General features: G+C 46.5%; 53 protein-coding genes, 3 tRNA genes and 3 rRNA genes (2 of these 59 cut by a window edge). 16 read left to right on the forward strand and 43 right to left on the reverse strand.

Going from position 1 to position 57671, the window contains the following annotated elements; translation table 11 throughout:
• Positions 1 to 147, reverse strand: the start of a protein-coding gene (ubiA, locus tag ACHFJ9_RS22420) for a 4-hydroxybenzoate octaprenyltransferase (RefSeq protein WP_005393780.1). Its footprint begins 708 nt before the window's first position; only the first 147 of its 855 coding nucleotides appear in the window; it begins with the start codon at positions 145 to 147; the stop codon falls past the left edge of the window.
• Positions 148 to 687 (reverse strand): chorismate lyase, encoded by a 540-nt coding sequence (locus ACHFJ9_RS22425; RefSeq protein ID WP_005393781.1) that lies wholly within the window; start codon positions 685 to 687, stop codon positions 148 to 150.
• Positions 688 to 848: 161 nt separating this feature from the next.
• On the opposite strand from ACHFJ9_RS22425, the gene ACHFJ9_RS22430 reads away from it, so the two are divergent.
• A complete protein-coding gene (locus ACHFJ9_RS22430) occupies positions 849 to 1259 on the forward strand; it encodes a flagellar basal body-associated protein FliL (RefSeq protein ID WP_005378687.1) in 411 nt (136 codons plus the stop codon).
• 61 nt (positions 1260 to 1320) lie between these two features.
• Here ACHFJ9_RS22430 and glpG read toward each other — a convergent pair whose 3' ends face one another.
• The 6 genes from glpG to ftsY all read right to left on the reverse strand — a co-directional run bounded on the left by glpG (position 1321) and on the right by ftsY (position 6860).
• The gene (gene glpG / locus ACHFJ9_RS22435; protein WP_170903530.1) at positions 1321 to 2163 is read right to left on the reverse strand and encodes a rhomboid family intramembrane serine protease GlpG; all 843 of its coding nucleotides are present in this window, start codon (positions 2161 to 2163) and stop codon (positions 1321 to 1323) included.
• Positions 2163 to 2483: a thiosulfate sulfurtransferase GlpE gene (gene glpE, locus ACHFJ9_RS22440; RefSeq protein ID WP_005378691.1), complete on the reverse strand. Its 321-nt coding sequence runs from the start codon at positions 2481 to 2483 to the stop codon at positions 2163 to 2165. The genes glpG and glpE overlap by 1 nt, the downstream gene beginning before the upstream one ends.
• A gap of 493 nt (positions 2484 to 2976) precedes the next feature.
• A complete protein-coding gene (rpoH, locus tag ACHFJ9_RS22445; RefSeq protein ID WP_005378693.1) occupies positions 2977 to 3834 on the reverse strand; it encodes an RNA polymerase sigma factor RpoH in 858 nt (285 codons plus the stop codon).
• Positions 3835 to 4011: 177 nt separating this feature from the next.
• On the reverse strand, positions 4012 to 4980 hold the full coding sequence (gene ftsX, locus ACHFJ9_RS22450) for a permease-like cell division protein FtsX (RefSeq protein ID WP_005393793.1): 969 nt from the start codon (positions 4978 to 4980) through the stop codon (positions 4012 to 4014).
• The gene (gene ftsE / locus ACHFJ9_RS22455; protein ID WP_005393800.1) at positions 4970 to 5644 is read right to left on the reverse strand and encodes a cell division ATP-binding protein FtsE; all 675 of its coding nucleotides are present in this window, start codon (positions 5642 to 5644) and stop codon (positions 4970 to 4972) included. Before ftsE ends, ftsX begins: the two co-directional genes overlap by 11 nt.
• 22 nt (positions 5645 to 5666) lie before the next feature.
• The gene (gene ftsY / locus ACHFJ9_RS22460; protein ID WP_395356345.1) at positions 5667 to 6860 is read right to left on the reverse strand and encodes a signal recognition particle-docking protein FtsY; all 1194 of its coding nucleotides are present in this window, start codon (positions 6858 to 6860) and stop codon (positions 5667 to 5669) included.
• Between the two features lie 230 nt (positions 6861 to 7090).
• On the opposite strand from ftsY, the gene rsmD reads away from it, so the two are divergent.
• Positions 7091 to 7690, forward strand: coding sequence for a 16S rRNA (guanine(966)-N(2))-methyltransferase RsmD (rsmD, locus tag ACHFJ9_RS22465; RefSeq protein WP_012841297.1), 600 nt, complete (start codon positions 7091 to 7093; stop codon positions 7688 to 7690).
• Positions 7691 to 7715: 25 nt separating this feature from the next.
• The gene (locus ACHFJ9_RS22470; RefSeq protein WP_005393805.1) at positions 7716 to 7982 is read left to right on the forward strand and encodes a DUF1145 domain-containing protein; all 267 of its coding nucleotides are present in this window, start codon (positions 7716 to 7718) and stop codon (positions 7980 to 7982) included.
• A 57-nt stretch (positions 7983 to 8039) separates the two neighbouring features.
• On the opposite strand, the gene ACHFJ9_RS22475 is transcribed toward ACHFJ9_RS22470, so the two are convergent.
• The 4 genes from ACHFJ9_RS22475 to ACHFJ9_RS22490 all read right to left on the reverse strand — a co-directional run bounded on the left by ACHFJ9_RS22475 (position 8040) and on the right by ACHFJ9_RS22490 (position 11094).
• Positions 8040 to 8624, reverse strand: coding sequence for a YhgN family NAAT transporter (locus tag ACHFJ9_RS22475; protein ID WP_005393807.1), 585 nt, complete (start codon positions 8622 to 8624; stop codon positions 8040 to 8042).
• A gap of 107 nt (positions 8625 to 8731) precedes the next feature.
• Complete coding sequence (locus ACHFJ9_RS22480; protein WP_258665218.1) at positions 8732 to 8953, reverse strand: YecH family metal-binding protein; 222 nt, start codon at positions 8951 to 8953, stop codon at positions 8732 to 8734.
• A gap of 69 nt (positions 8954 to 9022) precedes the next feature.
• Positions 9023 to 9643, reverse strand: a complete 621-nt coding sequence (locus ACHFJ9_RS22485) for a lysoplasmalogenase (RefSeq protein ID WP_005393811.1) — start codon at positions 9641 to 9643, stop codon at positions 9023 to 9025.
• 1082 nt (positions 9644 to 10725) lie between these two features.
• Complete coding sequence (locus ACHFJ9_RS22490; protein WP_005393815.1) at positions 10726 to 11094, reverse strand: hypothetical protein; 369 nt, start codon at positions 11092 to 11094, stop codon at positions 10726 to 10728.
• 328 nt (positions 11095 to 11422) lie between these two features.
• Here ACHFJ9_RS22490 and ACHFJ9_RS22495 point away from each other — a divergent pair, with 328 nt between their 5' ends.
• Positions 11423 to 11752 carry a DUF2500 domain-containing protein gene (locus ACHFJ9_RS22495; RefSeq protein ID WP_012841295.1) on the forward strand — a complete coding sequence of 110 codons (330 nt, stop codon included), beginning with the start codon at positions 11423 to 11425 and terminating at the stop codon, positions 11750 to 11752.
• Here ACHFJ9_RS22495 and ACHFJ9_RS22500 read toward each other — a convergent pair.
• The 7 genes from ACHFJ9_RS22500 to rhtB all read right to left on the reverse strand — a co-directional run bounded on the left by ACHFJ9_RS22500 (position 11749) and on the right by rhtB (position 18428).
• On the reverse strand, positions 11749 to 12762 hold the full coding sequence (locus ACHFJ9_RS22500; RefSeq protein ID WP_301582176.1) for an acyltransferase: 1014 nt from the start codon (positions 12760 to 12762) through the stop codon (positions 11749 to 11751). The two genes, ACHFJ9_RS22495 and ACHFJ9_RS22500, sit on opposite strands and share 4 nt — an antisense overlap.
• A 285-nt stretch (positions 12763 to 13047) precedes the next feature.
• The gene (gene arsJ / locus ACHFJ9_RS22505) at positions 13048 to 14265 is read right to left on the reverse strand and encodes an organoarsenical effux MFS transporter ArsJ (RefSeq protein WP_395356349.1); all 1218 of its coding nucleotides are present in this window, start codon (positions 14263 to 14265) and stop codon (positions 13048 to 13050) included.
• A 256-nt stretch (positions 14266 to 14521) separates the two neighbouring features.
• Positions 14522 to 15016, reverse strand: a complete 495-nt coding sequence (locus ACHFJ9_RS22510; RefSeq protein WP_395356351.1) for a cyclin-dependent kinase inhibitor 3 family protein — start codon at positions 15014 to 15016, stop codon at positions 14522 to 14524.
• Positions 15017 to 15028: 12 nt separating this feature from the next.
• Entirely contained in the window at positions 15029 to 16030 is a 1002-nt protein-coding gene (locus ACHFJ9_RS22515; RefSeq protein WP_301582178.1) for an ArsJ-associated glyceraldehyde-3-phosphate dehydrogenase, read from the reverse strand.
• A gap of 42 nt (positions 16031 to 16072) precedes the next feature.
• Positions 16073 to 16408, reverse strand: coding sequence for a metalloregulator ArsR/SmtB family transcription factor (locus ACHFJ9_RS22520; RefSeq protein WP_005393826.1), 336 nt, complete (start codon positions 16406 to 16408; stop codon positions 16073 to 16075).
• A 154-nt stretch (positions 16409 to 16562) separates the two neighbouring features.
• The gene (locus ACHFJ9_RS22525) at positions 16563 to 17786 is read right to left on the reverse strand and encodes an EAL and HDOD domain-containing protein (RefSeq protein WP_005393827.1); all 1224 of its coding nucleotides are present in this window, start codon (positions 17784 to 17786) and stop codon (positions 16563 to 16565) included.
• 24 nt (positions 17787 to 17810) lie between these two features.
• On the reverse strand, positions 17811 to 18428 hold the full coding sequence (gene rhtB, locus ACHFJ9_RS22530) for a homoserine/homoserine lactone efflux protein (RefSeq protein WP_005393828.1): 618 nt from the start codon (positions 18426 to 18428) through the stop codon (positions 17811 to 17813).
• Positions 18429 to 18493: 65 nt separating this feature from the next.
• On the opposite strand from rhtB, the gene ACHFJ9_RS22535 reads away from it, so the two are divergent.
• A complete protein-coding gene (locus ACHFJ9_RS22535) occupies positions 18494 to 19501 on the forward strand; it encodes an alpha/beta fold hydrolase (protein WP_395356355.1) in 1008 nt (335 codons plus the stop codon).
• Positions 19502 to 19739: 238 nt separating this feature from the next.
• A complete protein-coding gene (locus ACHFJ9_RS22540) occupies positions 19740 to 20564 on the forward strand; it encodes a Cof-type HAD-IIB family hydrolase (protein ID WP_005393831.1) in 825 nt (274 codons plus the stop codon).
• A gap of 53 nt (positions 20565 to 20617) precedes the next feature.
• On the opposite strand, the gene ACHFJ9_RS22545 is transcribed toward ACHFJ9_RS22540, so the two are convergent.
• Positions 20618 to 21088 carry an EVE domain-containing protein gene (locus ACHFJ9_RS22545; protein WP_109170341.1) on the reverse strand — a complete coding sequence of 157 codons (471 nt, stop codon included), beginning with the start codon at positions 21086 to 21088 and terminating at the stop codon, positions 20618 to 20620.
• A 47-nt stretch (positions 21089 to 21135) separates the two neighbouring features.
• Here ACHFJ9_RS22545 and ACHFJ9_RS22550 point away from each other — a divergent pair, with 47 nt between their 5' ends.
• Entirely contained in the window at positions 21136 to 22686 is a 1551-nt protein-coding gene (locus tag ACHFJ9_RS22550; protein WP_395356358.1) for a COG3650 family protein, read from the forward strand.
• Positions 22686 to 23291, forward strand: coding sequence for a tRNA-uridine aminocarboxypropyltransferase (locus ACHFJ9_RS22555; protein WP_282175005.1), 606 nt, complete (start codon positions 22686 to 22688; stop codon positions 23289 to 23291). The genes ACHFJ9_RS22550 and ACHFJ9_RS22555 overlap by 1 nt, the downstream gene beginning before the upstream one ends.
• Positions 23292 to 23376: 85 nt before the next feature.
• Here the strand turns inward: ACHFJ9_RS22555 and ACHFJ9_RS22560 are convergent, their stop codons facing one another.
• The 7 genes from ACHFJ9_RS22560 to lptM all read right to left on the reverse strand — a co-directional run bounded on the left by ACHFJ9_RS22560 (position 23377) and on the right by lptM (position 30622).
• A complete protein-coding gene (locus ACHFJ9_RS22560; protein ID WP_395356360.1) occupies positions 23377 to 25863 on the reverse strand; it encodes an EAL domain-containing protein in 2487 nt (828 codons plus the stop codon).
• 138 nt (positions 25864 to 26001) lie between these two features.
• Positions 26002 to 26718: a 5-amino-6-(5-phospho-D-ribitylamino)uracil phosphatase YigB gene (gene yigB, locus ACHFJ9_RS22565; RefSeq protein WP_258628143.1), complete on the reverse strand. Its 717-nt coding sequence runs from the start codon at positions 26716 to 26718 to the stop codon at positions 26002 to 26004.
• A gap of 8 nt (positions 26719 to 26726) precedes the next feature.
• Positions 26727 to 27659 carry a tyrosine recombinase XerC gene (gene xerC, locus ACHFJ9_RS22570; protein ID WP_258628145.1) on the reverse strand — a complete coding sequence of 311 codons (933 nt, stop codon included), beginning with the start codon at positions 27657 to 27659 and terminating at the stop codon, positions 26727 to 26729.
• Positions 27625 to 28356: a DUF484 family protein gene (locus ACHFJ9_RS22575; RefSeq protein WP_006743009.1), complete on the reverse strand. Its 732-nt coding sequence runs from the start codon at positions 28354 to 28356 to the stop codon at positions 27625 to 27627. Before ACHFJ9_RS22575 ends, xerC begins: the two co-directional genes overlap by 35 nt.
• Positions 28350 to 29180, reverse strand: a complete 831-nt coding sequence (gene dapF / locus ACHFJ9_RS22580) for a diaminopimelate epimerase (RefSeq protein WP_006743008.1) — start codon at positions 29178 to 29180, stop codon at positions 28350 to 28352. The genes ACHFJ9_RS22575 and dapF overlap by 7 nt, the downstream gene beginning before the upstream one ends.
• Positions 29181 to 29190: 10 nt before the next feature.
• Positions 29191 to 30444 (reverse strand): diaminopimelate decarboxylase, encoded by a 1254-nt coding sequence (gene lysA / locus ACHFJ9_RS22585; RefSeq protein WP_006743007.1) that lies wholly within the window; start codon positions 30442 to 30444, stop codon positions 29191 to 29193.
• Positions 30445 to 30505: 61 nt separating this feature from the next.
• The gene (gene lptM / locus ACHFJ9_RS23155) at positions 30506 to 30622 is read right to left on the reverse strand and encodes an LPS translocon maturation chaperone LptM (RefSeq protein ID WP_005378746.1); all 117 of its coding nucleotides are present in this window, start codon (positions 30620 to 30622) and stop codon (positions 30506 to 30508) included.
• Between the two features lie 74 nt (positions 30623 to 30696).
• On the opposite strand from lptM, the gene cyaY reads away from it, so the two are divergent.
• Positions 30697 to 31011, forward strand: coding sequence for an iron donor protein CyaY (cyaY, locus tag ACHFJ9_RS22595; protein ID WP_012841286.1), 315 nt, complete (start codon positions 30697 to 30699; stop codon positions 31009 to 31011).
• Between the two features lie 69 nt (positions 31012 to 31080).
• Here cyaY and ACHFJ9_RS22600 read toward each other — a convergent pair whose 3' ends face one another.
• Positions 31081 to 33609, reverse strand: a complete 2529-nt coding sequence (locus tag ACHFJ9_RS22600; protein ID WP_005393844.1) for a class I adenylate cyclase — start codon at positions 33607 to 33609, stop codon at positions 31081 to 31083.
• A 346-nt stretch (positions 33610 to 33955) separates the two neighbouring features.
• Between ACHFJ9_RS22600 and hemC the strand changes: the two genes are divergently transcribed.
• From hemC to ACHFJ9_RS22620, 4 genes are read left to right on the forward strand one after another with little or no spacing between them, the layout of a single operon-like run.
• A complete protein-coding gene (gene hemC / locus ACHFJ9_RS22605; RefSeq protein WP_005393847.1) occupies positions 33956 to 34894 on the forward strand; it encodes a hydroxymethylbilane synthase in 939 nt (312 codons plus the stop codon).
• 2 nt (positions 34895 to 34896) lie between these two features.
• Positions 34897 to 35625 carry a uroporphyrinogen-III synthase gene (locus ACHFJ9_RS22610; RefSeq protein WP_046874396.1) on the forward strand — a complete coding sequence of 243 codons (729 nt, stop codon included), beginning with the start codon at positions 34897 to 34899 and terminating at the stop codon, positions 35623 to 35625.
• Between the two features lie 17 nt (positions 35626 to 35642).
• Positions 35643 to 36854 carry a uroporphyrinogen-III C-methyltransferase gene (locus ACHFJ9_RS22615; protein WP_253644886.1) on the forward strand — a complete coding sequence of 404 codons (1212 nt, stop codon included), beginning with the start codon at positions 35643 to 35645 and terminating at the stop codon, positions 36852 to 36854.
• Entirely contained in the window at positions 36854 to 38035 is a 1182-nt protein-coding gene (locus tag ACHFJ9_RS22620; protein ID WP_226422153.1) for a heme biosynthesis protein HemY, read from the forward strand. The genes ACHFJ9_RS22615 and ACHFJ9_RS22620 overlap by 1 nt, the downstream gene beginning before the upstream one ends.
• A gap of 732 nt (positions 38036 to 38767) precedes the next feature.
• Here ACHFJ9_RS22620 and ACHFJ9_RS22625 read toward each other — a convergent pair.
• From ACHFJ9_RS22625 to trxA, 12 genes are all read right to left on the reverse strand, one after another.
• Positions 38768 to 38858, reverse strand: a tRNA-Ser gene (locus ACHFJ9_RS22625).
• Between the two features lie 70 nt (positions 38859 to 38928).
• Positions 38929 to 39045 (reverse strand): 5S ribosomal RNA (gene rrf / locus ACHFJ9_RS22630).
• A gap of 93 nt (positions 39046 to 39138) precedes the next feature.
• Positions 39139 to 42028, reverse strand: a 23S ribosomal RNA gene (locus tag ACHFJ9_RS22635).
• A 262-nt stretch (positions 42029 to 42290) separates the two neighbouring features.
• Positions 42291 to 42366: transfer RNA gene (locus ACHFJ9_RS22640), tRNA-Ala, on the reverse strand.
• A gap of 45 nt (positions 42367 to 42411) precedes the next feature.
• Positions 42412 to 42488 (reverse strand) — tRNA-Ile (locus ACHFJ9_RS22645).
• A gap of 66 nt (positions 42489 to 42554) precedes the next feature.
• Positions 42555 to 44107: ribosomal RNA gene (locus tag ACHFJ9_RS22650) — 16S ribosomal RNA — on the reverse strand.
• Together the 16S, 23S and 5S rRNA genes with 3 tRNA genes alongside form the textbook arrangement of a ribosomal RNA operon.
• Before the next feature lie 486 nt (positions 44108 to 44593).
• Positions 44594 to 45307, reverse strand: a complete 714-nt coding sequence (fre, locus tag ACHFJ9_RS22655) for an NAD(P)H-flavin reductase (protein ID WP_258622173.1) — start codon at positions 45305 to 45307, stop codon at positions 44594 to 44596.
• A 14-nt stretch (positions 45308 to 45321) separates the two neighbouring features.
• The gene (locus ACHFJ9_RS22660) at positions 45322 to 45591 is read right to left on the reverse strand and encodes a 2Fe-2S iron-sulfur cluster-binding protein (RefSeq protein WP_012841284.1); all 270 of its coding nucleotides are present in this window, start codon (positions 45589 to 45591) and stop codon (positions 45322 to 45324) included.
• Positions 45588 to 47441: a 4-hydroxy-3-polyprenylbenzoate decarboxylase gene (gene ubiD / locus ACHFJ9_RS22665; RefSeq protein WP_395356367.1), complete on the reverse strand. Its 1854-nt coding sequence runs from the start codon at positions 47439 to 47441 to the stop codon at positions 45588 to 45590. The genes ACHFJ9_RS22660 and ubiD overlap by 4 nt, the downstream gene beginning before the upstream one ends.
• Positions 47442 to 47533: 92 nt before the next feature.
• On the reverse strand, positions 47534 to 48526 hold the full coding sequence (locus ACHFJ9_RS22670) for a hypothetical protein (RefSeq protein ID WP_005398448.1): 993 nt from the start codon (positions 48524 to 48526) through the stop codon (positions 47534 to 47536).
• A gap of 105 nt (positions 48527 to 48631) precedes the next feature.
• Positions 48632 to 49891, reverse strand: coding sequence for a transcription termination factor Rho (gene rho / locus ACHFJ9_RS22675; RefSeq protein WP_005378757.1), 1260 nt, complete (start codon positions 49889 to 49891; stop codon positions 48632 to 48634).
• A gap of 196 nt (positions 49892 to 50087) precedes the next feature.
• Positions 50088 to 50414: a thioredoxin TrxA gene (gene trxA, locus ACHFJ9_RS22680; RefSeq protein ID WP_004745500.1), complete on the reverse strand. Its 327-nt coding sequence runs from the start codon at positions 50412 to 50414 to the stop codon at positions 50088 to 50090.
• Between the two features lie 111 nt (positions 50415 to 50525).
• Between trxA and rhlB the strand changes: the two genes are divergently transcribed.
• Both rhlB and gppA read left to right on the forward strand, forming a co-directional pair.
• A complete protein-coding gene (rhlB, locus tag ACHFJ9_RS22685; RefSeq protein WP_005397003.1) occupies positions 50526 to 51845 on the forward strand; it encodes an ATP-dependent RNA helicase RhlB in 1320 nt (439 codons plus the stop codon).
• A 19-nt stretch (positions 51846 to 51864) separates the two neighbouring features.
• A complete protein-coding gene (gppA, locus tag ACHFJ9_RS22690; RefSeq protein ID WP_167426131.1) occupies positions 51865 to 53358 on the forward strand; it encodes a guanosine-5'-triphosphate,3'-diphosphate diphosphatase in 1494 nt (497 codons plus the stop codon).
• Positions 53359 to 53538: 180 nt separating this feature from the next.
• Here the strand turns inward: gppA and ACHFJ9_RS22695 are convergent, their stop codons facing one another.
• From ACHFJ9_RS22695 to recQ, 3 genes are all read right to left on the reverse strand, one after another.
• Complete coding sequence (locus tag ACHFJ9_RS22695) at positions 53539 to 54207, reverse strand: 7-cyano-7-deazaguanine/7-aminomethyl-7-deazaguanine transporter (protein WP_005397008.1); 669 nt, start codon at positions 54205 to 54207, stop codon at positions 53539 to 53541.
• Between the two features lie 282 nt (positions 54208 to 54489).
• Positions 54490 to 54795 carry a DUF3630 family protein gene (locus ACHFJ9_RS22700; protein WP_005397009.1) on the reverse strand — a complete coding sequence of 102 codons (306 nt, stop codon included), beginning with the start codon at positions 54793 to 54795 and terminating at the stop codon, positions 54490 to 54492.
• Positions 54796 to 54804: 9 nt separating this feature from the next.
• Positions 54805 to 56640 (reverse strand): ATP-dependent DNA helicase RecQ, encoded by a 1836-nt coding sequence (gene recQ / locus ACHFJ9_RS22705; protein ID WP_005397012.1) that lies wholly within the window; start codon positions 56638 to 56640, stop codon positions 54805 to 54807.
• Between the two features lie 174 nt (positions 56641 to 56814).
• On the opposite strand from recQ, the gene rarD reads away from it, so the two are divergent.
• On the forward strand, positions 56815 to 57671 hold the 5' portion of the coding sequence (gene rarD, locus ACHFJ9_RS22710) for an EamA family transporter RarD (protein WP_006743075.1). Its footprint extends 61 nt past the window's final position; 857 of the gene's 918 nt are visible here — the first part of the coding sequence; the start codon lies at positions 56815 to 56817; the stop codon falls past the right edge of the window.

Here is a 57671-nt window from a genome sequence, read left to right on the forward strand (position 1 = left end):
TACAAACACGATAAATACATCCCAACTCGGCATCCCTTGGGCTGAGATAATCAGCGCCCAAATCGTTGGCCACATCAGTAATAGTGAACCAATTGGGCGATCCATGCGCATCAGTTGCCAATATGCTTTGGCTTTTTCTGCGGACATTTACACTGTCTCCTTAGCGTAAACTGGTGAATTAGATAAGAATAACTCGGCGACCAGCATCGGTTTGTGATTCATCCACAACCTTGAGCGTCGCGCTAACAAACGTCCTTCTGGTACGGCTACCCATCCCATTTGCAAAGAGTCTCGCTCAACGTTGTCTGCGCTGAACACTGTTAGTCCTAATGGGATATCCCCTTGTTGAGCCAAATCATACTGCTGATCAACTAAGGTTGAGCGAGGAATTAATGTCCGTCCGATAACCCAGTTATCATTGTCACCACACAAAATTACCTCTCGCAGTAAGCAATCTTGTTCGGACAATAACTGGCTTTCGTCCTGTTTTAACGTCGCCGCAGTGACGATCTGATTTTGTAGCAATTCTACCGTTAATGCTTGGCAGTGTTGCTTTAAACGACGTGACAAAGACCCTTGCTCTTCAAGCCAGTGCTTGGCAAATTCATTTGGAAATTCGAATTCTTCGGGGTTTTGCCACTCTACTTCCAATAAAGAAGCAAGATAGAGTGATGTTGGCTGATTCATACTAGTATTCAATTGGAGGCTTTATGCGTACAATAAAGCAACAACTTACCGTCCATAGTAATGTATGTAACCGTAAGTTCCGTTATTTGTTATAGACGGCCCATTGTATCAAGACTGAAGCGATTCGAATATCGCGATCCAGAGAAAGAAAAGTTAGAAATATGTACAAACGTTATATAGCCCAAATTATTTTTGCGTTAACCATACTATTCGCCGCACCAAGTTGGGCTGAAACGGAAGAAGCTGGACCTAAGTTGGCATACTTTACCCTAGAGCCTGACCTCACTACTAACTTTTACACCAAAGGCAAAAAGTTAGGTTATGTGCAAGTGCGCATCGACATCATGGTAATGAGTCAACAAGATTTATCAGTTGTTGAGCATCACCAACCTTTGATTCGCGATGCAGTGATTGAATTATTGGGTAAGCAAACAGAAGATACGATTAAGTCCCTTTCTGGCCGAGAAGATCTGCGCAAAACTTTAGTGACGACCCTCAACGAAACGCTTTTGCCTGAAACAGGTAAAACCATCATTGCCGATTTGTTGTTTACAAAATACCTTTATCAATAAACCCAAATCCGTTTTGAACATAAAAAGACCGCTCTTGAGCGGTCTTTTCATTTCATCTGCTTTAGGCTTGCTGTTGGTATTTCATCTTGCCTGAATCAAACAGCGCAATCGCCATCCCCGACAGTAGCCCAACTAAGTGAGCAGTGTTTGCAATCGCCATAAATGGCTGCACAAAACCAAGAACTAACCATACCAACATAAAAACGATGATTGGCTTGGGTAGCGTAAGGCCTAAATGTGGCAAGCGGTAACCCAATATCCACAAATAGCCAAGCAGTGCATAGACCACGCCAGACAAGCCACCGAAGTTTGCCCCTTCAACATAGAATTGGCCAGCCCCAGAAAGCGCTGCTGATACTACAAAGAGTTGCAATAGCTTACCGGAACCGAGACGACGTTCGATGTCGCCCCCCAACTGCCACCACCATAGTAAGTTGAACACGATGTGAGTCACTGAAAAGTGCAGTAACGCATGACTTAGCCATCGCCACACTTGCCATTGTTGCCCCTCAAAGGCCGGGAAGTGCAACAACTTAAACACGCCATTGCCAAAGCCAAACATTTGTAACAAGTAGATGATGGTGCACCCCGTCATGATCAGCAAAGTCATTGGGCCTGCTTTTGCTTTGACCATGCTCATGATACTCGGGCTAGAATAATGAAATGTGCTCTTGCGAGTATCGGCAACGTCCCACGAGGCAGCGCTGTATTTTGAATCAGACGGGTTAGCAAGGAACAGCTTAAGTTCAGCTTCCGCTTCTATTTCATGTTGGCTATCGGTCAGCCACAGCGCAAATTGCCCATCCCCTTCTGGCATCATCTGGATATCAATCTTGCGAGAGGCCATATAATCAATAAAGGCTTGCGCCATACGTGGATTATTTAACGTTACCAATCTCTTCATTAACTTCTCACTATCGGTAGTTCTGCTCGATGCCAGGCTTCAAAGCCACCATCCACACTGTACACCTGTTCAAAGCCTTGGTTAACTAAATATTGCGCCGCACCTTGGCTACTAATGCCGTGGTAACACATCACCAGAATAGGTTGTTCGAACTCCACTTCATCCATAAACGCAACGATCGTATCGTTAGTTAAGTGATACGCGGACTCCGCATGCGCAACGGCAAACGATTGAGGGTCACGGATATCTACAAGCTTCGCATCACCCTGCTCGAGCAGCGCTTGCGCACCTTGTACATCGATATGCTTAAACTGATCCATTTACTTTCTCATTGTCTTATTAATATACCCAAGCAACCTCGAACCTAACGTGCTAATCAGCACCCGTGGTACAGCATAAAATCTATATTTGAAGCCGCTTGGGTATACTGCCGCTATTGTAACCTATCCAACGGCAAACTTAGACACATGGATAATCAGGCTTTTCAAAAGTGTACACATTCCAACCATTTGTGGATAAAGCTGTGAATTGCGTTGATAAAGTGTATTTGGATCTTTTGATCCACAATATGTAGTGATGATCCTGATCTAACTGTGTGTATATCTATAACTATCCCCAGATGGGAAAGTGCTTGAACCCCTTATTTTGTCCGGGTTTCGAACAGTTGATAAATAATTACTTCACAGAGTTATACACAGGTAGCACATAAAATCCGGATCGCAAACGCTATCGATTTTCGATCGACAATAAAAAAGCCGAGATCACATGATCTCGGCTTTCTATGAAAATCTTACTTTCAATTAGCAGTGGAAATTAAAATTCACCCACGGCCAATTTTAGTTTCTTCATTGCATTTTTTTCTAGCTGGCGAATACGCTCGGCAGAAACACCGAACTCATCAGCTAAGTCTTGCAATGTTGCTTTCTCATCATCTAACCAACGAGAACGCACGATGCGCTGACTACGCTCATCCAAACTCGCTAATGCATGACCCAAGCGGTTGTTGGTGTGCATTTCCCAGTTTGCAGCTTCGATGTTGTCAGCCACATCAGACGATTTGTCTTCTAGGTACAGCATCGGCGCTGTGTAAGCGTTTGAGCTGTCGTCTTCATCAGTTGGCATATCAAAGGTTGAATCCACCGCCGCTAAGCGTGATTCCATCTCGCGAACTTCAGAAGGTTCAACACCTAACTCACGAGCAACGGTTTCGACTTCACCGTTGTTAAACCAACCCAAGCGCTTTTTCGACTTACGCAAGTTGAAGAACAACTTACGTTGCGCTTTAGTGGTCGCAATTTTCACGATACGCCAGTTACGTAGCACGTATTCGTGGATCTCTGCTTTGATCCAGTGGACAGCAAAAGACACCAAGCGAACCCCTACCTCTGGGTTAAAACGCTTAACGGCTTTCATTAGACCGATGTTACCCTCTTGCACAAGGTCCGCCATTGGCAAACCGTAGCCAGAGTAACCACGAGCAACGTGAACAACGAATCGTAGGTGCGAAAGAATTAGACCTTTTGCAGCCTCAATCTCACCTTTGTAGTGTAATCGTTCTGCCAGCTCACGCTCTTCGTCTGCAGTCAGCATTGGGTAGCTGTTTACTGAGCGAATATAGCTATCAAGGCTATCTTGCGTGACTAGAGCCATCGGATACGCTTCTTTTGTCATTCAATTCCTCATCAATCTCTGATCTGGAGCATTACATTGCAAATTTAGCTTCGATATCTTGAACTCAAAATGAACAAGTTTCAAGAAGGGGAAGCAATTATCCATAAACATTCGGTCTAAACAAGGGATCCAGATTAGCTAGTGCTAATAAAATCCAAGTAGTAAGACCTTCATCACTTAAACTGGTTCAATTTCTTTCAAATGTCGTTGCGCCGAAAAGCGCGCCGCAATGCATCCCAAAAGACTACCAATGATGATTAATAACAAAGATTCATCCCAGCTTAGACCAATCAGGCGAAACTGGCTGTCGTACAATGCAGCAAGATCTTCCACCGCACTATTCATAACAATGGTCACTAAAGCCGTTACCAACCACGCGATGGTGGCACCTAATACGCCAAACCACATCCCCGTGTACAAATAAGGGCGCAGAATAAAACTGTCCGTCGCACCGATCAGTTTCATGGTTTGAATCTCTTCTTTATTCGCCAGCACATTAAATCGCAACGTGTTGCCAACGATTAAAAATACCGCACCGAGCATCAACACTGTCAGAGTAATGACAATAATACTCGCGAGAGTTTTGATCGCATCAAGACGCGCCAGCCAGTCTTCGTCAAGTCTCACATCGGTCACGTCTTGTTGCTCTCGAACGTCTTTGGCTAATGACTGAATATCACTTTTTAGCTCCGAGGCTGGCGTAATCACCAACACACCGGGTAGCGCATAGCCACTTAAAAGGCTGATAGCCTGATCGAATCCTGCATATTGGCTCAAATCAGACAGACCTTGCTGTGGAGAAATATATTCTACTTCTTTTACCAAAGGCCAAGTTTCAATTTGATCTTTGAGAACCATCACACGTGCATCCGGCATGCCTTCTACTAAGTAAGCACTAACTTGCGAGGGAGATGCCACATCTTCCGCGGCACCCGCGACGTTTTTGCCCAGTAGATACAAACAAGCTGGCATAGCAAGTGCCATTGAAATCACGGCTAGGGTCAGGATATTACCTAAAGGTCGTTGCCATAAGGCGCTAAAAGAGGATTTTGCTTGTTTTGCGTGGACAGAGAAAAAACCATCGGTATTTGCACGCTTGGCACTGCGGCCTTTCCCCTTCTTTTGGGAGTGCTTGTTACCTGCCATAGTCTTCTACCTCACTTAGGAAGCCTTGGTTTAATTCAAAATGACGATACTGTGGGCGAGTGTTTACTAACCCCACATCGTGCGTGGCGAGTAAGATGGTCACTCCCGCACGATTAAATTCTTCGAACAAACGCAATACACGATTGGATAGTTCGGGATCGAGGTTACCTGTCGGCTCATCAGCCACCAGCAACGTTGGTCGATTGACCACAGCACGGGCAATACCGACGCGTTGTTGCTCACCACCAGAGAGTTGGCTCGGCAGGCAACGAGCCTTATCAAGCAAGCCAGTTTTATCTAACGCCGCAGAAACACGGCGTTTGATTTCGTTTTCAGAAATCGATTCGATGCGCATCGGCAGAGCAACATTGTCGTATACGCTGCGATCCATCAGTAGACGATGATCTTGAAAAACAATCCCAATATTGCGGCGCAAAAAAGGGATGTCTTTGCTTGGAATGCGCGTGATATCGTGACCATTAAAATGGATTTTTCCATCGGTCGGGCGCTCTATCGCGCAGATCAATTTCAGCAAGGTACTTTTACCAGCCCCGGAATGCCCGCCTAAAAACGCCATTTCACCGCGCCTCAGGTGAAAATCGACTTTTTGCAGTGCTTGTCGACCACCTCGGTAAGCTTTGCTTACTTGCTGAAATTTGATCACCGTTGATTTCCTCTAACTCTTTTTATTCTTCACGACTAAACAGTGCGTCAATAAACTCTTGAGTTTCAAATGGACGCAAGTCTTCGATACCTTCACCCACACCAATGTAACGAATTGGAATACCAAACTGATCAGCAATAGCGAAAATTACGCCGCCCTTGGCTGTACCATCCAGCTTAGTCAAAGTAATCCCGGTTAGAGGGGCAACATCACTGAAAAGTTTCGCTTGGCTGATGGCATTTTGCCCTGTACCTGCGTCTAGCGTCAGCATGATCTCGTGTGGTGCAGAGTCATCAATTTTCTTCATCACACGTACAATCTTACGCAGCTCTTCCATTAGGTTCGCTTTGTTCTGTAGACGACCCGCTGTATCAGCAATCACAACATCCACACCACGTGCTTTTGCCGCTTCAATCGCATCATAGATAACAGAAGCACTGTCTGCGCCAGTATGTTGAGCAATCACAGGAACATTATTACGTTCACCCCACACTTGTAGCTGCTCAACCGCTGCGGCACGGAAAGTATCGCCCGCTGCAAGCATCACTTTTTTGCCTTGAGTTTGGAACTGCTTGGCAAGCTTACCGATGGTCGTGGTTTTACCCACGCCATTTACACCCACCATTAAGATAACGTAAGGCGTTTTGTTGCTATCGATTTCTAGTGGCTGCTCGACTTTAGAAAGAATCTCAGCCATTTCTTCTTTCAACAAACCATAAAGGGCTTCGCCATCTTTCAGATCGCCACGTGTGGCTTTTTCTGTCAGGTTGTTGATGATTTTTGTTGTGGTATTCATGCCCACATCAGCAATAAGCAGTTGCTCTTCTAGCTCTTCAAATAAGTCTTCATCGATTTTCTTACCGCTGAACAGACCGAAGAAGCCAGCACCAATATTTGCTTTTGTTCGGCTTAGGCTGCGTTTGAGGCGAGCAAAAAAGCTCTCTGTTGGCTTTTCTTGTTCTTGAACGCGAGGTGCAGCAGGCTCTTGAGGCTCTTCTGCTTCTGCTTCTGCTGGGGCAGCCTCCGCTTTTTTCGATTCTTCTTCAAGTTCTGGCGTTGCTTCCGCTTGCTCAGCAGCCGCGTCGGTTTGCTGCTCTTCAGAAGGCGCTTCCACTGCTTCTTCTTTTACTGTTTCTTCAGTTTTTGGTTTTGGGCTTTGTTCTTCGTCACCAAAACCTAGCCACGAAAGTAATCCGCGCTTCTTTTTTTCCGTCATCTGGGGCTATCCTAGATTGTTCTTTTATCTATTAATGACTCTTTTTTGACAAGATTATTATCTGTCTAAAAAAGGCTAATGACAAAGTTGTGAAAACTTTCCGATTAGGTAATTCTAATCTTATTAGTGTTACACTCTGTCATCTTGAATATTCTGGGCTGTATCCAAGCTCCAAGCTCACGGCTTGGGCGATTAGATATAGTATCACTTTATTAGCGGTCAAAAAATCTATGGTAAGACGTCGCCAGCAAAACTCATCACAAAAAAAGCCAACAACGGGCTTTGTTCGCATTATTAGTGGCTTATGGAGAGGCAGAAAACTTCCTGTACACGATGCTGAAGGCTTACGCCCAACGACCGATCGCGTCAAAGAAACGCTATTTAACTGGCTGGCTCAAGATGTGCCGCAAGCAAAATGTCTCGACTTGTTTGCCGGCTCCGGCGGCTTAGGCTTTGAGTCGGCTTCGCGCCAAGCAGAGCAAGTGACCATGGTCGAGCTGAACCCACAAGCTTTCCAGCAATTACAGAAGAACGTGGCATCTCTTAACGCGAACAACATCCAAGTAGTGAATACCGACGCACTGAGCTTTTTAAAACAGCCGGGTACTGCGCACCATGTGGTGTTTATTGACCCACCGTTTCGTAAGGGACTATTGGATGAAACCGTGGCTCTGCTAGAACAAAATGGCTGGCTCGCGGAAGATGCGATGATTTATATTGAAACAGAAAAAGAACTCAATATTGCCGACTTACCAGAAAACTGGCAATTACATCGAGAAAAAACAGCAGGCCAAGTGAGCTATCGTCTGTATGAACGTACCTCCGCATAACGCCTCGATTTAAAAGGATACTTAAATGAAAGCATTAATTCTGCTGGCCAAAGCGGCTATCGCCTTTGTTTGGTTAGTATTGATCCTCAATATCTTTATGCCGTTTCCCGGTAATGCCGCGATTGCGCTGTACATCATGACCGCTTTTTTGTTCATCATGCACGGTTTACAAATGGCCATCTTCATTGGCGCATTTGGCGACAAAATTAAAATGAGCAGTTGGGAAAAATATTCCATCCTGATCTTTGGTATTTTTGCCCTGCTCGATATTCGTCGTAAACACATGATGTAATCGCCCAAATACTAAAAAGCCGCTCTCAAGAGCGGCTTTTTTATTGAGTTTACTCCGTCACCCAAGATAACTCTTAACACCATCCAAAAACATTTGAGTGGAGATCATCACCAGCAACAAGCCCATTAAACGCTCTACCGCTTTTAAGCCACGCTCGCCCAACAAACGATTAAAGAAGCCATAAAACATTAGAATAAAGAATGTTGCGCCCCACGCAATCACAACTGATGCGGACATTTCCAACATTTTTTCTGGATGCTGTGAAGATAGCAAAAGCAATGCTGCAATCACTGAAGGGCCCGCGATCATAGGAATGGCCATCGGAACAATAAAGGGCTCCTCGCCTGCCGCCAGTCCAGTGATGCTGCCAGCACTCGGAAAGATCATCTTAATCGCGATAATGAAGAGAATAATGCCACCTGAAATGCTGAGCGTTTCTGGCTGGACATGCAAAAAACTTAAGATGCTTTGTCCTGCAAACAGAAACAACATCAAGATCAGTAAGGCAAACAGTAGTTCACGAATCAATACCTTACGGCGACGCTTAGGATCGATGTGCTTGAGAATAGACAACACAATCGGCAAATTACCGAGAGGGTCCATGATTAGAAACAGCATGGTCGCTGCAGAAAGAATGTCCATATTCTGGCCTCACCTAAAAAATGGCGGCCAGTGTATAGCAAACTGACAACGTGAGTACATGGCTGAGGGCGAAAACAGCATATTCACCCTCGCATCATAGCCGCCGCTTAGTGATTGCAGACACGCGCCATATTGACCATAAACTTACCTTCAAGCTCACGGATTTTGTCGCGCTTGAGCAAAAATGCTAGCAATGCATCTAAGTCTAGATCATTCAGTTTACAGGTGTGAAAGCGAACGGTGTTGCCAAAGTGCTGTGCCAGCGCTTCGCGATCCATTGGCGTTTCTCGAAGTAGGTTTAGCAGCTCGTGGGCATGGATTTCACTCATTATTGACTCCAGTCATCAAGAACAATACGTCCAGTTTACTGAAATCTTCGGGAGCTGCTTTGACTTAAATTAGTAAATGATAGAGGCAACAATGAGGGCGTGGGCAAAGAAGTAGCTACCACTTACCCACAAATAGGCGTGTTTCATCGGTTTTCGGTAACCGTGTATCGCATACGCCAACGCCGAATAGATCAAAACTAGGGTTCCGCTGAAACCGATAGCATTGGCATAGCTCGGGGCCTGCAACCAAACTTCACCCGCCGCCCAAGCAAGCTGAACCAACATCATCCCCATGATCACAACAGGAAACACCAGAGAGTCGAGTTGAGGTAGCAACAAAAAGAACGCCACGATACTCGCTGCGAGCAGTAGGGCCAACAGCCACCAGACAATCTCACCATTAAGCTGCACCCAAAATGACTTGCTGTAGCACACCTGAGCAAGCAAATACGCAGCAAAGTAAATTAGCTTGCGAGTTTTAAACGAGTGCAGCGTATCTGCCACCATAGACACAATAAGCCCACCCGCAATCCAGTAGGTATATGTTGCGGATGCGCCTTGAGTTAACACCAACACAAGAAGAAGTAGCAGAGTAAAGATTTTAAACACGAGGGATTGTGTCGGGTTAGCTTGTTTTGCTCCCAACACGGAATACACACCTGATAGCCCTATCGCCAGCCAACTCCACATGCCGTATACACCTTTTACTTAAACTCGCCGCTAGTCTAGGTAGACCAGTTTTGATGTAAAGACACAATCTGCGAAAGTTGGATCTCGCTAGCGATTCGAAACATTTTGTAACCCTCAGTCTGCAGAACAATTAAGTCGATGAGCCTTAATGACGGCCATAAATATGGGGCAGAGCCCTATCCCATGAGCCAAGTTCATCAAATCACACGGCCACAATAACCCGCGCTTAGTCAGGCCATTTAACTAAAAAGCAGCCCAATGGCCTTGGTAACCCATCACGTCAAAAACTGATGACTAAACCATCAGACTGTATACATCACAGGCAACAAGAATAAATAACAGACACAAAACAGAAAATCGTCTTGGTAGCGAGCTAAGATAGTAGAAACCACCGATGAACAGATTAGAACAACATGAAAAATCAAACTTAACTCAATAACAAAAACATCAAATAACGAACGTAAGATAATGATAAATAAGGCCACATTCTCAATAACCATCGAAAACACCGACTTTATAAACCATCAAATCACTAAACACTTTTTAAGCCCATATTTTCTCATTAGATAAGAAAATTCCCCTTCCACACCTCAACTCAATGATGCACCTCCATAGCACATCTTTTTATTTTCTCAATTTTTGAGAAACACAGACAAAATCGGCAACCAACATACCAACCGAAACAAAAAACAATTTCCAAGCCAACAACAAACCAAAATTGACACTTTAAAATCATATACTTAAATAAAATACGAACAACAATCACACAATACGAGCATTTTAAATACAACACAAAAAACACAGTTTCATTAGTCAAAAACACGTAAAAAAAGACAAGTTAAGTGTATTTTTTGAAAAGACTATCGAGCATATGTTGATCAAACCCCAAAAACAGTGCTATATTAAATTCATCGAGTTCATCAAAGATTAAGGGGTAGTGTTATGATTTCATCTTCTCAAAAACAAGGGCTGGTAATGATTGCAGTGGTTGTGGGTTTAATGACACTGCCAATGATGTACTAACCTACTGATTAAAATAAAAAAGGACGCAAATGCGTCCTTTTTTATTTATCTGTGCTTTTCTACTGTATGTGTTTGGACAAGATATCCCAATGCATATAGTAGAAACCAAGAGCGGCGAGCGTAATCAACGTCATTAGCAAAATTGCTGCACGCCAAATAAAACGAGAGCTTCTTGGCGTTAGCTCTTTTTCGCAAGCGTCACATGCCGCCATAAAGCCTTTCCGATCATCCAGCTTATAATCGTCTTCGTGAACCACTTTATTACGCACAGTAGCGATAAAACGAAGTTTCGCTATCACGTCATGTGGTAAACGTTCTTCACAACTATTAATAAGTTGGTGTAACCCTTTCCCTTCTGCATGGTACTGAGTACGCAAAAGTTTTTCGATCGTTCGGGTACGCATGACTACTTTTTCAATATCTGACATCGTAACCCTCCTTACCAGACCCTTCCCGTGTTCGTTATTTTTATTCTTCTATAAATTTAGAGCTTTTTCGAGCCGTTAAGTGCAATTTTACTTTCAATTTGTGCCCTTGAGCGCATATAGCCAGACAAGTGAAAGCTGCTTAGTTCAGCTTTAGTGACGTAGCTTGCAGATGAAGCAACGATTTCATCGCGTCCCCATTGAGATAAACCGTGAAGTGCGCCGAATAAAATTCATGTCCCTTTCATTAGATTATGAATAAGTTATCTCAACTCATCGTTTCATCAGTGAGTTCTGTAGAATAGAGCTCCATGAAACATCGGAGGTTAACATGCCAATCTCACTTATTGTCGCCCTGTTCGCCCTTATTGCTTTGGGCGCATGGGTATTTTTTCGTTTCTATAGCAAGCACTATGTGGGCGAAGATGCTCCAGAACAAAGTGCACAGGTAACTATTTTAGATAAGCAAGCTATCGACGTCCCAGATGCACCACCAGGCCAAGACGACCAAGAATATTGGATTTATGTCCAACGCGGTTCTATTGGCCCTAAACGAGAGTTCCAAATTGGAGTGCACTACTACCATGCACTCAACCCTGGAGATAAAGGAACGCTAACCTATCGTGGTAACAAATTCCTTCACTTCGCCATCAAACGTTAAGGCAGTAACCAACGAGTCTTGGCAGAGCGAGAAAATAGATAGCTCATCGCCAAGGCTCCAGCTCCACTGATAATGATCCAGACTGGAATCACCCATGCGGGATGTCCGGTGTACCAACCAAACGCTTTCATCGGCCATAAGAAAATTGGGTGAAGTAAGTAAATCCCCAAGCTGTGCTGACTGATCACACTCACCACTTTTTGTACTTTTGGTGACAAGCCTTCCCCAAAGTAACGACCGATCATGAAAATCATCGAAGCCGCTAGAATGGCATTCAGTGTTTTGTAAGAAAGCCAGCGTCCAACCGTGTACTTCTCCGCCTCTAAACTGTTCGTCACGACCATAGTAAATGTCACAGCCAACGCGACGAGGCCAAACCCTGTAAATAAGGTCACCATAGAGCGGTTCAAAGGCACTTTTTGAAATAGAACATAACCCAGAGGAAGGTAACCCATGTAGAGCCACATTTGGTTACTCCACGGACCATCAATCTTGAACAAAAACAGCGTGCTGGTGAAAAGCCAAAATGCGAGATAGGTATACAACACATTGTCATCAACGTTGCGTACCATCCATTGGAACAACGGAATCACAAAATACAGCGGTATAAAGTAATAGAAAAAACCGAGGTGGTAATACGTTGCGTGGAATGGGCTATTGCTTAACACCTCTTTTACGGTTTCAAAGTCAAACCCTTGAGCCGTCCAGCCAGAGAGGTATGCATAAAACATCGACCAAATAAGAAATGGGACTAAGACTTTGCCTAAACGCCTTTTGATATAATACTTACCGTCAAATGGTCGAGTGTCACTGAGCATCAACGCTCCGGTGATCAGAATGAAAACTGGCACCGCCCAGCGGGTAACGCTATTAACGCCTACCGCCGTCAACCATTGGTCAAACGGGATCACTCCTAACTCATTTCGATAAGGGGCCAAGACGTGAATGGCGATCACTGCCACCGCAGCAAAGCAGCGCAATAAATCAAAAAACAGAACCCTTTCTCTCATACCTTTCCCTACTTTGAGTCGCTTATCGTTTATAGCATAGGGTAAATCTCAGCCAGTGAAATGGTTAACAATCTGTTTTTGCTTATTTTTAACGCAACAATGACCTACAACGGGGATTTCATCGCCACTCTAATCCGTTGGCGGGAACAAAAACCAAACATCAGCATGAACTCACGAGACCGAATCCACACCACTTGATTACGCCGCGTGACGTACAAGAAACAAAAAATGGCTCCAAGTTGGAGCCATTTTGTACGATCTACAGATAAAAACACCGGGCAAAATTTACGCTGTGGCAACGTTAGCTTTTGGCAACTTAATCGAAATCAACGTCGTCAGCGCCAAGAAAGCAAAGGAGACCCATAAGCACGCCGCAAGACCAGCCTCTTGGTAGATCCAACCCGATAATACCGTGCCAATCAAACGTCCCATCGCATTGGCCATGTAATAGAAACCCACATCCAGAGATACGCCATCGCCTTTGGCATAGCTCACAATCAGATACGAGTGCAGTGAAGAGTTAATGGCAAACACAGCGCCAAAAATCATTAACCCCACAACAATCACCAACTCAGGCTGCCAACCGATTTGCACACCATAAGCAATACCGCCCGTAATTAACGCAAGAATTCCTGCCCATACTAATGCTGCACTACCATCAGGCACGCGACCTTGCGCTTTGCCAGTAATACGCGGCGCAAAGCCTTGCACAAACCCATAAGCAATGACCCATGCGGCTAAAAAGCCACCGACCCACAAGTGATCCCAGCCAAACACACTGCCAAGATAAATAGGCAGAGCGACCACAAACCACACATCACGCGCCCCAAACAAGAACATACGCGCCGCAGATAAAATATTTATAGATTCGGACTTGGAGAAAATTTGGCGAAACTTAGGTTTGCTCTTTGCTTTACCCATGTCTGCTTCTAGCCAGATCATGCTGCAAACAAACACCAATGCCAGCACACTCGACATAATAAACATCGAGTTTTGGAAGCCCACCCAAGACAACAGCAAGCCACCAACAAAAAAGCCCGCCCCTTTGAGTGCATTCTTCGAGCCTGTCAAAATCGCCACCCATTTGTAGAGTGCGCCTTGCTGCTCGTCTGGTACTAATGTTTTAATCGCACTCTTGGCACTCATCTTGTTGAGATCTTTGGCAATCCCCGACATAGCTTGCGCCGCCATCACCCAAGGAATCGTCAGCCATGCGTTGGGTACTGCCAGCATCAACAACGCAAACACTTGCATCGCTAAACCAATGTTCATGGTTTTGTTCAGGCCTAACCTTGCGCCCAACCACCCACCAATCAAATTGGTCACCACACCAAAAAATTCATAAAAAAGGAACAGTGAGGCAATAGCTAACGTGGAATAACCCAAGTCGTGAAAATAGAGCACCACCAGCATACGCAGCGCTCCGTCGGTCACGGTAAAGTTCCAATAGTTAAACGTCACTAACATGTACTGACGAATACTTTTGTTCAATTGAGAAATCATATTGACCTCTTATGTACAGCGATAGAAGCATTTAGATCATCATGTGCCAAATGCTTATTAACCTGTACACCAACCATAAGGCGATACAACCTTAGTTCGAATTCACAAACACACCGAAATTTAAAAACGGACAAAGATAACCAATAAAAACAAAAGCTTAAATTAAAACCTTTAGTTTTACTGCTGACCTATTTTCCATTATATAAACTGGAACATAGCTTTTGGATCATGATGTTCCAAAAGCTATTTAAGCTGATCAAGCGTCTTGCGCCACGCGTTCGATGTACTCAAGCTGCACCGGTTTTGTAAACGCACCAGGGCGAAGAGCCTGCACTTCTCGCACGATATCTTCTAACTGCCATTTCTTCTCTAGCAGCAAGTGAGCCGCAAACAAACCTGTGCGACCCGAGCCGCCCATGCAGTGCATCGCGACTTTGCCACCTTGAGCAAGAATCGCATGCAGTTCCGGACTGGCTTGGTGCCACTTCGCCGCAAATTCTTCACTTGGTGCGCAGTCATCTTCAATCTCGATCTGGAACCATTTCATGCCCAGCTGCTGAGTGGTGTCACCCAAAGCCGCAACGTCTTTCGCTGCTAACTCGCTATCGTCCAATGCGGTAACGACCGCTTGAACCCCCTGCTCCTTCAACTGTTCCAACGACGCTTTCAACTCGACGCCTTTGGTACCCGGGCACGGTGTTAGGACTAATGCACTGGAGTCCAAATCTAATTGCCATGTAGGATGAGACATTGTGAACTCCTGTTATGCCGGACCAACGTTTCGAACCAATTCTGCGGTGCGCGTTGCGTATCCCATTTCATTGTCGTACCAGGCGTAAATCTTCACCATTCGTGAGCCAACCACCATGGTGGATTGTGCATCAACGATGGTTGAGCGTTGGTCGCCTTTGTAATCGATCGACACCAACGGACGCTCTTCAAAGCCAAGAATGCCTTTTAGCTCCCCTTCCGACGCCTCTTTCAGCAAAGCATTCACTTCTTCTGCTGTGGTATCGCGTTTTACATCGAAGATGATGTCGGTCAATGACGCATTCGCCAACGGTACACGTACCGCGTGGCCGTTAATCTTGCCTTTTAAATCTGGGAAAATTTCCACAATCGCAGTCGCACTGCCGGTAGTGGTCGGGATAAGACTCATGCCGCACGCACGAGCACGACGCAGGTCTTTATGTGGCGCATCCAAAATGGTTTGCGTATTGGTCAAATCGTGAATTGTCGTGAAAGAGGATTGCTCAATGCCCAACTTCTCATGAATGACTTTCACCACAGGCGCTATACAGTTTGTTGTGCACGAAGCGGCTGTCACGATACGATGTTTTTCAGGGTCGAAAATATGATCGTTCACGCCAACAACAATGTTCGCAATGCCTTCTTCTTTCACTGGCGCACTCACCACCACGCGCTTCACACCTTGATCGAGGTATTGGTCTAGGTACGAGGTTTTGCGGTGTACACCTGTCGCTTCAATCACAACATCGCAGCCAGACCAGTTCACAGCGTCGATATCACGTTGCTGAGTCGTGGCGATGCGCTTGCCATTGATGACGAGCTCATTGCCCTCAACCTGCACTTCATGGTGCCAACGACCTTGCACTGAATCGAACTCTAATAAGTGGCCAAGCGTCGCTGCATCACCTGCGACATCGTTGATTTGCACAAACTCTAACTCTGGCCAATCGAATGCCGCTCGCAGTGCTAAACGACCAATTCGGCCAAAACCATTAATGCCTACTTTAATTGTCATAGTTTTACCCTTTAATCTTCTACCTTGAATCTCTGTTTGCTATTAACAGCAAGCCTCACGACTTTTATCGTGCAAGCGTGTGATGTCGTCTTGGTACTCTTGCTTCAAACAGTTTGATGCCACTAAGTCTTCAATCAGCTTACGCATCCAACCGGGTAATTGCTGCGATAACTCGTAGTACACCCATTGCCCTCGGCGTTTATCCACCAAGATGCCACTGGAGCGTAACTGAGCAAGATGACGAGAAACTTTCGGCTGACTCTCTTGCAACGCAAACGCCAAATCACCCACGCAAGTTTCGCCTTCACGGGCCACCAGCATTAAACAACGTACGCGCGTTTCATCGGATAACAGCTTGAAAAACTGATGTGGAAGCATAATAAACATACCTATATGTGGATATGCGTATATATTTATTTAACTCTGAGATGTCGTCAAGAGTGATCCCATCATCGTCATAAAAGTTTCACATCGAAACAGCCAATAAAGATTGGAGAAGAACGGTTAGAGAGAATAAAGATACGGCAGAAATTTACGCGGTTGCGACGTTTTGACTCCAGCGAACCGCTTCGCCTAACGAGAGCTTGACCTCTTCCAAAGACAATCCCAACTGCGTCGTGATTTTTTCAACGCCTGACCAGTCGGCACGCTCGTAACACTCTTCGAGAGAAATCAGCGCACCATAAACTCCCTTGCGATGTAATAAGGCTTGTTGTACGGATTCGCTAAGTGGCAATTGCTTGACTAAAGATTCCACCGACAAATCAAGCATCGCATCTAAAATCGATAATAAGCCGACCATAAACCCTTGTTCGTTGAGGTGGGAAAATGGCTGATAACGCGACATTAATTGGCAGAACTGCGCTCGTTGTAATGAAAGGTGATACAGCTCTCGAGGCTTGTTACTAGAGATATACGACGCCACGACCAAGGAGACAAACTGCTTAAGATTATCCTGACCAAGGTAGATCAAGGCCTGACGAAACGAGCTGATTTCGACAGCGAGGTTTGGCGCTTGCGTATTTACAAAGCGCAATAATTTGTACGACAACGCGACATCTTGCGTAATGATGGTTTCAATACGAGTAAAGTCTGGCTCTGGTGAGCAGACTTCACGAAAAAGCTGTAGCGCTAACACTTGCTCAGGGCTCACGTATTTTGTTTGCGAAACTAATGGCTTACTAAAAAAGTAGCCTTGGAAAAACTTAAAGCCAGCCGCTTTGGCTTGCTCAAACTCTTCTGCGGTTTCAACACGTTCCGCCAAAAAGTGGTACTTGACGCGTTTAGCAAGGTGAGCTTTGACCAACGCACACGCTTTTTCCAGCCCCATTGCCATGATATCGAGTTTAACGATGTGCACGTAAGGTAAGAAGCGACGCCACTCCGGCGTTAAGGTGAAATCATCCAGCGCGATCAAATAACCTTCTCGATACAACTCGCGAATCGCATCGAGAAGATCATCGGTCGGCTGGCAAGTTTCCAGGACTTCGACGACGATTTTGTTTTTTGGCAAGCTGCGCGGTAAGCGGCGCACCAAGCTTTGATGAGGAAAATTGATAAAGCATCGCGAAGAAGCAATCACTGGGTTAGTGCCGAGTGATAGGAAATTCTCGACAATTAATCGGTATGTTGCTCGGTTTGACTCAATATGCGAAGGGTATGCGTTACTCTCCCCATCTCGAAACAACAATTCATAACCCAGCGTCTGTCTTTTGCGGTTAAAGATCGGCTGGCGAGCAACATACGTTGTATTCATGCTAAAGAAGGACCTATAAATGGCTTATGACTTTGCAGCTGCTAATAATGCACCACAACCCATAAACATTGAACCGAAGACTTTGTTTATTTTCCCCATGATTTTATCGGAGCGAATAAAACGTCCCATTTGCGCCGCCAAGGTGGTGTAACCCAACATCACGCACGCGTCGATCACAACAGTTGTAACACCAAGCACCAACAGTTGCGTCAGTTGGTCTTGTGCCGGGTCAATAAACTGTGGAAACAACGCCACCAGAAAAACAATCGATTTAGGGTTCGTCAGGTTAATCAAAATAGCTTTGTACAAGAGTGCCATGCCAGACATGTCTTTGTGGCTCTCAGCAGCCACCAAGCTGGAAGTGTCTCGCCATTTCTGGATACCCAACCAAACCAAATAAGCCGCGCCAACCCATTTAATGACAGAAAATGCCGTTGCCGATTGTGCGACCAGCGCACCAATTCCCGCCCCAACTAACGCAATGTGAATGGCCAAACCAATTTGGAGACCGATCACAGCCCCCAAAGATTTGCGAGTACCGTAACTCAAACCATTGCTGATTGAGTTCACCGTGCCAGACCCCGGAGCCAAACTAAAAACGATTGCAGTTACTACATAAGCTAACCAGACGTGGGTATCCATTGCATTTCCTCACTAATTCTTCGATGATACATCGCGTAAACAACGTATCTTCAGGTAATCGACTAATGGCTACTAACCATTCACCTTTGACTTATACTCAAGAGTCATTATTTGAGCAAGCAATTGGTGGTCCGATCGCGGCACTTTGGCAAACTCGCCAAGAAGGCTTTGTTAAAGGAACTGAAAAAAAGAACATCTACTGGTGTAAACTGACCAACCCAGAACATAAAAAAGCCGTGCTCATCGTTAATGGGCGCATTGAATCTTCCTGGAAATACCAAGAGCTGTTTTACGATCTCTATCGCCAAGGCTTCGACGTCTATTCCTTTGACCACCGCGGACAAGGTTTATCAGATCGTCTATTGTCTGACTCAGATATGGGTCACGTCTATGACTTTACTGATTATATTGACGATATGGACGTGGTCGTAAACAAACACGACCTTAGCGACTATCAGCAATGTTTCATCATTGCCCACTCCATGGGCGGCGCAATCGCTACACGTTATCTGCAAACTCACCCAGAACATCCCTTTACCGGCTTGATTCTCAGTGCGCCTATGTTTGGTATTAATCTGCCATGGTACTTATCGCCAATAGCGATTCCAGTGACACAAATTATGTCAGCGGTATCCACTTTGCCACGTTATGCGCCAGGACATCAGGCCTACTTTCCTAAACCCTTTGAAGATAACCCGCTCAGCCAAAGCTATGGTCGCTACCAATGGTTCCGAAATCTCTATACGGAAAAACCGGAACTGCAAGTCGGTGGACCGAGCACACGATGGGTATGGCAAGGGCTAATGGCAGCAAAACAATGCTTTTTATTGACTCGCCAAGTCAAAGTACCGGTGCTCCTGATTCAAGCTGGGAACGATCGTATTGTCAGCAATCTGGCACAAAAACGTTTTATCGATAAATTGCGTAAAACCAACCCACATGCGGAGCTACTTTCTATCGAAGGCGCACAGCATGAGATCTTATTCGAGACCGACCTGTATCGTAATCAAGCACTCGATGCGATCTTCCGCTTTATGAATGACCCGAAATCATCGCCAAACGAAAAAACATAATAAGAACTCTAGGCGACCATTTCACGGCCATGATTAAAGAGGAAATGTCTGCACATTGATTTACCCTCTTTTTCATCCTCATTTTGACGTACACTGCTTGGGTCTGGCTGCGTTTAACAACGTAGATGCAACCGACCAAAAATTCCCCCGCATTCGGAGCAGTATGATCTAGTCAGTCTGCTGTACTCCGTTTGCAATTCACCTGTTCCACACTATCCAAACCGTTTACGAGGACTTCATGAGCACATCGCTACCTTGCAAAGAGATCACTAAAATCGTTGCCTCTGATCTGGATGGCACGTTACTCGCACCAAACCATCAGCTCAGTGCTTACTCAAAAGAGACGCTAAAAGCGCTGCATGAAAAGGGTTACACCTTTGTCTTTGCAACAGGCCGTCACCACGTAGACGTTGCGAGCATCCGTCGTCAGGTCGGTATTCCGGCTTACATGATCACCTCGAACGGTGCCCGTGTGCATGACCAGGAAGATCAGCTGATGTACAGCGAGAATGTCCCTGCAGAACTGGTTCAAGGCGTGATCGACACGATCAAGCACGATCAAGAAATACTTATCCACATGTATCAAAATGACAGTTGGTTGATGAACAAAGACGACGAAACATTGCGTGATTTCCATGACGAATTCACATACGTCTTATTCGATGAAGACCAAGCACCAACTGACGGTATTGCGAAAATCTTCTTCACCCATCCAGCACAAGACCACGAACGCTTGGTGGTGTTTGAAAACAAACTACGTGAACAATTTGGCGATAAGCTGAATATTGCGTTTTCAACACCATGGTGCTTGGAAGTAATGAGTGCAGGTGTGTCTAAAGGCCATGCTCTTGAAGCGGTAGCGAAAAAACTCGGCCTCACGTTAGAAAATTGCGTGGCATTTGGTGATGGCATGAATGACGTAGAAATGCTGTCGATGGCAGGTAAAGGATTGGTCATGGGTACATCACACGAGAAAGTGATGAAAGCATTGCCAAATAACGAAGTGATTGGCAGCAATGCAGAAGATGCTGTTGCACACTACCTACAAGATCACTTGCTGTAAGCTGCAATACTCCAAACAATAACAAAGGGCTGCACATTCGCAGCCCTTTTCTTTTATCGCTGACTTGGCAACTTCTCTTTGCCAAGGATCGCTTCCCACTCTTCTTCTGTCACTGGCATGATCGACAAGCGATTTCCACGTTTCACCAATGGCATGTTCTCAAGTTCTGGCATCGCTTTCATCACCGATAACGGAATCACTCGCGCCGTTTTACGCACGAATTCGACATCCACCATAATCCAACGCGGGTTGTCTGGGTCTGACTTTGGGTCGAAATAATCACTTTCAGGATCGAACTGGAAATGATCGGGATAGGCTTCTCTCACGACTTTAGCAATACCGGCAACGCCAACATTCTTGCAAGAAGAATGATAAATCAGGACTAAATCGCCCACCTTCACTTGGTCACGCATCATATTGCGCGCCTGATAATTACGAACTCCCTCCCAACATGAAACCTTTTGGGTTCGAAGCGTGTCAATAGAAAAGGTATCTGGTTCAGTTTTAAATAACCAATATGCCATAATGCCATCCGATGCCGATTGAGTAACAATAATGAGGAAGATATAACATGAAGGCTTTGAAAAACCCAGTGGCGCTTGCCACTCTGCTGGTTCTGCAAGCATGTAGTTCGCAGCCGCCACATTCTGGCGCTGCCGACCCAGCTTCTTCACCAGCCACCTTAGATAAGCCTGACACCATTCAACCTCAAACCTTTATGCTACGTGGAAAAGTGATCGTCGGTCACGAGAGCCAATACATCATGCCTTGTGGCAGCGACAAGCAATATTGGTTACAACTGTCACCACAGCAAATGCAACGAGCAATTCAGTTAAATAACGAGCCTTACCAGACCATGTATGGCGAGGTTATCGGCCATCTCAACCCACCGGGCATCGATGGGTTTTCTGCCGATTTCGATGCTAACTTTGTCGTGGAACAAGTGAACTTCCTCACAACGGAAAATCCAAACCGTTGTCAGCAACCAAACAAACCAACTCGCGTGTTTGGTAATGAGCCTTCTTGGTCGGCAAGCTTTGAGGCTAATAGACTGACATTCCAGCAAATCGGCAAACAAACCACAAGATTAGCGATTAAGAGCAGTCAACTTCAACCTCGCCAGCGCACATATCAACTACAAGATGGTGAACTTCGCCTAACAGAAAACCTCTGCTCAGATACGATGAGTGATTCTTTGTATGGCTGGAAAGCGACGCTAAAACATGATGGCGACACTTATCAAGGTTGTGGTACAGCTGCAAACGTGGACGCTACGCTTGGCTGGGCCAATACCTATGTCGCGACTTCAACCCAATCACAAGGTTTTGAGGTGCAAATGACCTTAAACCCAGACCACAGCGCCACAACAAAATACAGTTACGCCAATGGGCAAGCACCGTTAATCGAACGTGGGTACTGGCAACAATTAAGTCCGTCTCAGGTTCAAGTCGTCATGACGCATCATCAACAACAAAGACTGATGTCAGAGCGACTGTTTACGCGAGAAGGCAATCAGCTCAAAGCGACCAAAGAAAAAGTCGGTAACTTGGTATACCCAATCGCCGATGGTGGTTTAGTGCTTTACCCTGCCACCGTTCGTGATGAGGGCATGATGCAACCAGCCGAGAAACGCGCCAACAAGCCCATCAGCAGTGCAGACGTGCCTTCTAGTGCGGAGTTTGACTCCAAAGTAGATGCCGCCGTGCGCAACTACTTCTTCATTCACCAAACCACCCCCAACAACAACCAATACCGTTGGCTAACTTACGACCTCAACGGCGATGGTAACGAAGAGCTATTGGTACAGTTGGATTGGTGTGGTTCCGGTGGCTGTACATTGCTGATATTTGAACATCACGAAGAGGAATGGCGTTTTAATAGCCGCATTACACTAGTGCAAAGCCCGATTATGCTCGGCCAACAAACCTCCCATGGTTGGCGAGATCTGATTTTTAATGTCAGCGGTGGCGGAGCTAAAGCGGCTCAACACGTGATGCAATACACTGGGGTTAGCTATCCACTCAACCCAAGCATGGCACCAACGGCAACGCCAAACCAAATCAGTGGCGTGCGTCTGTTCTCGGATGGGGTTAGCCCTGTGCGCGAAGGAGTTCGTCTGTAATGTCGCAACCGTGTCCAAATTGTGGTTTTCAATTCAACTGTATGTGCTCACTGGTGCCGAAACTTACCAGCGAGCACAACATCTTGCTGTTGATGCATCCGAATGAACTGACGCGTGATACTAATACCGGCCAGCTACTAGAGCAGTGCCAACTCAATATTGAGCGAGTAACCTGGGACCGAAAACAACCACCGGCAGACTTGCTCGCTCGATTAGCTGATCCGTCGCTGTATCCAGTGCTTCTATTCCCAAGTGAAGAAAGCGTCACACTCGAACATGTGGCGCTCCAAAGCCAACAACAAACTAAAACTCCGCTGTTTATGATTTTGGATGCCACCTGGCAAGAGGCGCGCAAGATGATCAACAAGAGCCGCTGGTTAGAAAGTATCCCTACTATGGCGCTGTCTGCCTCGGCAGACTCGCAATATCAGCTGCGACGCAACCAACAACAAGGTAACTTGTGCACGTTTGAAGTCGCCGCACATTTACTCGGACAACTAGGCGAGCAAAATAACCAGCAAAAAATGCTCACATTCTTTGCTCACTACCTTGCACTATTTCAAGCCGAAAAAAGTGGACACGCTCTCAAGCAATCACCGAGCTAACTCAACTAAAACCGAATGGCTCAAAATAAAAAAACGCAGCTAAGGCTGCGTTTTTTTTATTGGAATTGTTTCACGTGAAACACAACTAAAACAAACGCGTAGGTTCACCCAAGTAGTAGCCTTGCAGATAGTCGACGCCCATATCCTGCGCGATTTTGCACACCTCTCGATTGTGGACAAACTCCGCCACCGTCTCCGCATTAAACACCTGACATAAACGCACCAACTGGGAAGCTATTTTGCGCTGCTTTAAGTCTTTATCGATATCACAGATCAAGCTGCCATCGAGCTTTATGACTTCCGGCTCCAGCTTTAGGATTTCATCAATATTGGAATAACCTGAGCCAAAATCATCAACAATGATACGCGCTCCTAAGCTTCTAAAATGACTGCATACTTCGATCATTCGACCGTAGTCTTTGATTTGCTCAGATTCCAACACTTCCAAACCAATTCGCCTAGGGTCATTGAGCTGACAAATTTCATGCTCTAAAAGCATTAAAGTTTTATCACTAAGCAAATCTTGCGGCGACAAGTTAATAGAAAAATCACCTTGCTTATCTCGCATGTAATGTAACGTAGAATGGATCATGTGCCGACTCAATCGAGTATAAAGATGCGTATCGGAAATAATAGGCAGGAAGCGCCCTGGCGCAATCACCGTTCCATCCTCCTCCAAAATGCGAACCAAACATTCTTGGCTTGCCAATTTATGGCTATCCGCATGCACTATCGGCTGGCTATAGGTGATGATGTTCTGTTTGAGAATGGCTTTACTGACGCAACTCAACCATCCAAGTTGCTCTTTACGTACATCCTCACTGACTTCGATGTCTTTCGCATTGCAGATATGGGTATTACTGCGCACACCGGAACGCCTCGCTTCAATGCCTTTGAGCAATAGCTCATCCGCAGAAGCTGATGGAAAATCTCGACGACTCACTAAGCCACCGCACAGCGAGATAGAAAGATAATCTATTTCGCGCAGACCAATTGGCTCAAAATTAGTTTGCTCTACCGCGTCGGCAAAACGAGTAAAGTGCTGTTTGATGGTTTCGCTGCTTTGGTCAGCTTTAAATATGAACGCCCACTCACCAACTCCAATACTATAAAGCTGCAAAGCCGTTGGCATGCCAAAACGCTTTCGCAGTCGATTCGTAAAATGCATTGAGAGGTCTTTAAGTAGCTGATCCCCTACTCTATAACCGTATTTTTCATTGATATGGCTGAAGTTAAGTAGCTTTAGAGTCAGCAAGTGCTCATCCAAATCGATGCTACTCAGCCGCTCTTGCAGCGCGACTCGGTTTTGTAATCCAGTGCGACTATCTCGCCGATAGCTTTCTTGTAACTTGCGCGTTTGGCGATCGAGTTGATACCCCATATGCGCGTTCATATGGTTGAGGTCGCCAATCGCATTTCGAATCAAGCTAAACAATGGTGAAATAGAGGAGCTAACGGGCGACTTAGGCAAGTTCAATGCTTGTACTTCGTCTCCCTCTCGCATCGCTAAATACGTCAGACTGTGATGAAGAATTTCTGGCTGTCCAATACCGCCATGCAGTTCCCCCATACAATAACTACCAAACGTCGTCGCGATATCTTTGAAGGCTTGGACTTCGTCGCTGCTGTCAATAAAGTCTAACCGTGACGCGCAGTTAAAAATCATCACGACTTCAGGTTGGTGCATGGCTAACTCAACCACACCATGTCGCACCTGTTCGAGCGTTAATGAGGGGTGGTTATAGCAAAATTGTACTTCGTCACCAAGACACCAAGGCCTGTCGAAACTCATACTGCCATCAGCGTGTAGCTCCGTTACCGTGCAAACTTCCTTACGCCCCAAACTTTCTCGATACAAAGGAAAGCTGAGCAGTTGACTCAGCGTCACGTCATGCCCATCCGCCAAGTAACGCTTGTATACGTCCAACGCTTTCTGTTCACCTAAGCAATACAAGCGCGTTCCTTTTGCATGGGTGACTTTATGTGGCATGCCAATCGGGTTCCATTCCGAATACGCATCTGTCCATAGCTTCAAGGTATCGCTGTGCAAAGCTACGGCAACCACAGCGTTATCGTAAACTCGGTTTTGATATAGCACCCAACAGCCATCATCAATACTCTGTGCCAACCCTCCAGAGATCACGACTTCTTCACTAGCGAACGTTTGAAACAAGGGATAGTCACGTCGTTCAATTTGCACAGCAAAGCTGAGGATCACTTGCGAATTGTGCTGCAACAGAAGCGAGCGTTTGAGCTCTCCACCATCAATATCGGGGGAGTAAGAGTAGGTTTGTACAGCAGAAGTAAGCGTGGTTTGTTCGAACTCAGTCACACTGATCAGGCAACCAGAGGTAAATATCTCCCCTTCCAGAATGACATTACGCGTACTATGCCCCATGACATGAGCATTCGGCAGCAACAATAAAACAGCGTCCGCAAGTGTGGTCGTAAAGTCGCGTGATTGAGTCGACAATATTTGCACCAAATATTGTTTACTTGAAGAGAACTGAGAAGTGACTAAAAAGTCATTTAACTGACTGACATCATAAACCAGTTTTGAAAAAGCTCGCATGCGCCTACCACTGCCGTAACACTATCTTCACCACGACGTGTGGCGTTACTCTTTTTACTTAATAGTGAATAATTTACGTGGCTTTACGCTGATTTTCTAGACACAAAATGAGATTAGAATGGATTAATGCGAAAGCAATTAAAAAAGTGTGAGTAACGGCTGCAAACTATTGATTTCAATATCAGGTAAAGTACGTGTTTTTGAATGGTTAATGACATTTTTATTCATATCATTGAACCAACAAGCCGCAAAACCAGCCGACTTTGCACCATGCACATCCGTGGTTAGGTGATCACCGACATGCAGAATATTCTCTGCTGGAATATCCAAGAACCGTTTCGCCTTAGTAAACATATCGGTGGCGGGTTTCGCTAACCCATCTGGCCCCGCTTTGAGTACACATTGAAAATACGGCGTTAAGCCAATTTTATCTACATCGACGTTGCCGTTTGTGATCGCCACGAGCGGAACTCGCTCTCCCAGTTGTGTCAAAACATCTAAGCTTGATTGGGGCACTTCAAACTGACTGCGCCAATCCAAAGCGAGCTGCACACCCTCTTCAGCTGCGGCTTGAGCTTGCGCTTCATCATAGCCAACTGAAAGAAAACCATGCTTTAGCTGCACTAAACGCCAAAGCGTCACATCGCTTCTGAGATCCGGTCTCTGCTGGAGCACATGTTTTTTTACCTGCATCCAATCAGCCTTATCCATGTGCGCCACGGCAGGATGTGTTCGCTGCAACCAAGCCAGCAACTCACGCTCCATACGGATAATCACCGGGTAATTATCATACAGCGTGTCATCAAGATCGAAGGTCATGGCCTTAATGGGCTCAATACGGCGATAGAATTTCATACTTCGGCTCACTCCCCGCTCTTTTTACGTGCGCGTGGGTGGGCTTGGTCGTAGGCTTGCGCTAAATGTTGGAAATCCAAGTGCGTGTAGATTTGGGTCGTCGAAATGTTCTCGTGCCCTAAAAGCTCTTGCACCGCACGTAAGTTATTGCTGGATTCGAGCATATGTGTCGCAAACGAGTGACGCAATTTATGCGGACTAATATGGCTCGCCACAGACTGTTTCTGTCCCCATTCTGCCATACGTTTTTGCACGCTACGGTGCGAAATACGCGTTCCGAGTTTAGACACAAACAAGGCGGGCTCACCTGGCACAGCAAGATCGCCCCTGACTTTCAACCACTTGGCAACCCATTCAGTTGCCATGCCAGAGAATGGGACTTTCCGTTCTTTGTCGCCTTTACCGATAACACGAAGCTCTCCACTGCGCAGTTGTACATCACGTACATCCACACTCACCAACTCAGCCAAACGCAAGCCAGCACCGTACATCAGCTCCATCATGGCGCGATCACGCACAGCCAACGGGTCGTCTTCGTTGACCTCAAGCAGTTGGCTCACTTCATCAACATCGAGGTTTTTCGGCAACGGGCGCTTTTTACGTGGCGCTGAAACCCCTTTGGCAGGGTTAGCTGACATCTCGCCACGCAGAATAAGGAAATCGAAAAAGCTACGCAGCGATGAGAGGCGCGTCGCTAAACTGCTGGCTTTCATGCCTTCCCGCATGCCCTTACCTGCTAATTGGCGCACCCAGCCTGCATCCACTTGAGACCAATCTTTAAGTCCCATTTCCGCCAAGTGCTGCGCCATGGTTTCTAGCTGCTGTTTGTAATTGCGTTGAGTATGTAGGCTGAGCCCCTTTTCGCTTCGTAAGAATTCATAGAAGCGCTCAAGAGGCTTTTGCAGACTATTTGGCAGAGGAGTGTTGGGAGTTGTCGTCATCGTAACTTTGCCATACCAATGTTTGAGCGAGATGTGCCACTACTAATGATAGGTGACGCAAAAACAAGGTATCCATATCTGGTTGAAAATGACCGCCATCCTCACTAGAGAACGCTAGCACGCCCAGTGTTTGCTGTTTCACGAGCGGTAGTACCACATAGGACCCCATTTCCGGCACATCCATATTGCCAAACAAAGCTTCACGATCCACTTTGCGAAGACGTCCTAAGTACGCGTCTTTGCCATTTAGGTGGGTGGTCGCAAAACGTTGATAACTTTCCTTACTCAATTGAATAGATGCGTCGCATTGACTAAACAATCGAACAAACGCGCGTAAGCCAAGTGCTTTAGCTTTCTCTTCAATAGAATGAATGACTTGTTTAAAGTCACCACACTTTAGAATCTGCCCCTGCAAATCCATAAATTCGTAAAAGGTGCGATCGTTGTTCGCCGCAAGCGACATCAGTGTGGTGATCTCTTCCTCTAACTCTTCAATTCGCTGACGTTGGCGATTCATTTGTATGTGCACCAAAGACACCGCACCCAAGTCTGAGTGTGGGAAAGATAGACGATCCACAAGCTCCGGACGCTGCACAAAAAAATCGGGATGATCTTTGAGGTACTCGGCCACCACTTCAGCCGTTAAGGCATCTGCTTCTACTTGAGACAAACCGTTTCCTTTTTCTTCTACTAGCAAGACAATTGACCATCAAATACATGCGTTGTAGGTCCGGTCATAAACAACGGCTTACCCGGACCTTGCCACGCAATTCGCAGTTCACCACCTGGTAGAGAAACCTTAACGTTTTCATCCAGCAGACCCTGAAGAATCCCTACCGCTACCGCCGCGCATGCGCCGCTACCACAAGCTTGTGTTTCACCTGCGCCTCGCTCGTAAACTCGAAGACGAATATGGTCACGACTCACCACCTGCATAAAGCCAGCGTTGACGCGCTCTGGGAAACGCTCGTGCGACTCAAGCAGCGGACCTAATGTATCGACATCAGCAGTATCCACGTCATCGACCACCGTCACCACATGCGGGTTACCCATGCTTACCGCGCCACAGAACAACGTTTTTTCACCAGCGCGCATGATGTAGGTTTTCTCTTTTTGCTTGGCTTTGAAAGGAATTTTGTTCGGCTCAAACTCTGGCACACCCATGTTGACCGTCACTTCTCCATCATCTTCGATGTTGAGAATCATCTTTCCTTTTTTGGTGCTCACGCTGATGCTGTATTTATTGGTCAACCCTTTCAAGCGAACAAAGCGCGCGAAGCAGCGCGCGCCATTCCCGCACTGCTCGACTTCACTACCATCGGCATTGAAAATCCGATAATGGAAATCAGTTTCAGGGTCGTAAGGGGCTTCTACCACGAGCAATTGGTCAAAACCAACGCCGGTATGACGATCCGCCAAACGGCGGATCAGGTCTTGCGAGAAAAACACGTTCTGGGTAATACAGTCGACGACCATGAAGTCGTTGCCCAAACCGTGCATTTTGGAAAAGTGGAAATGCATTTGTTGTGTGTTACTCCGGTAGAATCTGTTCCAGCTGCCACAAACTGGTCAGCTCCTCACGCTGGCGAACTAAGTGGCTTTGTTTACCATCCACCATTACTTCTGCCGCTCGGGTACGAGTATTGTAGTTCGAAGACATAACAAAACCATAGGCACCAGCTGAACGAACCGCGAGTAGATCACCTTCTTGCAAAACGAGTGCGCGATCTTTACCCAAGAAGTCGCCGGTTTCACAAATAGGGCCAACCAAATCGTAAGTCTGAGCTTCACCCGTGCGCGGCGAAACTGGCACGATATCTTGCCATGCTTGGTATAGTGCAGGACGCATCAAGTCGTTCATTGCCGCATCGATGATGGCAAAGTTCTTGTGCTCAGTATGTTTTAAAAACTCAACACGCGTTAGCAAGATACCTGCATTCGCAGCAATTGCTCGGCCCGGCTCAAAAATCAGCTCCAAGTCTTGGTGATTTTCAAGACGACCAAGTAACGCTTTGGCGTAATCTGAAGGCTGAGGTGGTAATTCATCACGATAGACCACACCCAAACCGCCGCCGACATCAAGGTGACGAATGTTAATGCCTTGCGCTTTTAAATCATCAATCAGGGCTAATAAACGGTCTGTCGCGTCGATAAATGGGTCGATATTGGTGAGCTGAGAACCAATGTGGCAGTCGATGCCTTGCACATTCAAGTTCGGCAGGCTTTGCGCGAATTTATAAACATCTGGCGCACGATCAAATGCAATGCCGAATTTATTGTCGCGAAGACCAGTCGAAATGTAAGGGTGTGTTTTCGCGTCGACATCTGGATTGATACGCAGAGAAATTGGCGCAATCACACCAAGCTCACCCGCAACCTTATTCAAACGTTCTAGCTCGGGCTCAGATTCAACGTTGAAACATTTGATACCTAGCTCAAGAGCACGCTTCATTTCTGCAGGTGTTTTCCCAACACCAGAGAAAACGACTTTCTTCGGATCACCGCCTGCGGCAATCACACGCTCAAGTTCACCACCTGATACGATATCAAAGCCCGAACCCAAACGCGCCAGTGCGTTCAATACGCCTAGGTTTGAGTTCGCTTTCACCGCGTAGCAAACTAGATGAGGATGTTGACCCACAGCACTATCAAACGCCTTCCAGTGGCGCTCTAGCGTGGCTCGAGAATATACGTAAAGAGGAGTGCCATATTGCTCTGCAAGAGCTTGAAGTGGGACGTCTTCGGCCCAAAGCTGGCCATCATCCTGATAGTTGAAGTAATCCAAAATTCGCTTCCCTTATTTTATTCGACTGCTGAACCCTAATTTCACCCTAAGGCGCGGTTATTTATTGTGATTGCTCATTCTGTTGAGTGTCATCTGGAATGTATAGTGAGCCAGACTGGCCACATCCCGCTAACGTCGCGGCAACCATCACAAACAACACAGTAACTAATTTTTTCATTTCGCATATCGTGATTATTGAATCAATGCCCCCTATAATCGCACCACACTCAGGAAAAGCAATAGGATAGACGGATGAACGATACTGAATTTCATCAACTGGTGGATGCGCAGATGCAAATCATCGAAGAATCCATCGATGATTCAGGCGCAGACATTGATTACGAAGTCACTGGCAACGTAATGACATTGGAATTTGAAGACCGCAGCCAAATCATCATTAACCGCCAAGAGCCGATGCATGAGATCTGGCTGGCGTCCAAATCTGGTGGTTTCCACTTCAAACTTATTGAAGATAAATGGACCTGCTCAAAAACGGGCATGGAGCTATTTGAAATGGTGAAGCAAGAGTGTGAAAAGCACGCGGGCGAAGCCATTGATTGGGCATAATGTCCGTCAATCGTCACCAAAACAAAAAGAGCACCGAAGTGCTCTTTTTGTTTATTGATACGGGTTTAATTACGCGTTCACCGCTTTCGTCGGACGATGCGGCGAGCAACCATCATTACGATAAGGGATGATATAAGCATTGCCCTCTTCAGGATGGATAATCTGGTAGTACTGCGGCAGGTTAAAGTTGATAAATTTCGACGCAACACGACTGTCGTCTTTTACTGATGTGTAAAAGCTGTTCACAGACGAAATCATCTCGTCTTTGGAGCCACTAAACTGGTGATACACTTCAACTTGGTTTGACTCATCCAACACATAAATATTGAAGCCATCTTCATTATCTTCAAAGAAGAATTGCACCAGACCTTCACTGGCAAAACCATCCACCGCTTCTGGCATTTGATACTCTTGCTCACGATCGAGCATTAATAGCGGCGAGCCTTTAAGTTTGTTAGTAGAAATGCTGCGATAGAAATCAATGGAGTTTTCTAACTTCTGCACCGACACACCACGACGTTCAAAGAACAGCCCGTAAGTTTGGTTACCAAGGCGCATCGCTTTAAAGCGGCGGCGTTTTTCTTGCTCTACTGGCTTCAAGCGTAAGTCGATACATTCCGCTAAAAGCTGGTAGACCATATTACGCATCACACCACGCATGTTCTTCGCATAACAGAACACATCCACCGATTCTGGTGGCAACGCGTCTTGGTGCATTTTGCCCAGAATGGTTTTCAGTGCGTCCAGCATCGCCGTTTCCCCTTTGAAATGCAGCGTACGCACTTCATGCCAGGAGTTACGGTAAACCAAGTCGACACTGCCGACTAAGTTTTTATGTTCCGGACCAAAACTGAAGATATCGGTATTTTTTACATCCACTTTCAGTGAACGGCCCGAAAGCTCTGACGTAGGATCATTTTCAAAGTTGATGAACATCGCTAGCTGGCTTATTTCACATGGGCTCGCTAATGCCTGCATCGTCGGACGGCGCTTACGCAGCGCAAAGGTATTTCGTAAGTCGCTCACCATTTGGTAGAACTTATCGATATCCAGTTGCGCTTCACGCACCACCGCGTGCAAACGAGTCGACTCGGTGATTAAACCATTAAAGAATGCCCAAGAGACTAACTTGCTCAAGTATTCATGATGTTCTAAGTATGGCTGCCCCAAAATGCGGTGCGCGATCAGAGGTTGTTTATAGAGATACCAACCAGACTTGTTCACACCACCATCTTTCACTTCGATGAAGCTTAAATCCGGTTCATGCAAATCAGGGGAAATCTGTGGGTTGAGCAACGTCACTTTGCCCGGCAATACTTCAAAAGCGGCGTAAAGCTTACGAGCCAAAATACTGATGTCTTGCGGGCTGATAGCGGAGGTAATGTCGTTGCGACGCGCAAATTGAATCAAATTACGGTAGCTCTGCATCAACGCATCCAGCAACGCATGATGCACCACTTTTACCTGTTCAACTTTCCAGTTGCGGCGATCATCGAGCTCAGCAACAACGCTGGCATCCCAATCCCATTTTGCAATCATGTCGCTCAGCGCTTCACGGCGCCAAGCCACTGAACCAACATCCGGTTCACGCGACAACTTTTCATGGGTTTTGAGATAGAAGCAACGGCGCACCAAATCCAAACGAGTGTCGTCTTGGATTCGCTCTAAATAGCGAGTCACTTTTTCCAGCATTAAGTAGTACGCATCCATACCGTAGAGATCTGGCTCATGGGCAAAGAAACGACGTTTGGTGTCGATGCTTAGCAGCTGCGTATGCGGGTATTCCCACGAATAAGCTTCAAGCAGAATGGCTTTTAATACCGATTTGTAGGGAGAATCGATACTTTTGTATAGCTGCCACAAGTTCGAGCCGAAGTACTCTTCAGCAGGAATGCGGTTCAATTTACCAAAGTCGATCCATTCACTACAGTCAATGTAACCTTCACTGCACAATTGAGAAACGTACTCGTCGTAACACTCTTCCATTTCTGGCGGCACTATTTGCCATAATAAACGCTGTCCAGCAATACGCACCGCGCTGCGATAGAATTCATCAAGCAAAAGTAAATGCTGAGATGAACCACAGTTATCACCTGTCATCTCTTCAGAATGGTTGCTTCTAAAGCGTTCTTCATCCATTAAGAAGAAGTTCGCCTCCACCCCTTGGCTTTGTGCCCAGTCGGTGATCAGCAAGCATTTATTGGTCAGCAATTCTCGCTCGTCACAATCCATATCTGGCGAAATACACACCCAAATATCTAAATCACTAGAAGTACTTTGACCAATTGATGAGGTACTGCCCATGGTGTATAAGCCCAAGATAGCCGGCTTCTCAGCCGTTTTAAGTGGCTGACCAATCGCAAGTTGAATGTCATCAATGAATTGCTGCTGAATGCTATTTAGCGCCAGCCCATGCACACCAAACGGGACATCGGCATCATAATAGCCAGGAATCACAGGATGGTTGTAGTTCAACAAGGCAGGAATCAAGTGGAAGACTTGCTGGCTTTGCGAATCCATAAGCGCCAGCGCGCGATCAACTCGCTGCTGATTCAAATTATCTAGTCGCTGAATGATTTTTTGGGTGTAAGCCTGCAAGGGGAATTCCTTGGTTGAACAATCACGAAAATCTGCTGACGTTTTAAACCAAAATGGCCTAAAAACGTGATCAATTTAACACTTTTATTGGTGCGGGTAAAGTTTCACGCCCACGCACCACTCAGGATGCAAAACCATACTTTAGTCACAAAATTAATCGCGCGGTAGTGTCGCTCTTATTACCTATTACTAATAATAGTCCTTAGTCTAATTGAGAATCCAGTCACACTATTTTCATAACGTCATGTAATTCCATTCATAGCCCTCAGAGATAACGAACTAACAGTAAGCATTTCTTGATGAGAATGGTAGGATAAACCCAAATCCAAACAGCATTGAGAAGATCATGACACAATCCACACCTATTCGCATTGCAACTCGAAAAAGCCCTCTTGCTTTATGGCAAGCTTACTTTGTCAAAGACGCCCTTCAAGCCGCTCACCCTGGTTTGGAAGTCGAGTTAGTAACCATGGTGACCAAAGGTGACGTGATTTTAGATACACCGCTAGCAAAAGTTGGCGGCAAAGGCTTATTCGTAAAAGAGCTTGAAGTCGCAATGCTAGAAGGCCGTGCAGACCTTGCCGTTCACTCAATGAAGGACGTGCCCGTCGATTTCCCGGAAGGTCTTGGCCTCGTGACCATTTGTGAACGTGAAGACCCTCGTGATGCTTTCGTCTCCAATACCTATAGCAACATTGATGAACTCCCTCAAGGTGCAGTGGTTGGTACTTGCAGTTTGCGCCGTCAATGCCAACTGAAAGAATATCGTCCAGATATCATCATTAAAGAGCTTCGCGGTAATGTGGGCACTCGCCTTGGTAAACTAGATGCGGGTGAATACGATGCGATCATTCTTGCTGCGGCTGGCCTTAAACGATTGAAGCTTGAAGAACGAATTCGTAGCTTTATCGAGCCAGAGCAATCATTACCTGCGGTAGGCCAAGGTGCTGTCGGTATTGAGTGCCGCCTTGACGATGAAAGGCTGCTTAAGCTACTTGAGCCGCTTAACCACCAAGACACCGTAGACCGCGTTTTGTGTGAGCGCGCAATGAACCTGACGCTAGAAGGCGGCTGTCAGGTACCTATCGGCAGCTATGCCCTGCTAGATGGCGATAACATTTGGCTACGCGCATTAGTTGGCGAACCAGATGGCAGCGAAATTGTTCGTGGTGAAATCCGTGGCCATCGTAAAGACGGCGAAACGTTAGGAGTGCAGTTAGCCAATGAACTACTGGATAACGGCGCCCGTGAAATCCTAACTAAGCTGTACGCAGATCACGAATAATCATGGCAGTGTTGGTCACTCGGCCGGGAGAGCAAGGCAACGCGCTTTGCTCTCTGCTCGAAAGGCACGGCATTTCCGCATATCACCATCCTCTGATCGACATTGTCGCCGATCTCACGGACACGCACCTCTCTAAACACCTGCATCAAGCTCAAATTGTTATCGCTGTTAGTCGACATGCCGTGCAATGTGCACAGCAAATCTTAGCCAGCAACGAGACATCATGGCCGAAACAAGCCATTTACCTTGCCGTTGGTCAAAAAACAGCACACTATTTAAGCAAATGTACCCAACAGAAAGTACACTATCCCCAAGTCAGTGATAGTGAACATTTATTGCGACTGCCAGAGCTCAATAATGTGGCCCAACAACAGGTTCTTATCCTTCGTGGGAACGGTGGAAGAGAGCTGATCAAAGATGCATTGGTGAGACGTGGCGCAAAAGTTCACTATAGTGAGACTTACAAGAGAGAATTCATCCCATTCGATCCAGTAAGCTGTGTCTCACTATGGAAAACCCTACAAATTGACCAGATCATCGTCACCAGTGGTGAGCAACTGGATTATTTGTGCAGCCAATTGACGTCAGAGCAATTGACTTGGCTTAATCAACAAGAGTTGTATATCCCCAGTCAGCGTATCGCTGACATCGCACTTCAAAGGGGGTTCACTCGGGTGAGATGCACGGGAAGCGCATCCAACCAGGAATTACTGGCGGCTCTCCAGCCCTAGCTACACAGGATATAGGCATGACAAGTAAAAATAACGACCAAAAAAATAACGATAAAAACCTTTCCGAAGAAACCTCATCGGCACCGCTAGCCGAAAAAAGCACATCGCAGCAGGATGCGGCCCCTAAAAAAGAACAGCCAAAAGTGGCCGAGCCCCCAAAAACAGCCGAGCCAACCAAAGTCGAATTTGAAGAAAAACAAGGCAAGCGCGGAGTTAAACTAGGCACAGTCGCTATCATCTTATCGATTATTTTTGGCGGTGGCCTCGCATACAAACTGCATCAGCAGCAAGCCGATTACCAAGCGCAGATCGCCCAACTAAAAAGTCAGCTAGAAAGCACTCAAGCTTCCATGAAGCAAGAGCTCAGCCGGGTACAAGAAGAAACCATCGAGAAAGCAACGACCGTGACACACAAAGCGGAAGTGGTACTTGGACAGCAACAGAAGAGCATTGAAAGCTTACAGCTTGCCGTTGCCGATGTGAAAGGTCGTCGACCAAACGACTGGCTACTTGCTGAAGCCGATTACCTCGTCAAATTAGCTGGTCGTAAACTGTTCTTAGAGCATGACGTAGAAAGCGCAACTCAACTAATGGAAAGTGCTGATCAACGCATTGCCGCACTGAATGACCCTAGCCTCGTCAAACTACGTAAAGCAATGGCGAACGATATCACCAAACTTCGTACTATCCCGCTGATTGACCGTGATGGATTGGTACTACGCTTAACTGCTCTGCAACAGCAAGTAGACAAGCTACCACTCGCCAATGCACTACTCCCAGAAGCAGAAGCCGTAGAGAACACTGAAGTGTCGGAAGATATTGCAAACTGGCAAGATAACTTAATGACCTCTCTGAAGGACTTTTCAGAAAACTTCATTACCTTCCGCACGCGCGATGGTAACGTCATTCCACTGCTTTCTCCTGAGCAACACTTTTACCTAAAAGAAAACATCAAAGCCAAATTGGAGACCGCAATAAAAGCGGTGTACCAAGAGCAAGGTGAAATTTACACCACGTCTCTAAAAACGGCCGACAAATGGGCATTAGCTTTCTTCAACCAAGACGATAATTCCGTTAAAGAGTTCAACAAAACTGTTAACCAGTTAAGCCAGCAAAACATTCAAGTGGAATACCCAACGAAACTGCAAAGTCAGTCTCAACTATCAGATGTCATCCGTGAGCGCCTACGTCGCGAAGTCACAACGATGACAGGTATGGAGGATAAGTAATGTTTCGTCTTATTTTCCTATTTGTTGTACTAGGTGCAGGACTATTTGTTGGCACTCAATTTTCTGGTCAGCAAGGCTATGTACTCATCTCCATCGCTGAGAAAACGATCGAGATGAGCGTAACGACATTGGTCGTATTCGTTATCGCAGCACTCGCAGGTCTTTTTCTACTTGAGTACCTAATTAAAAAGCTAGTTTACGCAAGTTCTACAACATGGAACTACTTCAGCGTGCGCAAAATGCGCCATTCCCGTCGATACACCAATGAAGGCATTATTAAACTCCTTGAAGGAGACTGGAAAGGTGCCGAGAAAAAAGTGACTCGTTGGGCGAATCATCACGATATGCCGCTACTTTGTTACTTAGTCGCGTCTGAAGCTGCACAAGGTCAAGGTGATAAAGCAAAACGTGATCACTACCTAGAGCTAGCAAGCCAGCAAGAGAATGCTCATCTTGCAGTAGAGCTAACTCGTGCTAAACAGTTTATTCGCGATAACGAGTTCGAGGCTGCTTTCGATACTTTGCAATCGTTAAAAGGTCAGTATGCGAGTAATTCGATTGTATTGAACTTGCTGAAAACAACGTACATGCAGCTAAAATTGTGGCAACCTCTTATTGACCTCTTGCCACAACTCACCAAAGCAAGACTCATCACGGAAGAAGAACACGCAGAGCTGATTCAAAAGGCGCAATGCGGCTTACTCCATGAAGTGGCACAGCAGCAAGGTAGCGAAGGGCTTATCTCTCATTGGAATAGCCTTGCACGCAAAGTAAAACAAGACACACACCTAGTCGCCTGTTTTGCTCGTGAGTTGATAGCCCGGAAAGCAGATGCTGAAGCCTTTACTGTGCTAAAAGAAGCATTGAAAAAACAACCGGCTCCTGAGCTTTATCAACTACTGCCAGATCTAAACCTGCCAGATATCCACCCTGTCGTGGTTTTCTTAGAGGGAGTAGTGAAGAAAGAGCCAGATAACGCCGCAGCGCATAGCGCATTAGCGCACTTCTATTTCCGTCAAGAGAAGTGGCAAGAAGCCCAAGACCACTTTGAGATCGCCTTAAAGCTTCGCTCTGACGTCTCTGATTATGCATTCCTAGCAGATACACTAGAGAAGCAGAATCTAACTAAAGCCGCTCACGAAGTCTCTCGTAAAGCTCTCACGCTCGTCCAGAACGACTAAGTAGCAGTCATCTAACCAAGCCGGCAGTTTACTGTCGGCTTTTTTATTGCCTGTCACTCATCAACACTCCACAAACCTGCAATATCCACTAGAGCTAATGCCCTGCAATCGCCTGAAATTCATTGGGAAGCCCTAGTAAAGCTTCCTTAATTCGTTCCAAGCAGCACTCCATTAAGCCCAATAAAATCCTCTAAAAAATAGCTTGCACACTTTCTTCAAGGCGAACAACCAAATATAAGTTTCTAGGAAGGAGCTCTACTAACAAAATACAGGTAACTTGAAATAGTGCAGGAAGCAAAAATAGGTACATAAGCTCCGATACTCTCCATTATCTTCAATGAAGGACTGTCTTCTATACAATACTTAGACCGTGTTTATTGTACCGACTAGAGCAAGATAGCGAATAGCTATTAGGTAACAATAAGAGCGCTAACGCACGTAATATAGAGTCAAGGCAAGTCTCTTGTTAACAGAAACACTTCACCCTTAGAGGTAGGAATGCCAATACTCAGACTTGATGGCTCTCGTTAGAAGATAAAGTTATGAACTTCTGTCGCTGCACAACCTGTGGATAGCGAGAACGCGCTTAAAGCAAGGCTTCTCAAGTGACATAGTGCAGGGATACCTAGTCCGGGGATACGATCAGCTAAGGGATTGATTCCAGTCCCTAACGAATTTCCAAGCGTCAGAAACGAAGAAAGCCTCGCTATTTCTAGCGAGGCTTCTGAATAGTGGCGGAGAGATAGGGATTTGAACCCTAGATACGCTATTAACGTATGCCGGTTTTCAAGACCGGTGCTTTCAACCACTCAGCCATCTCTCCACAAATTGTCATCAACAGATTAATACACTGATGATGTTGTTACTTGTCTATGCAAATAACGATATTTAAAGCCTGGCGATGTCCTACTCTCACATGGGGAAGCCCCACACTACCATCGGCGCTATTTCGTTTCACTTCTGAGTTCGGCATGGAAATCAGGTGGGTCCAAAACGCTATGGTCGCCAAGCAAATTCTTTAATTCGGAAAGCTGTTTCTTAATTCTCGTTCTTACACATTCAATGTTCTTTCATTGAGTCCATCAAAACCCCTTGGGTGTTGTATGGTTAAGCCTCACGGGCAATTAGTACAGGTTAGCTCAACGCCTCACAACGCTTACACACCCTGCCTATCAACGTCGTAGTCTACGACAACCCTTTAGGATACTTAAAGTATCAGGGAGAACTCATCTCAAGGCTCGCTTCCCGCTTAGATGCTTTCAGCGGTTATCGATCCCGAACTTAGCTACCGGGCAATGCGTCTGGCGACACAACCCGAACACCAGAGGTTCGTCCACTCCGGTCCTCTCGTACTAGGAGCAGCCCCTTTCAATTCTCCAACGCCCACGGCAGATAGGGACCGAACTGTCTCACGACGTTCTAAACCCAGCTCGCGTACCACTTTAAATGGCGAACAGCCATACCCTTGGGACCGACTTCAGCCCCAGGATGTGATGAGCCGACATCGAGGTGCCAAACACCGCCGTCGATATGAACTCTTGGGCGGTATCAGCCTGTTATCCCCGGAGTACCTTTTATCCGTTGAGCGATGGCCCTTCCATTCAGAACCACCGGATCACTATGACCTGCTTTCGCACCTGCTCGAATTGTCATTCTCGCAGTCAAGCGGGCTTATGCCATTGCACTAACCTCACGATGTCCAACCGTGATTAGCCCACCTTCGTGCTCCTCCGTTACGCTTTGGGAGGAGACCGCCCCAGTCAAACTACCCACCAGGCACTGTCCGCAACCCCGATGAGGGGTCGACGTTAGAACATCAACACTACAAGGGTGGTATTTCAAGGACGGCTCCACGCAATCTAGCGACTGCGCTTCAAAGCCTCCCACCTATCCTACACATGTAGGGTCAATGTTCAGTGCCAAGCTGTAGTAAAGGTTCACGGGGTCTTTCCGTCTAGCCGCGGGTACACTGCATCTTCACAGCGATTTCAATTTCACTGAGTCTCGGGTGGAGACAGCGTGGCCATCATTACGCCATTCGTGCAGGTCGGAACTTACCCGACAAGGAATTTCGCTACCTTAGGACCGTTATAGTTACGGCCGCCGTTTACCGGGGCTTCGATCAAGAGCTTCGACCGAAGTCTAACCCCATCAATTAACCTTCCGGCACCGGGCAGGCGTCACACCGTATACGTCATCTTGCGATTTTGCACAGTGCTGTGTTTTTAATAAACAGTTGCAGCCACCTGGTATCTGCGACTCTCAATAGCTCCATCCGCGAGGGACTTCACCGTCGAGAGCGTACCTTCTCCCGAAGTTACGGTACCATTTTGCCTAGTTCCTTCACCCGAGTTCTCTCAAGCGCCTTGGTATTCTCTACCCGACCACCTGTGTCGGTTTGGGGTACGATTCCTTACAATCTGAAGCTTAGAGGCTTTTCCTGGAAGCATGGCATCAATGACTTCACACCCGTAGGTGCTCGACGTCGTGTCTCAGCCTTAAAGAGAGCCGGATTTACCTAACTCTCAAGCCTACGCACTTGAACCTGGACAACCGTCGCCAGGCCCACCTAGCCTTCTCCGTCCCCCCATCGCAATTGTAAGAAGTACGGGAATATTAACCCGTTTCCCATCGACTACGCCTTTCGGCCTCGCCTTAGGGGTCGACTTACCCTGCCCCGATTAACGTTGGACAGGAACCCTTGGTCTTCCGGCGAGGAGGTTTTTCACCCCCTTTATCGTTACTCATGTCAGCATTCGCACTTCTGATACGTCCAGCATGCGTTACCACACACCTTCAACCGCTTACAGAACGCTCCCCTACCCAATACTCAAAGAGTATTGCCGCAGCTTCGGTTTACTACTTAGCCCCGTTACATCTTCCGCGCAGGCCGACTCGACCAGTGAGCTATTACGCTTTCTTTAAATGATGGCTGCTTCTAAGCCAACATCCTGGCTGTCTGAGCCTTCCCACATCGTTTCCCACTTAGTAGTAATTTGGGACCTTAGCTGGCGGTCTGGGTTGTTTCCCTCTCCACGACGGACGTTAGCACCCGCCGTGTGTCTCCCGGATAGTACTTACTGGTATTCGGAGTTTGCAAAGGGTTGGTAAGTCGGGATGACCCCCTAGCCTTAACAGTGCTCTACCCCCAGTAGTATTCGTCCGAGGCGCTACCTAAATAGCTTTCGGGGAGAACCAGCTATCTCCAGGTTTGATTGGCCTTTCACCCCTAGCCACAAGTCATCCGCTAATTTTTCAACATTAGTCGGTTCGGTCCTCCAGTTGATGTTACTCAACCTTCAACCTGCCCATGGCTAGATCACCTGGTTTCGGGTCTATATCCAGAGACTGAACGCCCAGTTAAGACTCGGTTTCCCTACGGCTCCCCTAGATGGTTAACCTTGCCACTGAATATAAGTCGCTGACCCATTATACAAAAGGTACGCAGTCACAGGACAAAGCCTGCTCCTACTGCTTGTACGTACACGGTTTCAGGTTCTATTTCACTCCCCTCACAGGGGTTCTTTTCGCCTTTCCCTCACGGTACTGGTTCACTATCGGTCAGTCAGTAGTATTTAGCCTTGGAGGATGGTCCCCCCATATTCAGACAGGATATCACGTGTCCCGCCCTACTCGATTTCACTGAATGTGCGTTGTCAACTACGGGGCTATCACCCTGTATCGCCGGACTTTCCAGACCGTTCGTCTAACGCCTATAAAGCTTAAGGGCTAGTCCAATTTCGCTCGCCGCTACTTTCGGAATCTCGGTTGATTTCTTTTCCTCGAGGTACTTAGATGTTTCAGTTCCCCCGGTTCGCCTCGTTATGCTATGTATTCACATAACGATACTTACTTATGTAAGTGGGTTTCCCCATTCGGAAATCCCAGACTCAAGTGGTTTTTACTACCTAATCTGGGCTTATCGCAAGTTAATACGTCCTTCATCGCCTCTGACTGCCAAGGCATCCACCGTGTACGCTTAGTCACTTAACCATACAACCCGAAGGAGTTTCGAATTGATGTTAAACAACCAAAGTTGTCTCTCATTATTTGAATGAGCGAGAGACATTCGATTTTGCCGGACTCAAATTCCAAGAACACTTGAATGTGTTTTTAGTTGTATTCATAAATGAATACTTTGAGAACTTTACAAACAACAATAAATTGTTGTTTTGTCAGCTTTCCAAATTGTTAAAGAGCTAGATTTTCTGATGAAAACCATTTTTAAAGATTCTTTTTCAAGAACACTTAAAGATGGTGGAGCTATGCGGGATCGAACCGCAGACCTCCTGCGTGCAAGGCAGGCGCTCTCCCAGCTGAGCTATAGCCCCATCAAGGTGTGTCGATACTGTATGCCAATCCCTTAGTAAGGAAATTGGTGGGTCTGAGTGGACTCGAACCACCGACCTCTCGCTTATCAGGCGAACGCTCTAACCACCTGAGCTACAGACCCAGTATCGTCTCTTTACTTTATAAACCGTATCAATCTGTGTGAACACTCATCGCAATAATCATCGTTTAAGGAGGTGATCCAGCGCCAGGTTCCCCTAGCGCTACCTTGTTACGACTTCACCCCAGTCATGAACCACAAAGTGGTAAGCGTCCCCCCGAAGGTTAAACTACCTACTTCTTTTGCAGCCCACTCCCATGGTGTGACGGGCGGTGTGTACAAGGCCCGGGAACGTATTCACCGTGGCATTCTGATCCACGATTACTAGCGATTCCGACTTCATGGAGTCGAGTTGCAGACTCCAATCCGGACTACGACGCACTTTTTGGGATTCGCTCACTCTCGCAAGTTGGCCGCCCTCTGTATGCGCCATTGTAGCACGTGTGTAGCCCTACTCGTAAGGGCCATGATGACTTGACGTCGTCCCCACCTTCCTCCGGTTTATCACCGGCAGTCTCCCTGGAGTTCCCGACATTACTCGCTGGCAAACAAGGATAAGGGTTGCGCTCGTTGCGGGACTTAACCCAACATTTCACAACACGAGCTGACGACAGCCATGCAGCACCTGTCTCAGAGTTCCCGAAGGCACCAATCCATCTCTGGAAAGTTCTCTGGATGTCAAGAGTAGGTAAGGTTCTTCGCGTTGCATCGAATTAAACCACATGCTCCACCGCTTGTGCGGGCCCCCGTCAATTCATTTGAGTTTTAATCTTGCGACCGTACTCCCCAGGCGGTCTACTTAACGCGTTAGCTCCGAAAGCCACGGCTCAAGGCCACAACCTCCAAGTAGACATCGTTTACGGCGTGGACTACCAGGGTATCTAATCCTGTTTGCTCCCCACGCTTTCGCATCTGAGTGTCAGTATCTGTCCAGGGGGCCGCCTTCGCCACCGGTATTCCTTCAGATCTCTACGCATTTCACCGCTACACCTGAAATTCTACCCCCCTCTACAGTACTCTAGTCTGCCAGTTTCAAATGCTATTCCGAGGTTGAGCCCCGGGCTTTCACATCTGACTTAACAAACCACCTGCATGCGCTTTACGCCCAGTAATTCCGATTAACGCTCGCACCCTCCGTATTACCGCGGCTGCTGGCACGGAGTTAGCCGGTGCTTCTTCTGTCGCTAACGTCAAACAACGCCGCTATTAACGACGCCGCCTTCCTCACGACTGAAAGTGCTTTACAACCCGAAGGCCTTCTTCACACACGCGGCATGGCTGCATCAGGCTTGCGCCCATTGTGCAATATTCCCCACTGCTGCCTCCCGTAGGAGTCTGGACCGTGTCTCAGTTCCAGTGTGGCTGATCATCCTCTCAGACCAACTAGGGATCGTCGCCTTGGTGAGCCCTTACCTCACCAACTAGCTAATCCCACCTAGGCATATCCTGACGCGAGAGGCCCGAAGGTCCCCCTCTTTGGCCCGTAGGCATCATGCGGTATTAGCCATCGTTTCCAATGGTTATCCCCCACATCAGGGCAATTTCCTAGGCATTACTCACCCGTCCGCCGCTCGACGCCGTTATCGTCCCCCGAAGGTTCAGATAACTCGTTTCCGCTCGACTTGCATGTGTTAGGCCTGCCGCCAGCGTTCAATCTGAGCCATGATCAAACTCTTCAATTTAAGATTTTGTTCGGCTCAATGAATACTGAACATTACATAAAGTAATGTTTGAATTGACTGTGCTGAATCCGAAGATTCAATGGTCACTTCGTTTCATTGAAACCTAATTTGAAACCCCTCTTTATTAAGAGAAATTTCTAATTGGATTATCATCAACGAGTGCCCACACAGATTGATAGGTCTATATTGTTAAAGAGCTTGCTTTGCGAGAAGCTTTTCTCTCAAAGCGGAGGTGCATTCTAGCGATTTAATTGACAGTGTCAAACACTTTTTCAATTTTATTTTCGTAGAAGCTTTTTACCTCTCCGACCCTGCTGAAGCCTTATCGCGTCTGCCGTGTCGGTGGATGCGCATTATAGGGAACTCAGATCCGTTCGCAACCATTTTTTGGAAAAAAATGGAAAAAACCGACTGTTCGATGACTATTTCATCAAAAAAGCAAAAAAGAGGGTAAAAAACCCTCTTTTTCTGCCTCATAAGCCGTATTTAAATGAATGCGTACGCGTCTGCGAACATACGTTCGCTCTTCGCTTTCTTGTTCTGAGTGAACTGTTCACGTGCTGCACCAGCCATTTCAAAGCGGCCTGCAATATAGATATCGTAGTTTTCTAAACTTTCGAAATCTTCACTCACCGCTTGTAGCACGTTACCAACCTTACCTTGCCAATCAGCAGGTGCTTCTTCTACTACTGGAACAAAGTGAACGTTAGTAAACTTATCGGCGATCTCGACCAGTTCTTCTTTTGCATAAAGTTGGCAGTGATCTCGCGCACCCCAATATAGATAGATAGGGTTGGTTTTATTCTGCGCGACGCAGTGATCCAGAATCGAGCGCACGTAACTAAAACCTGTACCACCAGCAATTAATAATAGTGGACGTTCACTTTCTTCTTGAACCCAAGCATCACCATGCGGGGCATCAATTTCAATCTGACCATCAGTTTCAAGCGCCGCTTGCATTGCTTCGACAACTTCTTGAGCGTAAGCGTTGTGTTCCGCCGCACCGATATGCAGTTCAAGTTCACCTTCATGACGGCAAGGGCTGCTCGCGATAGAGAAAGGACGTTTGTCTTTTTCACCCATCACTACCATTAGGTACTGACCCGCTTTAAAAGGCACTGGTGATTCTGGGTGAAGAAGGATTTGGTAAGTATTACAAGCTAACGGCTGAATAGACTTTACTTTACATTGGATGGTCATGGTGTTCCTCTCGCTTACTCATCAAAAGTAAGCACTAAATTACTTTCTGTATAGGCTTGGCAAGGGAATATCCAACCTTGCTGCTGCTCTTTTTCGGTTAGCATCGGTTCGAGGTGGTAATTCACCTCGCCCGTTAGCTTTTTACACATGCACATGGCACAAGCGCCAACTTGGCAACGGTGTGGGAAGCGAATATTGTTGTTGAGCGCGGCTTCCAACACCGTCTCCCCTTCTTTTACTGGAAACGTAACGTCCATTGGTAGAAGGTGGACTTGATGACTCATAGAATACCTAACTGGTCCCAAATCTCATCGACTTTAGCCACAAGTTTAGGATCTTTTTTGATAGGCGTACCCCACTCGCGCGTGACTTCAGATTCGAACTTGTTGGTCGCATCCAATCCTAATTTGGATGAACTCTCAGTCTTACCACGCACTTGAATGGTGTCTCTATCTGGATCCATTCGAGTTGTCACCGCCCAAATGATGTCATTCCAATCTCGTGCATTAACGTCATCGTCGCACAAGATAATGAATTTGTTATCCGCGTACTGAGCAAAGAAGCCCCATAGATATTCCATCAATTCTTGAGATTGACCAGCTTGGTCTTTCTTCATGGTCACGACAGCAAATTGGTTGTTTGCTGCAGCTGGTAGATAGACGTCAACAATCTCAGGGCGTTGCTGTTTCAACTCATTCAGTTCTGCTTCGGTAATCGCTTTGCTGTCTCGCTCAGTGACCTCGGTTCGCGTCGCCAGCTCAGCATCCCATTTAATGGTCGCATCCAAGCCCATTTTGGAGCCAAGCCCAACCACTGGCGAAGCAAAGTCGAGCGAGTCGATTGGCGTGTTATCTATCATCAAGGTATCACGTACTGGGTCCATATGCTCTGACATGGCTTTCACGACATCATTCCAATCTCGTGCATTTACCGATTCATCGCACACAATAACAAACTTGGTGTACATGAATTGACGTAAGAAAGACCACACGCCCATCATTACGCGCTTGGCATGTCCTGGGTACTGCTTCTTCATGGTAACGACTGCCATTCGGTACGAACAACCTTCTGGCGGTAGATAGAAGTCTTCAATCTCTGGGAATTGTTTCTGCAGAATCGGCACAAACACTTCGTTTAATGCCACACCCAATACAGCTGGTTCATCTGGCGGACGGCCTGTGTAGGTGCTGTGATAAATAGGGTCTTTACGCATAGTAATGTGCGTAATGGTAAACACGTGGTGCTTTTCTTTTTCGTTGTAGTAGCCAGTGTGATCGCCATAAGGACCTTCATCAGCAAACTCGTTCGGGTCGATATAGCCTTCCATCACGATTTCAGCGCTCGCTGGCACTTCCAAATCATTACTAACTGACTTCACGACTTCAGTTTTGCTGCCACGTAGTAAACCTGCAAATGCGTATTCCGATAGCGTATCTGGCACTGGCGTTACTGCGCCAAGAATGGTTGCGGGGTCTGCACCAAACGCAACCGAAACTGGGAAAGGTTTACCTGGATTGGTTTCCACCCAATCACGTAGGTCAAGCGCACCACCACGATGAGCTAACCAACGCATTATGATTTTGTTCTTGGCGATTTTCTGTTGGCGGTAAATACCTAGGTTCTGACGTTTCTTGTTTGGACCTTTGGTCACGGTTAAGCCCCACGTAAGCAGTGGTGCAACGTCTTCCGCCCAGCAACTCATTACCGGGATTTTGTCCAAGTCGACTTCATCGCCTTGCCACACAATCTCTTGGCACGATGCTTTTCTTAAGCGCTTGGCTGGCATGTTCAATACTTGCTTGAACACTGGCAATTTTTCCAATGCGTCTTTGAAGCCTTTTGGTGGCTCAGGTTCTTTCAAATAAGCCAGCAGCTTACCAACTTCGCGCAGTTCTTTTACGTCTTCGCGTCCCATACCTATCGCGACACGCTCTGGCGTACCAAATAAGTTAGTCAGAACGGGGACGTTGTAGCCGATCGGATTCTCGAATAACAAAGCAGGGCCACCAGCACGCAAGGTGCGGTCACTTATTTCTGTCATTTCGTAAGCGGGATCGACTGGGTGAGCAATGCGTTTAAGTCGACCTTTCTGTTCTAGGTGGTCGATAAATTCGCGTAAATCCTTAAAACTCATAGGCCTTCATGACTGGCTGATTAAACTGTCCGCAGTATAACAAATAGGAGGACGCTAAGATCCTCCTATTTTGTGTGGGTATGTGAGCCAGATTACTTTAATACTTGCTCTATCTGCCGGGTCTTCACTTGATGGTTGTTAGAGACTAACTCTTCCAACCAGGTTTGATGCCCTTGCTGCGCCAGCTCTCGAGCGACCATGGTAGCTTCTTCCGATAGTGCCATTTTGCTCACTAGAAACTGTTTCACTTGCGGAGATAAAGGGTTGGATTTTGTGAGTAGACTAATGGCTTCTGGTTTGAGTGACGGATTGACGGTGGAGTTCATCAATTGCTGAATTGAAAAAACGTCCCCAACCGTAGCTAAACGCTCGAGTTCGGACTGGCTATTGTAATCCGCTCTCATCCGCCAGAGTAAGTTGTACACTTCCTCATCTTGACTTACTTGCGCTAATCTCACGATCACGGCTGTCGATGGTAGCCAACTGGTCACATTCGCTTTGGTTAACTGAGTGGTTAATGCGGCAAGCGCATGCGGTGATAAGCTGTCCAACTCTCGAATCAAAAGTGCTTCACGCGCCTGAGCTTGTTGAGATTGCCCTGTAAGCCATTGCTTTAAGTCGAGCTCTTTCCGCTCAGCTTGTAGTACAAAGTCCAAGGTACTTTGGTCTTGCTTCCAACGCTTAATCAAGCGGCTTGCAATGGCAGGAAAGTTAAAGGCAGGCACACTAAACTCATACCCGTCCCCTCGCTCTAGAACCTGATAAGTAGGAGTCATACGGATCTGAGACTCAACAAACAGAGCCATTCTAGGCGTGAGAATCACATCTTGCTTCTCAAGCTTTTCCAATAACCGAAAACGCACGACCTCTTGTTGAGGTAAAGCTAGTCGATCAAGGGCAAATTTAAGCGAGTCGACCTCATCCCTGACAACGTAATCAAGCAGTTCAGAGACTTTAGCCTGTATTTGAGTATCCTGAAGCCACTGTTCTACTACAGACTCCTGCATTTCCTTGGCAGATAACGTCGCGGGTAGTGTGATAAGTGACAAGCTCAGGAGTAATGACGACAACATTCCTTGTTGCATGTTAACCTCCCGATAACATTTCTCCTCATTCTGATGCTTCCATCGGGAGAAAGCAACAAAAAAGCCACCGTTAACGGTGGCTTTTTTAGAATAAGGACTCAGCTATTACTGACGACGCATCGCATCGAAGAACTCATCGTTGGTCTTCGTCATCGCTAGCTTATCAATGAGGAATTCCATCGCGTCGATTTCGCCCATTGGGTGAACGATCTTACGCAGAATCCACATTTTCTGTAGTTCATCAGTCTTCGTCAGTAGCTCTTCACGACGTGTACCTGAACGGTTGAAGTCAATCGCAGGGAATACACGCTTCTCAGCAATCTTACGGTTCAAGTGCAGTTCCATGTTACCTGTACCCTTGAACTCTTCGTAGATAACTTCATCCATCTTAGAACCAGTATCTACTAGTGCCGTTGCGATGATCGTTAGGCTACCGCCCTCTTCAACATTACGTGCTGCACCAAAGAAACGCTTAGGACGGTGTAGTGCGTTTGCATCCACACCACCTGTCAGTACTTTACCTGATGAAGGTACTACGGTGTTGTAAGCACGAGCGAGACGAGTGATAGAGTCAAGCAGGATAACCACGTCTTTCTTGTGTTCAACAAGACGTTTCGCTTTCTCGATTACCATTTCCGCTACTTGTACGTGACGAGATGCTGGCTCATCGAAAGTCGACGCGACTACTTCACCTTTAACTAGACGCTGCATCTCTGTTACTTCTTCTGGACGTTCGTCGATAAGAAGTACCATCAACTCACACTCTGGGTGGTTGTATGCGATGCTTTGAGCAATATTTTGCAGAAGCATTGTCTTACCCGCTTTTGGCGGAGCAACAATCAGACCACGTTGACCTTTACCGATAGGCGATGCCAAATCTAAAACACGTGCGGTGATGTCTTCTGTAGAACCGTTACCACGCTCCATTACCATGCGTTCATTTGCATGCAGAGGGGTAAGGTTTTCAAATAGGATCTTGTTACGAGCGTTGTCTGGTTTGTCGTCGTTAACGGTATTGACTTTTAGAAGGGCAAAGTAGCGTTCACCGTCTTTTGGTGGACGAATTTTACCAGCGATAGAGTCACCAGTACGTAGGTTAAAGCGACGAATCTGACTTGGTGATACGTAGATATCGTCCGGACCCGCAAGGTATGAACTATCTGCACTGCGTAGGAAACCAAAGCCGTCTTGCAGAATTTCCAGAACCCCATCGCCAAAGATGTCTTCGCCGCCTTTAGCGTGCGCTTTTAAAATCGCGAAGATGATGTCTTGTTTTCTTAAGCGAGCTAGGTTCTCTAATCCTAAGCTTTCGCCCAGTTTTACAAGGTCAGACACAGGTCTGTTCTTCAGTTCGGTAAGGTTCATGGTGGTGGATTCTTGTTTAGTCAAAATAAGATCTGTTTTCTAGTTAAGATGGATTTGGTCTCAGGATCGACCAAGAAGAGAAATTTGTTCAATTAACGCGCGATAAGTTAGCACTAATTAGTATTCTAGTCCAGAGTTAGAAAAACAAAACCGTGCGTTGTTACTTTGCACGGTTTTATCTGTAATCACTTGGTGATTATAAGTTTGCGTCCAAAAACTCTTTTAGTTGAGTTTTAGACAGAGCACCAACTTTCGTTGCCGCTACGTTGCCGTCTTTGAATAGCAGTAGCGTTGGAATGCCGCGAATACCAAACTTAGGTGGTGTACCTGCGTTATGGTCGATGTTTAGTTTACCGATAGTGAGTTTGCCTTCGTACTCGTCTGCGATTTCGTCCAGAATAGGAGCGATCATTTTACAAGGACCACACCATTCTGCCCAGAAATCCACTAGAACCGGGCCTGCAGCGTTGATTACATCGTTTTCAAAACCGTCATCAGTTAGCTGCAAAATCTTATCACTCATCTTCCACTCCAATGTGTTTTTCGAAACTGGTTGGATGATAACCAGTAATTAGATGCCCTATTGGAATGTATTTACTTTCGTATTGCAAGCTTTAGCTGATATTCTATAGCCATGAAAAAGACGCATATCACAGAGCAAAAGTTCGCCGATTTGGGCTTAAAGCCCCAAGTTATTGAAGGATTGGACAAAAAAGGGTTCGAATTTTGTACCCCTATCCAAGCCTTGGCGTTGCCGGTCCTGCTCACCGGCCAAGACATCGCAGGCCAGGCCCAAACGGGTACTGGTAAAACGCTCGCGTTTCTTACTGCTACATTCAACCACCTTCTGACGACACCGGAGCATGAAGGTCGTAAACCTACGCAGCCACGCGCAATCATTATGGCGCCAACACGTGAGCTTGCTATTCAGATTTACAATGATGCAGAAGCATTAACTGAGAGCACTGGTCTAAAAACCGCTTTGGCTTACGGTGGTGAAAGCTACGATAAGCAATTGAATAAGCTGCAAGATGGTGTCGATATTCTGATTGGTACGACAGGTCGTATCATCGATTTCTACAAACAGCGCGTATTCAACCTTAACAACATTCAAGCCGTTGTTCTGGATGAAGCCGACCGCATGTTCGATCTTGGCTTTATTAAAGACATTCGCTTCTTGTTCCGTCGTATGCCTGAGCCAAAAGAGCGTTTGAACATGCTGTTCTCAGCGACGCTTTCTTACCGCGTTCAAGAACTGGCATTTGAGCACATGAACACCCCTGAGCATGTTGTGGTAGAGCCAGAACAGAAAACTGGTCACCGTATTCAGGAAGAACTTTTCTACCCTTCTAACGAAGATAAAATGGCCCTCCTTCAAACTTTGATTGAAGAAGAATGGCCAGATCGCGCCATCATTTTTGCGAACACGAAACACAAGTGTGAATCGGTTTGGGGTCACTTGGCCGCCGATGGACACCGTGTCGGTCTTCTTACTGGTGATGTACCGCAGAAGAAACGTGAAAAGATTCTTGAGCAATTCACCAAAGGCGATGTCGACATTCTTGTTGCAACTGACGTTGCTGCGCGTGGTCTGCATATTCCTCAAGTGACGCACGTTTTCAACTACGACCTTCCTGACGACTGTGAAGATTACGTACACCGCATTGGCCGTACCGGTCGTGCTGGTGCAAGCGGCCACTCGATCAGTTTTGCTTGTGAAGAGTACGCAATTAACCTGCCTGCAATCGAAGAATACATTGAGCACACTATCCCAGTTTCAGAATACGATTCGTCAGCGCTGATCCAAGATCTGCCAGCGCCAATTCGTATGCGTGCGCCACGCAACCAACAGCGTCGTACGAATACTGGCGGAACTCGTTCAGGTTCAGGTAACCGCAAGCCGCAAGGACGTCGTCCGCGCCAACCGCGTCAATCGGCACCAAAACAATCGTAAAAGGAAACTGAGTTCGTTTATGAGTCAAGCAGGATCATCGCCGCTATACGCCGCCATCGACCTCGGGTCGAACAGTTTTCACATGCTCGTTGTGCGTCATATCGATGGCAGCGTTCAAACAATGGCTAAAATTAAGCGCAAGGTTCGTCTAGCAGCGGGCCTAGATGAACATAATTCTCTTAGTATGGAAGCTATGCAGCGAGGATGGGACTGCTTAAGTCTATTTGCGGAACGCTTGCAGGATATTCCTAAACAAAACATTCGTATTGTAGGCACAGCCACTTTACGTACCGCCACGAATGTAGATGTGTTTCTGGAGAAAGCGAACCAGATTCTTGGTCAACCAATCGACGTTATCTCCGGTGAAGAAGAAGCGGCCACTATCTATAAAGGTGTCGCACACACTTCTGGAGGCAGCGGTCGCCGTCTTGTGGTCGATATTGGTGGCGCAAGTACAGAACTCATCATCGGTGAAGGTTTCGAAGCCAAAGCACTGACCAGTTTAAAAATGGGTTGTGTGACTTGGCTGGAAAACTTCTTTAAAGATCGCCAGTTGAATGCGCGTAACTTTGACGCAGCAATTGAAGGCGCGAAGCAGACAATCCAGCCAATTCTAGAGCGATATACTGAAATCGGTTGGGATGTGTGCGTTGGCGCATCAGGCACCGTTCAGGCATTGCAAGAGATAATGCTAGCGCAAGGTATGGACGAAGTAATCACTCACTCCAAATTGAAACGCCTGCAGAAGCAAGCCATGTTAGCCGATCATTTAGAAGAGCTCGACATTGAAGGCTTAACGCTTGAGCGTGCATTAGTGTTCCCTAGTGGCTTATCTATTTTGATTGCCGTTTTTGAATTACTGGAAATCGACGCGATGACACTCGCTGGCGGCGCACTACGTGAAGGCTTAGTCTACGAGATGGTTGAAGAGCTACGTCAAGAAGACATCCGTGCTCGCACAATTGCCAGCGTACAAAATCGTTATCAGCTCGATCACCAATACGGTGAACAAGTTGCGACACTGGCAAGCAAACTGTTGGAGCAAGCCGGCGGCGATGAGTGGATTACGGAACCTCAAGGCAAGATATTGCTTGAAACCGCCGCAAAGCTGCATGAAATCGGCTTAACGATCGATTTCAAAAAAGGCGGTGAGCACAGTGCTTACTTACTCCAGAATCTGGATTTACCTGGCTACACTCGCGCGCAGAAGTTCTTTCTTGGTGAGATTGCCCGTCGTTATCGAGAACAACTCACCTCACTGCCTGAGCAACATGCGTTATCAGGCTCAAGTGCCAAGCGCGTACTGCGGTTGTTGCGCTTAGCGGTGTTGTTGACTCACCGTCGCAACCAAAACTTAGAGCCAAACGTCGTATTAACGGCTGAAGGTGACAACCTAACATTAAACATTGATGCACAGTGGCTAGCGGCCAACCCGTTGACCGCCGCTGAGCTAGAAATCGAATCCAACCGTCAAACTGATATCGGTTGGCCATTAACGATTACCTCTGATTAATGGTTGTTATCCCATGACAAAGGCTCCTTCTGGAGCCTTTTTAATACCCGTTATTATCCTATGTACAACTCATAGAGTTTTGAGACACCGATGATCTAAATACTCATTTCGCTGTACATTCGCTTTAGAAACAACAAAGCCGCTATCAAAAGCGGCTTTGTTGCTATTAACTGATGAAAACTATGCCGTCGTCGTAACTTTAAAGTTAGGGTTCACTGCCGTTAGCTTCTTAATTAAGTAATTCAGTAGTACGCCGTACATAGGCACAAACAGACCAAGACTAATCACCAACTTAAAGCCGTAGTCCACCAGCGCGATTTCCGTCCAATGTTCCGCCATAAATGGATCTGGACTTTGGTAGAACGCAATCGCGAAGAAGGCGATGGTATCCAGTGCATTACCAAAAAGCGTTGAACACGTTGGGGCCACCCACCACTGTTTCATTTGGCGTAGGCGGTTGAACACGTGCACATCCATAATCTGACCAAGTAGATACGCCATGAAGCTAGCAATCGCGATACGAGCAACGAATAAGTTAAATTCCCCTAGGTGACCAAAACCTTGGAACTGCCCCTCGAAGAACACCACCGATAAGAAGTAAGAGACAGCCAAAGCAGGCAACATTACTAAGAAAATGATCTTACGCGCCAACTGAGCACCGAAAATACGTACGGTTAAATCCGTCGCAAGGAAAATAAATGGGAAGGTGAATGCACCCCAGGTGGTATGTAAGCCAAAGATAGTAAACGGTAGCTGAACTAGGTAATTGCTGGATGCAATAATGACTAGATGAAATAAAACCAGATAGATAAGGGCGTTGCGCTGCTGCGCAGGGGTAAAGTTACTCATGCGATACCTTTTTAGTTTGGTTTGGGGGCGAGGGAACCCAAATCGAGCGTTTTCTACAGAGAAAAGCACTCTTACCAACAATGTAAAAAATGACGATTAAACTAACTTAACTCATTCAGAGTAAAGCGGTGGGCGATTATACATTAACCAATTTTACTCACAAGCGGTGTTTTATACGCAAACGTTTCTTCGCGAACATCACGTCAAAACCAAGGGCTTTGATGCAAAAATAAGAAAGGGTGTTTCATGTGAAACACCCTTTAAAGAATAGATAACTTGAATTTAGAAGCCGCGTTGGAACAATCCGGCTAAATAGTCGAGCTCTTCCCTACTCTCTTCTATTGTTAGCGCTTCAAACCAAATTGCTTCGCTGTAGTGCTCCGCTTTCATAAATAAGCGGCAGCCTTCAAAATCGATCAACCAAGAGTGAATATCCGCATCCCACTGTTTTTCTACCACAGACGCAGATAATAATCCCACCAAACGCTCACCCAGTGCCGGAAAAGTATCGAGGTCGAAGCTTGGAGCGGTAATAATAAGACGCCCTTCTTCAACAATGTAATCAGCGAGACCAAATTCCTTGTGCATATGGATTCCTTATCCGTGGTGAGTAATGTGTTCTTGGATCAGATCCAAGAATGGATCGGCGTATTTTTCTAGTTTACGTTGACCAACGCCACTAACCGCTAACATTTCGCCGTATGACGTTGGCAGCATTTCTGCCATATCAATCAAGGTCGCATCACTGAATACCACGTATGGTGGCAAACCGTCTTCATCGGCGATCGACTTACGTAGCTTACGTAATTTGGCAAACAACTTCTTATCGTAGTTTTTGCTGGTCAGTTTATCCGACTTCGCGGCACGTGCTGCGGTATCTAAACGTGGAACGGCAAGTTCTAAAGACACATCACCACGTAGTAATGGACGTGCTTCTTCGGTTAATTGCAACGTCGAGTTACGAGTGATGTTTTGAAATAGCAGCCCTTTATGAATTAACTGGCGGAAGATACTCACCCAGTAATCATGGCTGTGATCACGACCAATGCCGTAAGTCGAAATTTTATCGTGGCCATGTTCGCGCACACGAATGTTTTGCATCCCACGCAGCACCTCAACCACATACGTCATACCAAAACTTTGGTTAACGCGGTAAACACACGACAACGCTTTGCGCGCTTCTTCGGTCGCATCAAAGTGTTTTGGTGGGTCCAGGCAGATATCGCAGTTACCACACGGCTTTTCGCGATACTCTCCAAAATAGTTGAGCAGTACCTGACGACGACAGGTTTGCGCTTCCGCAAAAGCACTCATCGCATTGAGTTTGTGGCTTTCTACCTGCTTCTGCGGTCCATCATCTTTTTCATCCAACATACGACGCAACCAACTGATGTCGGCTGGGTCATACAACATCATCGCCTCGGCAGGCAGGCCATCTCGCCCTGCTCGACCAGTTTCCTGATAATAGGACTCGATGTTACGTGGAATATCAAAATGCACAACAAAGCGCACGTTTGGCTTATTGATACCCATGCCGAATGCAACCGTCGCAACGACGATTTGAATGTCATCACGTTGAAAAGCTTCCTGAACGTAAGCTCGCTCTTCAGTATCCATCCCTGCATGATAACCAGCAGCGCGGATATGGTTGTTGCATAACTTCTCGGTCACCATTTCAACTTTCTTACGACTGCCGCAATAAATAATGCCGCAGCTTCCCTTTTGGGTGGCTAGATAGCGAATGATTTGAGAAACCGGTTTGTGCTTTTCTACCAAGGTGTAACGAATGTTGGGACGATCAAAGCTTCCTAGATACACCTGAGGCTCATGTAAGCGTAAGCGTTCTAGAATATCACGACGCGTCGCATCATCGGCAGTGGCAGTGAGTGCCATAAAGGGCACATGCGAAAAGTGTTGCTTTAACTGACCTAACGCCGCGTATTCTGGGCGAAAATCATGTCCCCACTGAGAGATACAATGTGCTTCATCCACGGCGATCATAGATAAGGGTAAGTTTTCTAAACGTTCAATAAAGTCACGCATTAACACGCGCTCTGGCGAGACATACACTAGCTTAAGCTGACCAGAGTGCATGCGATTATACACACTCAGTAGCTCTTCTCGATTCATGGTCGAGTTCACACACTCCGCAGCTACGCCATTGGCTTTCAGTTGATCAACTTGGTCTTTCATCAATGAAATCAGCGGTGAAATCACCAAGGTAATCCCTGAGCGCACTAACGCCGGAATTTGGTAACAGAGAGATTTACCACCACCCGTCGGCATGATGACTAAGCTGTCTTTGCCTTCGATAGCGGCTTCAATAACTTCTTGCTGACCATCACGAAACGTCTGGTAACCGAAGACTTCCTCCAACACACGTTGAGGCGTTACAGGCGTATCTGATTGTTCGGCTAGCAAGGTTGAGGTCATGAATAATCTCAGATTGAGTGATCGTAGAAATGCTTTTGCATGCCCAGGCACACAAAGTGAGGGCACATTGTAATGGGGTTTCGTGGTGAATAAAACCGCAAATTGCTAGGTGTTTCGCATCACGACTCGTATACTGATTTTCTGCTCTATAAACACACAATTAGGTGACACCTCATGACACCAGAAGACGAACAACAACGCGCTCGGCAAGGTATCTTGCTGGCGATTGGTGCCTATACCATGTGGGGCATTGCGCCGATGTATTTTAAATCCATCGCACAAGTATCCCCTTTGGAAATTCTGAGCCACCGGGTGATTTGGTCTTTCTTTTTGCTTGCCGCACTCCTTCACTTTGGCCGTCACTGGCGCTCGGTTTACTACATCGCGAAAGACAAAACGAAGATCGCTTACCTGATCGCAAGTTCTGTATTAATTGGCGGAAACTGGCTGATTTTCATCTGGGCGGTCAATTCCAATCATATGCTTGACGCGAGCTTAGGCTATTACATTAACCCATTAATCAATGTCTTGCTCGGCATGGTCTTTTTGGGAGAACGACTTCGTAAGTTGCAATGGTTTGCTGTCGTATTAGCGGGCTGTGGTGTACTGGTCCAATTGATTGTATTCGGCTCCGTGCCCGTTGTTGCGATGGCGTTAGCAATGAGTTTCGGCTTCTATGGCCTCTTAAGGAAGAAAGTCAGTGTCGATGCAAAAACAGGATTGTTTATCGAAACATTACTTCTTCTGCCTGTCGCCGCCGTGTATCTGCTGTTTATTGCAGAAACCCCAACGTCGAATATGCTCACTAACCCGTTAGCATTAAATAGCTTGTTGATTGCAGCAGGGGTGATTACCACACTGCCCCTACTTTGTTTTACGGGTGCGGCAACAAGACTCAAATTATCAACATTGGGCTTTTTCCAGTATATTGGCCCAAGCTTGATGTTCTTACTTGCAGTACTGATGTATGGCGAACCCTTTACCATGGATAAAGCGATTACCTTTGCCTTTATTTGGGGAGCGCTAGTCGT

Source organism: Vibrio sp. D3 (assembly GCF_043995865.1).
GTDB lineage: Bacteria > Pseudomonadota > Gammaproteobacteria > Enterobacterales > Vibrionaceae > Vibrio > Vibrio diabolicus.

Excerpts from the sequence above, each read along its gene's own strand:
- ACHFJ9_RS22425 (WP_005393781.1), bottom strand. The coding sequence starts at position 687 with ATGAATCAGCCAACATCACTCTATCTTGCTTCTTTATTGGAAGTAGAG.
- ACHFJ9_RS22430 (WP_005378687.1), top strand. The coding sequence starts at position 849 with ATGTACAAACGTTATATAGCCCAAATTATTTTTGCGTTAACCATACTA.
- glpG (WP_170903530.1), bottom strand. The coding sequence starts at position 2,163 with ATGAAGAGATTGGTAACGTTAAATAATCCACGTATGGCGCAAGCCTTT.
- glpE (WP_005378691.1), bottom strand. The coding sequence starts at position 2,483 with ATGGATCAGTTTAAGCATATCGATGTACAAGGTGCGCAAGCGCTGCTC.
- rpoH (WP_005378693.1), bottom strand. The coding sequence starts at position 3,834 with ATGACAAAAGAAGCGTATCCGATGGCTCTAGTCACGCAAGATAGCCTT.
- ftsX (WP_005393793.1), bottom strand. The coding sequence starts at position 4,980 with ATGGCAGGTAACAAGCACTCCCAAAAGAAGGGGAAAGGCCGCAGTGCC.
- ftsY (WP_395356345.1), bottom strand. The coding sequence starts at position 6,860 with ATGACGGAAAAAAAGAAGCGCGGATTACTTTCGTGGCTAGGTTTTGGT.
- rsmD (WP_012841297.1), top strand. The coding sequence starts at position 7,091 with ATGGTAAGACGTCGCCAGCAAAACTCATCACAAAAAAAGCCAACAACG.
- ACHFJ9_RS22470 (WP_005393805.1), top strand. The coding sequence starts at position 7,716 with ATGAAAGCATTAATTCTGCTGGCCAAAGCGGCTATCGCCTTTGTTTGG.
- ACHFJ9_RS22475 (WP_005393807.1), bottom strand. The coding sequence starts at position 8,624 with ATGGACATTCTTTCTGCAGCGACCATGCTGTTTCTAATCATGGACCCT.
- ACHFJ9_RS22480 (WP_258665218.1), bottom strand. The coding sequence starts at position 8,953 with ATGAGTGAAATCCATGCCCACGAGCTGCTAAACCTACTTCGAGAAACG.
- ACHFJ9_RS22485 (WP_005393811.1), bottom strand. The coding sequence starts at position 9,643 with ATGTGGAGTTGGCTGGCGATAGGGCTATCAGGTGTGTATTCCGTGTTG.
- ACHFJ9_RS22490 (WP_005393815.1), bottom strand. The coding sequence starts at position 11,094 with ATGTCAGATATTGAAAAAGTAGTCATGCGTACCCGAACGATCGAAAAA.
- ACHFJ9_RS22495 (WP_012841295.1), top strand. The coding sequence starts at position 11,423 with ATGCCAATCTCACTTATTGTCGCCCTGTTCGCCCTTATTGCTTTGGGC.
- ACHFJ9_RS22500 (WP_301582176.1), bottom strand. The coding sequence starts at position 12,762 with ATGAGAGAAAGGGTTCTGTTTTTTGATTTATTGCGCTGCTTTGCTGCG.
- arsJ (WP_395356349.1), bottom strand. The coding sequence starts at position 14,265 with ATGATTTCTCAATTGAACAAAAGTATTCGTCAGTACATGTTAGTGACG.
- ACHFJ9_RS22510 (WP_395356351.1), bottom strand. The coding sequence starts at position 15,016 with ATGTCTCATCCTACATGGCAATTAGATTTGGACTCCAGTGCATTAGTC.
- ACHFJ9_RS22515 (WP_301582178.1), bottom strand. The coding sequence starts at position 16,030 with ATGACAATTAAAGTAGGCATTAATGGTTTTGGCCGAATTGGTCGTTTA.
- ACHFJ9_RS22520 (WP_005393826.1), bottom strand. The coding sequence starts at position 16,408 with ATGCTTCCACATCAGTTTTTCAAGCTGTTATCCGATGAAACGCGCGTA.
- ACHFJ9_RS22525 (WP_005393827.1), bottom strand. The coding sequence starts at position 17,786 with ATGAATACAACGTATGTTGCTCGCCAGCCGATCTTTAACCGCAAAAGA.
- rhtB (WP_005393828.1), bottom strand. The coding sequence starts at position 18,428 with ATGGATACCCACGTCTGGTTAGCTTATGTAGTAACTGCAATCGTTTTT.
- ACHFJ9_RS22535 (WP_395356355.1), top strand. The coding sequence starts at position 18,494 with ATGGCTACTAACCATTCACCTTTGACTTATACTCAAGAGTCATTATTT.
- ACHFJ9_RS22540 (WP_005393831.1), top strand. The coding sequence starts at position 19,740 with ATGAGCACATCGCTACCTTGCAAAGAGATCACTAAAATCGTTGCCTCT.
- ACHFJ9_RS22545 (WP_109170341.1), bottom strand. The coding sequence starts at position 21,088 with ATGGCATATTGGTTATTTAAAACTGAACCAGATACCTTTTCTATTGAC.
- ACHFJ9_RS22550 (WP_395356358.1), top strand. The coding sequence starts at position 21,136 with ATGAAGGCTTTGAAAAACCCAGTGGCGCTTGCCACTCTGCTGGTTCTG.
- ACHFJ9_RS22555 (WP_282175005.1), top strand. The coding sequence starts at position 22,686 with ATGTCGCAACCGTGTCCAAATTGTGGTTTTCAATTCAACTGTATGTGC.
- ACHFJ9_RS22560 (WP_395356360.1), bottom strand. The coding sequence starts at position 25,863 with ATGCGAGCTTTTTCAAAACTGGTTTATGATGTCAGTCAGTTAAATGAC.
- yigB (WP_258628143.1), bottom strand. The coding sequence starts at position 26,718 with ATGAAATTCTATCGCCGTATTGAGCCCATTAAGGCCATGACCTTCGAT.
- xerC (WP_258628145.1), bottom strand. The coding sequence starts at position 27,659 with ATGACGACAACTCCCAACACTCCTCTGCCAAATAGTCTGCAAAAGCCT.
- dapF (WP_006743008.1), bottom strand. The coding sequence starts at position 29,180 with ATGCATTTCCACTTTTCCAAAATGCACGGTTTGGGCAACGACTTCATG.
- lptM (WP_005378746.1), bottom strand. The coding sequence starts at position 30,622 with ATGAAAAAATTAGTTACTGTGTTGTTTGTGATGGTTGCCGCGACGTTA.
- cyaY (WP_012841286.1), top strand. The coding sequence starts at position 30,697 with ATGAACGATACTGAATTTCATCAACTGGTGGATGCGCAGATGCAAATC.
- hemC (WP_005393847.1), top strand. The coding sequence starts at position 33,956 with ATGACACAATCCACACCTATTCGCATTGCAACTCGAAAAAGCCCTCTT.
- ACHFJ9_RS22610 (WP_046874396.1), top strand. The coding sequence starts at position 34,897 with ATGGCAGTGTTGGTCACTCGGCCGGGAGAGCAAGGCAACGCGCTTTGC.
- ACHFJ9_RS22615 (WP_253644886.1), top strand. The coding sequence starts at position 35,643 with ATGACAAGTAAAAATAACGACCAAAAAAATAACGATAAAAACCTTTCC.
- ACHFJ9_RS22620 (WP_226422153.1), top strand. The coding sequence starts at position 36,854 with ATGTTTCGTCTTATTTTCCTATTTGTTGTACTAGGTGCAGGACTATTT.
- fre (WP_258622173.1), bottom strand. The coding sequence starts at position 45,307 with ATGACCATCCAATGTAAAGTAAAGTCTATTCAGCCGTTAGCTTGTAAT.
- ACHFJ9_RS22660 (WP_012841284.1), bottom strand. The coding sequence starts at position 45,591 with ATGAGTCATCAAGTCCACCTTCTACCAATGGACGTTACGTTTCCAGTA.
- ubiD (WP_395356367.1), bottom strand. The coding sequence starts at position 47,441 with ATGAGTTTTAAGGATTTACGCGAATTTATCGACCACCTAGAACAGAAA.
- ACHFJ9_RS22670 (WP_005398448.1), bottom strand. The coding sequence starts at position 48,526 with ATGCAACAAGGAATGTTGTCGTCATTACTCCTGAGCTTGTCACTTATC.
- rho (WP_005378757.1), bottom strand. The coding sequence starts at position 49,891 with ATGAACCTTACCGAACTGAAGAACAGACCTGTGTCTGACCTTGTAAAA.
- trxA (WP_004745500.1), bottom strand. The coding sequence starts at position 50,414 with ATGAGTGATAAGATTTTGCAGCTAACTGATGACGGTTTTGAAAACGAT.
- rhlB (WP_005397003.1), top strand. The coding sequence starts at position 50,526 with ATGAAAAAGACGCATATCACAGAGCAAAAGTTCGCCGATTTGGGCTTA.
- gppA (WP_167426131.1), top strand. The coding sequence starts at position 51,865 with ATGAGTCAAGCAGGATCATCGCCGCTATACGCCGCCATCGACCTCGGG.
- ACHFJ9_RS22695 (WP_005397008.1), bottom strand. The coding sequence starts at position 54,207 with ATGAGTAACTTTACCCCTGCGCAGCAGCGCAACGCCCTTATCTATCTG.
- ACHFJ9_RS22700 (WP_005397009.1), bottom strand. The coding sequence starts at position 54,795 with ATGCACAAGGAATTTGGTCTCGCTGATTACATTGTTGAAGAAGGGCGT.
- recQ (WP_005397012.1), bottom strand. The coding sequence starts at position 56,640 with ATGACCTCAACCTTGCTAGCCGAACAATCAGATACGCCTGTAACGCCT.